We start from the raw sequence: 54,118 nt of genomic DNA, 5'->3' as shown, positions 1-54,118 counted from the left end.
CGGTCGGCTTCCTTGCCCTTGTCCGTCGTGCGCGTGACGCGCCGTGTGCTTGGCGTACCCCTGGATCTTCGATAGGTTAGGTGAGGCTTACCTAAGGAGGTTTCGGGATGGGTGACGAACAGGCAGCCTGGGCGGCCGGACCCGGTGCGGCGGAGCAGGCCCGGTCCCTGCTCGCCGTCGCGTGGTCGTGCATGGTGACCGCGGACGGTGGGCGCGAGGAGTTCGTCGGCGCGCACGCCGTCGCCGACGACGGCCGGGTGCTGCTGCACGTGCCCGAGGACAGCGCCCTGCTCACGGCGGCGATCTGCGCCCCGCGCGGCGAGCCGGCCGCGGTGCTGGAGTTCGCCGACGTCGCGCCCGTCCCGGTGCGGGGCCGGATCCGGGCCCGGCTCTGGATGGCGGGCTGGTTCGCCCCCATCGACGAGCACCTCGTCTTCCACCCCACCCGGGTGGTGCTGCGCCGGCCCTCCGGCGCGGTGGTCGTCGACCTCGACGAGTTCGCCGCCGCGCGCCCCGACCCGCTGGCCGGCGCCGAGGCCGGTCTGCTGACCCACCTCGCCGACGCCCACCCGGACGCCGTCGAGCGGCTCACCCGGCTCGTCGAGCCGGAGAGCCTGCACGCCGCCACCCGCGTCCAGCCTCTGGCCGTCGACCGGCACGGGCTGACCCTGCGCATCGAACGCGCCCGCGCCCACGGCGACGTACGGCTCACCTTCCACGCGCCCGCCGACGGCGTCGCCGAACTCGCCGAGCGGGTGCACGTCCTGCTGGCCCAGGCCGCCGCCGCGTCCTGCCCGCGGTCGCTACAGCGGCAGCGCGCAGACGGCGACCGGTGACGCGAACGGCTCGCCGGCGAGCCGGAGTTCACCGTCGGCCGCGTCGACGGTGAAGACGCTCACGGTGCCGGACCGCTGGTTGGCGGCGAACAGCAGCCCGCCGTCCGGGGAGAAGGCGATCTGCCGGGGGAAGTCCCCGTGCACCGGCACCGTGTCCAGCAGCCGCAACCGGGCCCCGTCGGCCTCGATCTGGTACCTGGCCAGCGTGTTGTCGCCGCGGTTGGCGAGGTAGGCGTAGGAGCCGTCCGCGGTGACCAGGATCTGGGCCGGGTAGTTGGTGGTGCCCGCCCTGCTGCCGGTGGACTGCGGCTCGCCGACGGTGAGCCTTCCGGTGGCCGGGTCGTACCCGCACACGGTGACCGTGTCGTCCACCTCGTCGGCCAGGTACGCGTACCGCCCGCCCGGGTGGAACGTCAGATGGCGCGGACCCGCCCCCGGTTTGGTGTGTGCCTGCGAGAGCTCGGTGAGGGTGCCCTTCGCGAGGTCGAGGCGGTAGGTGTAGACGGTGTCCGTGCCGAGGTCGACGGCGAGGACGTGACCGCCGTCCGGGCTGGTGACGAACTGGTGGGCGTGCGGGCCCTGCTGGCCGGGTCCGGGCGCCGGGCTGGAGTGCGTGACCAGCGCCGTGCGCTCACCGAGGGCACCCGTGGCGTCGATCGGGTGCACGGCCACGCTGCCCGAGGTGTAGTTGGCGCTCAGCAGCCAGCGGCCGGTGGGATGCACCGAGAGATGGCAGGGGCCCGCCCCGCCCGTGCCGCGGCTGCCGAGGACCTTCCGGTCCGCGAGCCGGACTGCGGTGACGCTCCCGGCCGCGTGCTCGTTCACGGCGTACAGCGTGCGCCCGTCCGGGTGGACGGCCAGGTACGACGGGTCGGTGACGCCGGTGAGCGTGCCGGTGCCGGTGATCTCGCCGGTCGCCGGGTCGTAGTCGGCGAGGCCGATGCCGGTGCCGCCGCCGGCCACCGAGGTGTAGGTGCCGAGGTAGAGCCGGCGGGGACCGGAAGCCGGTTTCGCCGGGGACTTCGCCGCCGGCCGCGGTGCGGTGCGGGGCGCATCCGCGGGCGGCGCGGCCGGTGCCGGGACCGCCACCACCGCCGCGGCGCCCGCCAGCGCGCCGACGAACCGGCGCCTGCTCCAGCCGCCGCCCGTCACTTCCGTACCACTGCCCATGCCCGCACCTCAGGTCGTCGGTCGCCTCGGTCGTCACGGCAACCTTGACGTGTACCGGCGGCCTGACGCAAGAACGGCAACGAGCGTTGCGCATGCCGCAATGCGATCGGGTGTCAGGGGCTACCAGTCGCCGTCCTCCACCGGCTTGCCCGGCGGGTCCTTCAACGGGATCACCTGCTCCGGGGACGGCTGCTGCCAGGGTTCCAGGTCCTCACCGAGCCAGTCGCCGACCGGCTTCACCGCCTCCAGGGCGTCGGTGGGAGCCAGATCCCGGGCGTCCTCGTCGTAGTAGTCGTACCAGGGCAGTCCCGCGCGGGTGTAGGCAGCCCGGTCCACCGGCGACGGCGGGGGCGCCTCGCCCGTGACGCGGCGCCACTCGGGGGGCGTGACCAGGTGCACGAAGACCCGGCCGGCCGGGGTCTCGGACCAGTCCCGCAGCGGCCGGTCGTCCTCGTAGACCTCCTGGCGCATCGAGCCGCCGACGCCGAGACCCATCCTCGGGGAGGGCGCGGCGCCGGGCGCGGGCGCCGCGGACGCCGCGGGGGCCGCGGGGGCCGCGGACATCATCGGCGGTGCCGCGCCGAACCCGCCGGCCGACCGTGAACCGCGCATCCGCTGCCGGCCCAGCCGCTCCCGCCGCAACCGCTCCTGCCGGTGGTGCTCGGCGAGCGCCTCCTCGGACAGCGGGAAGGACTGGAGCTGCACCCCGCCCCACACCTCCTCGCCGGTCACCTGCCCCTCGACCGTCGCGCCCAGACCGAGCGGCACCGAAACGAACTGGCGGACCGTGCCGTTCCCGGAGTTGATGCCGTCCAGCCACGGCTGCCGGGGGAGTACCAGATAGTTCTGCGGCCGCTGCGAGAGCCGGTCGCTCCACGGCTTGCCGGACACCGCGCACACCTTGCCCACGCCGACCTGAAGCGCCGTCGGCCGCGCCGAACCCGCGAAGCTCAGCCACATCGCCTCGCGCAGATACACCGGCAGCATCACACCGCCCCGCGCCCGCCACTCGGCGGGAGCCGTGTCCGGGTAGTCCGCCACCCGCCGGACCGGGAACTCGCCGAGCCCCGGCGGCAGCGCGTGCGTGCCCGTCTCCGGCAGCCGCAGCGTGCGGACGAACCGCACCGCCGCGCCGCCGGGCAGCCGCAGCGTGTTCCCGACGATCCGCACCGCCGTGTCGGTCATCGGCGTGCCCCCTTCCCCGTCCCGCACATTCCCGTCGCGCACCTTCCCGTCCCGTGCCTTCCCGTCGCGCACCTTCCCGTCCCGTGCCTTCCCGTCGCGCACATTCCCGTCGCGTACCTTCCCGTCCAGCACATCCCGCGCCGTGCCTTCCCGGCCAGTGCATCCCGGTCCCGTGCCTTCCCGTCCTTCACAGAGAACGCCCCGGGCCCCCGCCCCGGTTCCGGCGCAGCTGCTCCGGCACGCCCACCCGCTCCCGCAGCCAGGTCAGCCACGGCGGCCGCTTGGCGCGCTGCTCGCTGGAGACCCGGTCCAGCTCCTCCAGCAGCCGTCGGGTGCGGTGCTCGGTGTCCAGCTCGTCGATCATCCGGTTCACCTCGGTCAGCACGGCACCGAGCAGCTGCCAGTCGCGGTCGTCGGTGCGGATCTCGTCCCGGAGCAGTTCGGCGAGCTTGTCACGGGTGCCCGTCGCGGTGTGCAGCTCGGCGGCCAGCCGGGCCTCGGCCGACTCCGCGTTCTCGCTGATGCTGGTCGTCACCAGCACCGCGAAGCTGACCACGGCGTCGGCGATCTGGGACAGCAACTGCTCCACGACCACCCCCGCGTCCGACGCGAACAGCGGTTCGGGTTCACGCGCCTTGGCCAGGTCGGTGAAGGTCCGGGCCAGCACACGCAGCACGACCGTGCAGATCTCCAGGGTGTCCAGGCCGGTGCGCAGCACCACCCGGTGCAGCAGGCCCTCCCTGACCCGTGGATTGAGCCGCAGACTGTCCTCGGCCTGCCGCAGCGCCGCGTCCACCTCCACGATCGCGTGGTCGAGCCGACGGGCCTCGTGCAGCCGTTCGGCGGCCCGCTGCCACGGGGTGAGTTCCGCCGCCTCGTCGCCCATGCGCAGCATCAGCTGCCGCAGCCGGCGGGCCAGCCCCTCGATGGACTCACCGGCCTCGTCCACCCACACCGGGGGTGGGAGCAGCAGGTTGCAGGCCATGCCGACGACCGCGCCGATCAGGGTCTCCACGATCCGCGCCCAGGCCGTACTGCTGATCGTGGTGACCCCGAGCACCAGCATGGCGCTGATCGCCACCTCGGGGATGTACTCGTCGACGCGCACCAGGTGCCCCACCCCCAGCGAGGCCACGATCAGCAGCGCGAGGCTCCACCAGGTCAGCCCGACCAACTGGCTGAAGGCGATGGCGACCAGCACACCGGCCACCACGGCGTTCACCCGGCGGAAACCGTTGGTCAGCGTGGCGTAGAGGGTGACCTGCACGACCAGCAGCGCGGTCAGGGGGGCGGTGAGGGGCGCCGGTTCCGGACTCAGGCGGAGCGCGACGACGTAGGCGATCGTGGCCGCGGTGGCCGATCGCAGCGTCTGGACGACCACCGGGTCCCGATGCCGCCGCAGCACTCGCGGCAGGCTCTCGGCCCACTTCTGTACGTCTTGCATCCCTTGGCCTGTTCCCACTCGCACGACACGTCGAACGTATTCTCCGCAGATCACTCACGCGCGCTAGTGGCTGGATGACCAGAGCGGATTACGGAGGGTGTCCGGAGACCGGGCCCCCGGGGGCCGACCACCGCAGGACTTGCCGCGCCCGCACCGCTCCCACACTGGAACCCCCGCCTCCACCCACCCCCACACCGGAAATCCGCCCCCCGGCGGCCACCCCCGTGCCGTCTCCGAAATCGGCACGACCCGGCTGAAGGTGATCGGATACGGTCGGCGGACGGCGGGGGTTCAGCGGTGGGGAGGGCGATCTGATGGGGTTCGCGGAGGTCGGGTCGGGGCGGGCCGTGGCGGCGCTGCGCCATGTGGCCGCGCTGTCCTCGGGACCGGTCCTGGACCCCGGTCTGCGGATCACCCTGAACTTCCACCCCGACCGGCTGTCCGCCGGCCGGCCGCTCCTCCGGGCGCTGGCCCGCGACGGCGTCTACCACTCGCAGTTCGTCACGGGTACCGGCAACGGCGGGCTCACCGCGCACCCGGGCGGCGATCGCTGGCGCTGGGAGAGCCGGATCTTCGGCGGCCGCTACGACGACGCCGCGCCGGCCGAGCGGCCCGTGTACGGCGCGCTGAACTTCCGCCGGCAGGTCGTCGGCGCCGCTCCGCGGTTCGGCTCCGCGCACCTGAGGCTGACCGGTCCGGCCCTGGACCGGGCCACCTTCTGCTACCCCGACAGCGCGGCCGAGCCGACGGACTTCGGAGTCGCCGCCGGCACGCACCTGCTCGCCCTGGCCGAGGCCGACGAGCAGGACGCGCTGAACGACTACATCGAGGCCCAGGTGCACGGCGGGGTCCGGCTGGACCGGGACGTGGAGGCCCTGGTCCTGGACGCCGCCTACCGGGGCACCGACGTGGAGTCGGCCGCCCGCCGGCTGCCGTTCCCGGTCGAATGGCACCCCGGCTACCGGCTCACCGTGCCGGAGCTGCGCCGCCACGGCGACTACCGGGGCCCGGAGTACGCCGAACTCGGTGCCCGGATCGCCGAGCAGGGCGTGGTCGACCCACGGATCATCGGCGACGCGGCCCGCACCGGCCGGTACGCGATCCAGGATCTGAAGATGGTGTGGCACACCCTGGCCCGCTTCGGCGCTCCGGAGGGCGCGGGCACGGCCTACTCGGCCACGGCCCGCGACTCGGTCGAGGGTCGCGACTCGGCCGTGGTCCGCGACTCGGCCGGTGCCCGCGACTCGGTCGAGGGTCGCGAACCGGCCGGGGCCGGTGGCCAGACGCCCGGACTCAGTACGCCCAAGGCGTAGGCGCGGGCCACCAGTTCGGTGCGGTTGGCCGCGGCCCAGCGGGCCGACAGCCGGCGCAGGTGGTAGGTGACGCCGTCCCGGGTCAGGCCCAGCTCGCGGGCGGCCTGGGCGGTGGTGGCGCCCCGGGCCAGCAGCGCCAGGACCCGGCCCTCGACCGGGCTGACCGGGGCGGGCTCCGTCCCGGACGCCGTGCGCTCGCCGGCCACCCGCAGCATCACCAGCAGTGACGGCGTCTCGCCCACGGACTCGCTCACCGGATCAGCCGTCAACTCCCCGTACCGCTCGGCCCCGTCGGGCGCCCGCCACCGTACCGACACCTGGTAGCGCGAGCGGTGCCGCAGCCGCAGCGCCTCGGCGATCCGCTCCACCTGGGCCTCCTCCTGCGGCCGGAACAGGTCCAGCACGTCCCGGCCGCGCAGCCGCCCCGGAGTCGTACCGCACTCGGCGGCCATCGCCGGGTTGGCCAGCACCACCAGCCCGTACACGTCGCACACCGCGACCGGAACCGCCACCCGGTCGAACAGGGTCAGGGCGCGGTTGCGCCACACCACGCCGTCGAGCCCGCCCGTCGCCATGCCCACCACCGCTCCTCTCGCCCTCATCCAAGGCGACCAGCCAGGTCAGAGGCAACTTCACCGGCGCCGCGCAAGGCCCGGAGGTGATTTCCGACTGCACGTTCGTGTAGTGCGACGGCGTCGCGCCGCGGTCCCCGAGGACCACGCTGGAACGCAGGACTTCCGTACCGCGAAAGGCAGTTGTCGCGCCATGCCCCCCACCGCGCAGCACCCCGGCACCGCTGAGCCCCTGACCGGCGTCCCCGTCGTGGACATCACCGCCACCGGACCGGGCCGCACCCCGATCCAGCAGGTCATGGGCCTGATGCGGGAGCACGGCCCAGTGCTGGTACGTCGGCTGCACGGACGGGACACCCTGTTCGTCGCCGACACCGACCTGGTCGCCGACCTCGCTGACGAGCAGCGGTTCGCCAAGCACGTCGGGCCCGCCCTGGAGAACGTCCGCGCGTTCGCCGCCGACGGACTGTTCACCGCCTACAACGACGAGCCCAACTGGGCCAAGGCGCACGACATCCTGATGCCCGCCTTCGCGCTCGGCTCGATGCGCACCTACCACCCGGTGATGCTGAGGGTCGCCCGCCGGCTGATCGCGTCCTGGGACCGGGCCGCCCGCGACGGCCGGCCGGTGGACGTACCGGACGACATGACCCGGATGACCCTCGACACCATCGGCCTCGCCGGCTTCGGCTACGACTTCGGCTCCTTCGAGCGCACCGAACCCCACCCCTTCGTCGAGTCCATGGTCCGCTGCCTGGAGTGGAGCATGACCCGCCTGGCCCGCAGGCCCGGCACCGACCACTCGGCGGCCGACGCCGCCTTCCGGGCCGACGCCGACCACCTCGCCCAGGTCGTGGACGACGTCATCGCCTCCCGCACCGGCACCGACCAGAGCACGGCGGAGGACCTGCTCGGCCTGATGCTGTCCGCCCGGCACCCCGACGACGGCACCACCCTGGACCGGGCCAACATCCGCAACCAGGTCATCACCTTCCTCATCGCCGGCCACGAGACCACCTCCGGCGCGATGTCCTTCGCCCTGTACTACCTGGCCAAGCACCCCACCGCGCTCCGGCTCGTACAGCGCGAGACGGACGCGCTCTGGGGCGACACGCCGGACCCGGAGCCCGGCTACGACGAGGTCGGCCGCCTCACCTACACCCGGCAGGTGCTCAACGAGGCACTGCGGCTGTGGCCGACCGCCGCCGCGTTCAGCCGGCACGCCCTCGACGACACCCTGCTCGGCGGACGGGTGCCGCTGACGGCCGGCCAGTCCGTCACGGTGCTCGCGCCGATGCTGCACCGGCAGCCGGTCTGGGGTGACAACCCCGAGCTCTTCGACCCCTCCCGGTTCACCCCGGAGGCCGAGGCGGCCCGCCCGGTGCACGCCTTCAAGCCCTTCGGCACCGGTGAACGCGCTTGCATCGGAAGGCAGTTCGCCCTGCACGAGGCAACCATGCTGCTGGCCATGCTGGTGCACCGCTACCGGATCCAGGACCACGACCGGTACGCGCTCACGGTCAAGGAGACCCTCACCCTCAAGCCCGAGGGCTTCACCCTGACCCTCGCCCCGCGCACCCCAGCCGACCGCCTCCACCCGCCGTTGCCCGGTGCCCGGCCGGCGGCCGTCCAGGACCCGCGGCCGACGGCCGCCCTCCCGGCCCGGGTCCGCACCGGCACCGGCGCCCTCCTGCTGCACGGCAGCAACTACGGCACCTGCCGGGACTTCGCCGCCCGGCTCGCCGACGAGGCGGCCGGCATCGGCTGCGACACCGAGGTGGCGGCGCTGGACGCGTACGCCGCCGGGCTGCCCACCGACCGGCCGGTGGTCATCACCGCCGCCTCCTACAACGGGCGTCCCACCGACGACGCCACCGCCTTCGCCGCCTGGCTCGACAGCACCCCCGACCTCACCGGCGTGACCTACGCGGTGCTCGGCGTCGGCGACCGCAACTGGGCCGCCACCTACCAGCACGTCCCGACCCGGATCGACACCCGACTGGCCGAACTCGGCGCCACCCGCCTCACCGGCCGCGCCGCCGCCGACGCCTCCGGCGACCTGACCGGCACGGTCCGCGACTTCACCGCCGGGCTGCGCACCGCCCTGCTGGAGCGGTACGGCGACCCCGACGCCACCCCCTCGGCGGCCCCGGAGCCCACCACCGCGTACCAGGTCCGGGCCCTGACCGGCGGTCCCCTCGACGCCCTCGCCGAACGCCACGGACTCGTCCCGATGACCGTCACCGAGGCCTACGACCTCACCGCCGCCGGGCACCCCCGCACCAAGCGTTTCCTGCGCGTGGCCCTGCCCGCCGGCGTCACCTACCGCACCGCCGACCACCTGACCGTGCTCCCCGCCAACGACCCGGCCCTCGTCACGCGCGCCGCCACCGCTCTCGGCGTCGATCCGGAAACCGTCCTCGACATCCGCTCCACCCGCCCCCGACGCGACGGCCTGGCGGTCGACCGGCCGCTGACGGTGCGTGAACTGCTCACCCGGCACGTCGAGTTGCAGGAGCGCCCGAACGCCGAGCAGCTGTCCCTGCTCTCCGACGCCAACCCCTGCCCGCCGGAGCGGGCCGCCCTGGCCGCCCTGGCCTCGGAGGATGGCGACCCGCGCACCCTGGTCGAGATCCTCGAGGGCCACCCGGCCCTGCGCGGCGCCCTCGACTGGCCCCGCCTCCTGGACCTCCTGACCCCGCTGAAGCCGCGCCACTACTCGATCTCCTCGTCCCCGGCCGCCGACCCCCGCCACGCCGAGCTGATGATCTCCCTCCTGGACGCCCCCGCCAGGTCCGGCGCGGGCCGCTACCGGGGCACGGGCTCCGGCCACCTGACGTCGCTCCGCCCCGGCGACACCCTGCTCGCCCGCGTCCAGCCCTGCCGGGAGGCCTTCCGGGTCGACCACACCGTCCCGGTGGTCATGATCGCCGCGGGCACCGGCCTGGCCCCCTTCCGGGGCGCCGTCGCCGACCGTACGGCGGCCCTCGCCTCGGGCACCGGACTCCCGCCCGCGCTCTGCTACTTCGGCTGCGACGCGCCCGACGAGGACTTCCTGCACGCCGGGGAACTGCGCACGGCGGAGGCCGCCGGTGCCGTCTCGGTGCGCCCGGCCTTCAGCACGGCGGGCACCTTCGTCCAGCACCGGGTCACAGCCGAGGCCGACGAGGTGTGGGCCCTGCTGGCAGCGGGCGCGAAGGTGTACGTCTGCGGCGACGGCGGCCGGATGGCCCCCGGGGTCCGGGAGGCGTTCCGTACGATGTACCGCGACCGCACACCGGGAGGAGACGCCGAGGAATGGCTGAACTCCCTGGTGCGGGAGGGCCGTTACGTGGAGGATGTGTACGCCTCGTCCTGATCGCACCGCACCCCCTGGGCCCATGGTTCCCGAATCCCTTAGCTCACATCGTGAACTAAGGGTTGGGAAAATATCGCTTTCTCACCCCCCGAAGGAGTATGTTGCAGGTCGGGCAGGGTTCGTGAAGGGAGCGGAGCCACATGGCGGGGCGGAACGGGCGCACGGTACGCGACCTCAGGAGGGCCAACCGCACGGCCGTACTACAGCGTCTCTATTTCGACGGCCCGCTCAGCCGCTTCGAGCTCGGCCCGGCCACCGGTCTGAGCTCGGGCTCGGTGAGCAACGTGGTCGCCGACCTGGTCGCGGACGGCCTGGTGGAGGAGGCCGGCAGCGTCGACTCCGACGGCGGCCGCCCCCGCACGCTGCTCCGCGTGGCCCCGCACAGCGGCCACATGATCGGCGTGGACGTCGGTGAGACCAGGGTCCGCGTCGAGCTGTTCGACCTCACCCTCACCGAACTCGCCCGTGCCGAGCGCCCCCTGGAGCAGCAGGGCTACGACGTCGAGGTGATCGTCGGCCACATCCGGGACGGCATCGCCGAGGTGCTCGCCACCGAGGGAGCCTCGCCCGAACTGCTGCTCGGCGTCGGGGTCGGTGTCCCCGGCATCGTGGAGCACACCGCGGACCGGGGCGCCGTCGTGCACGGCCAGACCATCGGCTGGGACGCCGTACCGTTGGAGGAGTTGCTCCGCTCCGGCAGTCAACTCCCCGATTCCGTGCGCTACTTCATCGACAACGGCGCCAAGACCCTGGGCCAGGCCGAGATGTGGTTCGGAGCCGGACGCGGCGCGGACAACGCGGTCGTGGTGCTGTTCGGCTCCGGCGTCGGCGCCTGCCTGGTCTCCGCCGAGGTGGAGCACGGCCGGGCGGTGGAGTGGGGGCATCTGACGGTACGGGTGCGGGGCCGCCGGTGCCGTTGCGGCGCGCTCGGCTGCCTGGAGGCGTACGCCGGCGCCGAGTCGCTGCTCGCCCGCTGGCGCGAGGAGGGCGGCCGGCCCGCCGAGGGCACCGACGAGGAGACCGCGCTCACCGCGATGCTGGCCGCCGCCTACCCGCCCGAGGGCACCGAGCCCGACCCGGTCGCGCTCGCCGTCCTGGAGGAGACCGCGGAGTACCTGGGCGCCGGCCTCTCCGACCTGATCAACCTCTTCCAGCCGGAGCGGATCCTGATCGGCGGCTGGGCAGGCCTCCAGCTCGGCGCCCGCTTCCTGCCCGCCGTACGCCGGTACGCGACCACGTACGCGCTGCGCCACCCGGCCGAGCAGGTCACCATCGACCTGGGCCGGCTCGGTCCGGACGCGGTCACCGTCGGCGCTGCCATCCTGCCCCTCGCCGACTTCTTCAGCCGGGGCGGGCGGCGCGCGGAACCGGTGAGCGAGCACCGCCTCCCCGCCTGGCGCACCGCGCTGGAGGAGCGGACCCCGCGCTGACCCGGCGTTTCGCCGCGCCCGGCCGAGGTACTCGCCGGGCGCCCGGAACGACGCCGTGAGGGGAGTACGCCGTGGGAGAGCAGCAGAGTGGCAGGCCGGTGCCCCGCGACATGCCGGACCAGCAGGCCGGTGCCGGCCGGGACCCGTGGGAGGCGGCCGAGGGCCACGACCCCGACCAGGAGGCCGGCGACACCGCTGTCCCCGACACGGACGAGGCGGGCACCGGACTCAGGGGTGCACCGAGCTCGGGGGCGGTGCACCCCGAGGCCCCACCCCCCGACGAGCCCTCGGCCTGACCACCCGCGACCACAGCCACGCCCCCGCCCCGGCGGTCCGGCCGCCGCCTCAGGGACGCGGCATGTTCCCCTGGCTCCGGACGGCGTCTCGGGCGCGGCGACGTTCCCGCGGCTCAGGACGGTCGTCTCGGGGGTGCGGCCGTGTTCCCGCGGCTCAGGACGGTCGTCTCGGGGGTGCGGCCATCTTCCCGCGGCTCGGGACGGTGTCTCAGGCGAACGCGTTCACGCCGGTGAGGCGGGCCGAGAGGTCCCACAGGCGGGCCGCCTGGTCCCGGTCGACCGCCCAGTCCCGCACGCCGGTCGGTTCGCCCGCCACGGCGGGTTCGGCGATGTCGCAGTCCTCCAGGTACACCCCGCCCATGCCCTCCAGCTGCGGGGAGGTCGCCGCCCAGGTCTGGGTCGCCGCACCCTGCGCGGGCGACTTGAAGCCCTGCGGGTTCAGCACGGTGCCCTGCTCGTCGATCCAGCCGCGCTCGACCATCTCCGCACGGGGGATGTGCCGCTGGAGCGGGGTCATGATGCCGCCGGGGTGCAGTGCGAAGGCCCGTACGCCGGCATCCCGGCCGAGCCGGTCCAGGTGCACCGCGAACAGCACGTTGGCCGTCTTGGCCTGGCCGTACGCCTCCCACTTGTCGTAGCCGCGCTCCCACTGGACGTCGTCCCAGCGGATCCCGGAGAAGTGGTGGGCGCGCGAGGAGACCGACACGACCCGGGCGCCGCCGGGCGCCAGGGCCGGCCAGAGCCGGTTGACGAGCGCGAAGTGCCCGAGGTGGTTGGTGGCGAACTGGGCCTCCCAGCCGGGCCCCACCCGGGTCTCCGGGCAGGCCATGATCCCGGCGTTGTCGATCATGAAGTCGACGGTCCGTCCGGAGGCCAGGAACCGCTCGGCGAAGCCGCGCACGCTGTCCAGGTCGCCGAGGTCCAGCTCGTCCACCTCGACCCGCTCCAGGCCGGCCAGCGCCTCGCGGGCGGTCGCGGCGCGCCGCGCGGGCACCACGACACGGGCGCCCGCCTTGCTGAGGGCCTTGGTGGTCTCCAGGCCGAGCCCGGAGTAGCCGCCGGTGACGATCGCGAGCCGGCCGTCGAGGTCCAGGCCCGCGAGGACGTCGTCGGCCGTGCTGTGCGCGCCGAAGCCGGAACCGATCTTGTGCTGAGGAGTCGTAGTGCTCATGGACCGCACGCTACGAATTCGAGTGCGCTCGAAGTCAAGCGACGACCCGCCGCGCGCCACGGGCGTCCGCGAACCGGCTCCGAACAGCGGAAAGCCCCGGCCGCGACGGGGGATTCGCGGCCGGGGCGGCCAATGGTGGGCGCGGACGGCGGTCGCCTCTCGGCGAGATGCTCCACAGGGCTTCAGCCGAACGATCGTCCCTGTGGGCGGAAGGTGAGGCCCGGGGACACTGTCCCGTCCGCTCCCACGGATGGTTCAACGGACAACCTCCCCCCGCTGTTCCGGGGCGGTGCGTGATGCGTGTCACCCACGGGTGGCCGGGCCGTCGGCCACGCGGGCCGGCAGCCGCCCCTCCCGGGTCCAGGCCAGCAGTTCGTCGGCGGACCAGGTGGTCACCACGCGCTCGGCGGGCACCCCGCACTCCTCCGCCCGGGCGCAGCCGCGGATCTGCCAGTCCAGCTGGCCGGGGGCATGGGCGTCGGTGTCGACCGAGAACAGCACCCCCGCGTCGACGGCCCGGCGCAGCAGCCTGCGGGGCGGGTCCAGGCGCTCGGGACGGCTGTTGATCTCCACGGCCGTACCCGAGGCGGCGCACGCGGCGAACACCTCGTCCGCGTCGAACTCGGACTCCGGACGACCGCGCCCCGTGACCAGGCGGCCCGTGCAGTGACCGAGGACGTCGGCGTGCGGATCGCGGACCGCCCGCACCATCCGCCGGGTCATCGAGCGCGCGTCCATCCGCAGCTTGGAGTGGACCGAGACGACGACCACGTCGAGGCGCGCCAGCAACTCCGGCTCCTGGTCCAGCGAGCCGTCCTCCAGGATGTCGCACTCGATGCCGGTGAGCAGCCGGAACGGCGCCCAGCCCGCGTTGAGCCCGGCCACCACCTCCAGCTGCTCGCGCAGCCGCTCCGGGGACAGCCCGCGGGCCACCGTGAGCCGGGGGGAGTGGTCGGTGAGCACCGCCCACTCGTGGCCGAGCGCGGCCGCGGTACGCCCCATCTCCTCGATCGGGCTGCCCCCGTCGGACCAGTCCGAGTGCAGATGGCAGTCGCCGCGCAGCAGGGCGCGCAGCCCGGAGCCAGGACCGGTCAAAGGCTCGCCCGCGGCTTCCTCAAGCCGGCGCAAATATCCGGGCAAATCTCCCGCCAGCGCTTCCCGGACCACCTGGGCGGTCTTGGGGCCCACGCCCTTGAGTGATTCCAGGGTCCCGGCCCGCGCCCGCGCGGCCGTCTCCCCGGCGGGCAGGGCCCCCAGCACCTGGGCGGCGGTGCGGAAGGCGCGGACCCGGTAGGTCGGGGCCGAGGCCCGTTCCAGCAGGAAGGCGATCCGTTCCAGCGCCTCGACGGGGTCCATGGCCACCTCCACCGACAGGGTGACCCAGGCAGGTCACTTCCGCCCGCGGAGATCTACCCTCGATTGCATGACCGAGATAGCGAGCCCTCACATCTCCCAGCCACGGATCCTGGTGCTCGGGGTCATGACCGGCAGGCCGGGCACCTTGCCCTTCCGCATCGTGGAGATCGACGGCGAGGTGGTCGCCGAGGCGAGGGACATCACCGAGGTGCTGTCGGTCGCGGCGGCCTACGGCATCACGGTCCACGACCTCGACGACCCCGGCGTGGTGTGCTGGGTGGGCGGGGACAAGTTCACCTGGACCCCCCGCCCACCGCGCCGCTAGCGGGTGGGCCGGGTGTTCAGCCGACCGTCCACTTCTGGTTGGCGCCGCCCGAGCAGGTCCATATCTGGAGCCGGGTGCCGTTGGCCGAGTTGTTGCCGGTGACGTCCAGGCACTTGTTGGCCTGGGGGTTGACGATGTCGTGGGCCGAGCTGACGGCCCACTTCTGGGCCGCGGAGCCGTTGCAGTCGTAGAGCTGGACCGGTGTGCCGTCCGCGGTGCCGCCGCTGGTCACGTCCAGGCACTTGCCGAGCGCGCGGATCGTGCCGTCCGAGCCCACGGTCCACTGCTGGGCCGCGGAGCCGTTGCAGTCGTAGAGCTGTACGGGCGTCCCGTTGGCGGAGTTCGCCCCGGCGACGTCCACGCACTTGCCGGCCAGGCCCTTGATGGCCGCGCCGGTGGCCGTGTCGCTCGTGGTCACCGACACCGAGTCCACCACCAGCTGGGCCGGGAAGGCGGTGGAACTGTTCGGGTCGCCCGGCCAGTACCCGCCCACGGCGAGGTTCAGGATCAGGAAGAACGGCTTGTTGAACGCCCAGGTGTTGCCGCCCACGTCGGCGGGCGTCCGCGTCTCGTAGACGGTGCCGTCGACGGACCACTTGACCGAGTTGGGCGCCCAGTCGACCGCGAAGGTGTGGAAGGCGTCCGCGAAGGCCTGGCCGTTGGGCAGCGAGTAGGCCGCGCCGATGCCGTTCGAACCCGAGTAGCCGGGGCCGTGGATGGTGCCGTGCACGGTCGAGGGCTCGAAGCCGACGTTCTCCATCACGTCGATCTCGCCGGAGTTGGGCCAGCCGACCGAGCCGATGTCGGTGCCGAGCATCCAGAACGCCGGCCACATGCCCTGCCCGCGCGGGATCTTCATCCGGGCCTCGACGTGCCCGTACTGGGCGCTGAACTTCCCCGAGGTGTTCAGCCGTGCCGAGGTGTACTGGCAGGTGCCGTACCAGCACTGGTAGTTGGCGGGGTTCTCCTTCCTGGCCGTGATGACCAGATGCCCCTGGCCGTCGAGGGCCGCGTTGTCGGTGCCCGAGGTGTAGTACTCCCGTTCGTGGTTGTTGACGTTGTCGCCGGTCTCCTGCGTCCACTTCGAGGAGTCGACCGCCGAACCGGCGGCGCCGTCGAAGTTGTCGGAGAAGGTCACGGCGGCCGCGCCGGCGTCGGTGGACGCGGACGCGGCCCGCGCGGGCCCGACGGCGGCCGTCGCGACCAGTGCCGCGGACAGCGCGGCGAAGAGACATCTGCGGAGCAGGCGTGGGGAGGCCACGGCTCTTCCTTCCGTACGGCGGCCGGGCGCGGGGAGGCGGCCGGCCGAGGGTGGGGGGTGAAGGCGTCGCCTCTTGATTTAAGGAGTGAGATAAGTGGGCGTCAATACCCTGGTACAGACCGGTACCGGCGGCCGTGGCCGCCGGTACCGGTCGATCGGGATGTCGTCACGCCTTGCGCCTGCGGGCATGCACCGCGCGACCGAGCAGCCGGCCGAGGAGCAGCCAACCCAGCAGCGCCCCGGCGGTGTTGAGGATGACGTCGTCCACGTCGAAGGCCCGTCCGGTGACCAGCGCGCCCTGCGCCAGCTCCACCAGCAGCATCACGACGGCGGTGAGCAGCAGCACCCGCAGGACGCCCCGGGCGCCCGGCGCGAGCACCGGCACGAGGATCCCGAACGGGACGCCGAGCAGGACGTTCCCACCGATCTGCTTGACGGCGTCACGGAACGCGGGCTGGTCCAGATAGAGCTTGAGGGTCGCGCCGGGATGCAGATTGGTGTGGGCGATCGACACGGACGCCGGGGACGGATCCAGCGTCAGGTCGGCCAGCACGACGGCGAACGCCACCATCGCGGCGAAGGCGAGCGTCATGGCCAGCAACCGCAGGGGGAGGGGGAGCGGGCGGCGCTCGGTGCCGGCCTTGGCCGCCTTGGCGTCCTTCCCGGCGGCAGCCTTCTCTCCGGCGCTCTTCCTGCCGGTGGTCTTCCCGGCGGCAGTCTCCTCGCCGGCGCTCTTCCTGCCGAACGCGCCCCTCCAGCCGGCGGCCGTCTTCTTGCCCGCCGCGCCCTTCCCGGCCGCGGTGTTCTTCCCGGCTGCCGTGCCCTTGCCGGCCGCGGTGGTCTTCCGGGTGGACCCGGCGGCCCCGGCGGTGCCCGCCGCTGGGCCGGTACCGCGCAATCTGTCGAGGAGCGTCCGCTTCCCGGGGCTCGCCGCCTTGGCGGGCGCGGCCCCCTTCGAGGCGGCGCCCGGCCCGGTGCCGTGGCCGCCGACGACGCGTGCGGCCCTGGTGAACAGCCCCGCCCTCGTACCCGTGTCCCCGTTCCTCTTCGTCTCCTCGGTGGTCTCGCCCTTGGTACCGCGCAGGCGCGAGGCGGCGCTGGCCATCAGTCCTCCACTCTCCAACCTTCCGGCGTGGTAAGCCAGTTACCCCCGAAACGCGCGGCGATGCCGGAGGCCCGGCGGCGGCCGGAGCAGACCGCTGGTTTCCGGGTGCGCTCCCTGGGCACTCCGGGTGCGTTCCCGCGTGCCGCCGCGGTCGGCGACGGTCACGATGCTTGGATGCACAAGCGGCGAAGAAGCGACGAATCGGACATCGCGTCGCGCGGCCGGTGAGGAGGCGGCGTATGACCGGACGTACGGCGCTCGCCGCCGCGGCCGAACTACTGGCCTGGTGGGTGGCGCTGGCCCTGCTCTGGCTGGTGTTCATCAGCACCGTCGACACCCTGGAGCGGATCGTCGGTGCGAGCGTGGCGGCGATCGGCGCGCTGGTGGCGCGGGCCGGCCGGCGGGCGGTGACCTGGCGGTGAACGGCTGGATCCTCGCGGCGACCGTGCTGCTGGCCGGGGGAGCGGGTACCGCCCTGTGGGGGGTGGCCACCGGCCCGTTGAGCCGCCGCGTGGTCGCCCAGAACCTGTCCACCTCGGTGGTCTGCGCGAGCCTGCTGCTGCTCGCCCAGGGCTACGACCGTACGGCCTATGTCGACCTCGGCCTGCTGCTGGCCGTGCTGGGCCCGGTCGGCACCCTCGTCTTCGCCCGGCTGCTCGCCGAGGACCTGACGGACGACCGGGCCGCCGCCTGGGGCCTGACCTGGACGACGGTCGGCGTGGACGCGGCCGTCGTGGTCGCCCTGTGCGTGGCGGCCGGGCCGGGCCGGGCGATGGTGAAACTCCTGGTCGTCGGGGCGCTGCTGATCGGTGGGAACCTGGTCGCCTCCCGGGCGCTGTCCGGCGGATTCCAGGGGGTGCGCGGTGGCTGACGCGGTGATCGTCGTCGCGCTGCTGCTCACCGCGGGCGCGGCGACCGCGGCCGTGGCGGTCCGGGACCCGGCTCGCCAGGCTCTGGTCCTGTCCCTGCTCGGCCTGTTCCTCGGCGTCGTGTTCACCGTGCTCCAGGCCCCGGACGTGGGCCTCTCCCAGCTCGCCGTCGGCTCGGCGCTGACCCCGCTGCTGATCATGCTGTCGGTGCGCAAGGTGCGACGGCGCGGGAAGGAAGGCGGGAAGTGAGCCGTTTCTTCAGACTCCGGGTGCTGGCGTTCGGCGGGGCGGGGCTGGCGGCGCTGCTGGTCGCCGCCTGCTTCGACCTGCCCGGCTTCGGCGGCGGCAGCCACCCGTACGGGGACCGCGCCGTGCGCGCCTCCCTCGCCCGGCGGACCGCCAACGTCATCTCCTCCGTCAACTTCGACCAGCGGGCCTACGACACCCTCGGCGAGATGAGCATCCTGTTCGCCGCCGTCCTCGGCTGCGTGGTCCTGCTCCGGCAGAACCGGGACGAACACCGGGATCGCCCGGAGCCCACCGAAGTGGCCCTGCCGGTCCGCCGGTACGCCCTCCTGGTGCTGCCCGTCGCCCTGGTCACCGGCCTGTACGTCATCGCGCACGGCCAGCTCAGCCCCGGCGGCGGCTTCCAGGGCGGGGTCGTCGCCGCGACCGCGCTGCACCTGCTGTACCTCGGCGCCGACTACGGCGCCCTGGAACGCGTCCGGCCCATCGGCGTCTTCGAGGTCACCGACTCCCTCGCGGCCTGTTCCTACCTGGTCCTCGGCCTCGCCGGAGTGCTGGCCGGCACCGCCTTCCTCGCCAACACCCTGCTGCCGTACGGCACCTTCAACACGCTGTCCTCCGGCGGCACGGTCCCCCTGCTGAACGCGGCCATCGGCATGGAGGTGGCGAGCGCGGTCGTGGTGCTGCTCGCCCGCTTCCTCGACCAGGCCGTCGAGATCGAGGAGGAGAAGGGGAGTTGAGCCCGCAGTGACGCACTCCGTGATGCACGTCTTCCCGTACCTGGTCGCCGTCTGGATCTTCCTGACGGGTTGTTACGGCCTCGCCACCAGCCGGAACCTGATCCATGCCGTCGGCTGTCTGGCCGTCGTCCAGTCGTCGACGTACGTCCTGCTGCTCGCCGTCGGCTACCGCGACGGCGGCACCGCGCCCGTCTTCTCCGACCTGAAGCCGGGCGCCCGGCCGCTGGTCGACCCGGTCGTGCAGGCCCTCGCCCTCACCGACGTGGTGGTGGGCGCGACCGTCACCGCGCTGCTGCTCGCGCTCGTTCTCCAGATCGCCAAGCGGCACGGCACGGTCGACCCCGACGAACTGACGGAGCTGCGCGGCTGATGCACCACCTGCTTCCGCTGCTCGCGGCCGGCCCGCTGCTCGGCGCCACCCTGCTGGTGGCGGCCGGCCGCCGGCTGCCCAGGGTCGTCGCCGAGAGTTTCGCCTGCGCGGTCTGCGCGGCCACCGGTGTCCTCGCCCTGGTCCTGCTGCTGAACTCCTCGCCCCCGCTGACCGAGTGGGTGGGCGGCTGGCGGCCGGTCCACGGGGAGAGTGTGGGGATCGTGGTGATCGGCGACGGGCCGTCCCTCGGCATGGCCGTGCTCGTCTCCCTGCTGACGCTCGCCGCCCTGGTGTACTCCTGGCACTACTTCGAGGAGCCGCCACGCGGCCACGCCGGTTCCTACCCGGCGCTGATGCTGGCCTTCCAGGCCGGCATGTGCGGGTTCGCGATCGCCGGCGACCTGTTCAACATGTTCGTGTTCTTCGAGCTGATGAGCGTGGTCGCCTACGCGCTGACCGGCTTCCGCATCGACGAGGCGAAGGCGGTGCAGGGCGCGCTGACCTTCGGCGTGGTCAACTCCCTGGGCGCGTACGCGATGCTGACGGGCATCGGACTGCTGTACGCCCGCACCGGCGAACTGGCCATGTCCAGGATCGGCCGCGGTCTGGACGCGTACGGCCGCCCCGACGCGCTGGTCCTGGCCGCGTTCGTGCTGGTGCTCACCGCGCTGCTGGTCAAGGCCGCCGCCGTCCCCTTCCACCTCTGGCTCCCCGACGCCCACGCCGTCGCCCCCACCCCGGTGTGCATGCTGCTCTCCGGGGTCATGGTCGAACTCGGCGCGTACGGCGTGTGGCGGGTGTACGGCACGATCTTCGCCGGACCCGGTGGCATCCCGGCGGCCGACCTGGAGCGGGCCCTCGTCGCCCTCGGAGTGCTCACGGCCGTGGTCGGCGCGGTCATGTGCTGGCACCAGCGGCACATCAAACGGCTGCTGGCCAACTCCACCATCGCCCACACCGGGCTGTTCCTCGCCGCCCTGGGCGTCCTCACCCCGGAGGGCGACGACGGGGCCGCCCTCTACATCCTCGGCCACGCGGGTGTGAAGGCCGCCCTGTTCGCCTGCACGGGCATCCTCCTGGACCGCTACGGCAACGTCGACGAACGCGCGCTGCACGGACGCGGACGCGACCTGCGCACGGTGGGTGTCCTGTTCGCCATCGGCGGGCTGGCCCTCGCCGGTCTGCCGCCGTTCGGCACCGGGATCGGCAAAGCGGTGTCCGAGGAGGCGGTCGGCGGACCGCTCACGGTGCTGTTCGTCCTGGCGTCCGCGGTGACGTCGGGCGCGGTGCTGCGGGTGGCCGCCCGGGTCTTCCTCGGCCTCGGAGCCCCGCCGCCCAAGGGCGCCGCGTACGAGACCACCGGTGCCGACGAGGAGCCGGAGACGTCGGGCAGACTGGACCGGATCCCGGGCACCATGATCTTCGTACCCGCCGTCCTGCTGGCCGGCGCCCTCGCTGTCGGTGTCGCCCCCGGCTTCCCCACGGTGGTGTCCCGCGCGGTCGCCGCGGCCGGAACGGGCAGGACCCCGGTGGACGTCCACTGGACGTCCACCGGGGTCCTGCTGGGCTGCCTCTCCAGCCTCCTCGCCGTGGGCCTCGCCGCGGTCGCCGTCGTCCGCCCCGGACTCCTGACGGCCCCGAGCTGGGCGCTGCCGCTGCGCCGGCTCCAGTCCGGGCACGTCGGGGACTACGTGGCCTGGCTGCTGGTCGGCGCCACGGTGCTCGGCGCACTGGCCCTGCCGGGGGTGCTGGGCGGCTGAGCCGGGGGCGCCGGACGGACCGTCACACCGTCCCGTAGGACACGTGCACCTCCGTGAACCCGAGCGAGTGCAGCAGTCCTTCCAGCATGCCGGTGGTGTTGGTCTCGGCGCGCTTGGTCAGGCCGCTGTCCTTGGCAGCCGCCGAGATGTGCTTCACCGCGAGCTTCTGCACCGCCTGTTCGCTGTTGGGGTTGTCCGAGAACAGGTCGCCCAGCCGGTCCAGCAGACCACGCTGCTTGGACACGGCGTAGGAGTGGTCGGCGTCCAGCGCGGCCTTGCCGAGCTGCGCGTGCGGCAGCCGGATGGTGGCCTCGGTACGGTCGCCGTTGACCGTCACGTCCTTCTGGCCGAGCTGCCCGAGGTCGACATAGGCGTCGACCGTGCCCGCGCCGACGTACAGGGTGCGGGTGCCGCGGATCGCGCTGGGCAGGTACTTCGCGTCCTTCTCCAGGTCCACCACGACCTGGAAGTTGCCCGAGGCGGCGTCGTAACGGTTCATGTCCTGGATGGACTTCAGGAGCGCGGGGCCCGTGTTGTCGCGGGTCTCCGTGCCGAACAGGTCCTTGATGCCCGGCAGCACCGCCAGTTTGATCCCGGCGAACAGCACCACAAGCACCAGCACGAACGCGCTCAGCAGCTTCGCCCAGCCGGGCATGCGCCGGGGCCGGGCCTTGACGGGCGTCTCCTTCGTGGAGCTCGCCTTGCTCTCCTTGGTGGAACTCGCCATGTGACGGTCCTCCTTTCCAAGGACACGAATGCCCGCCGAACACCGTGCCAGACCGTGTTGTCGGCTGATTGAGACAGCTGACGCAGTACTGGTACACGCGTGTGCGTGAAGTGACCGGACGGACGTCACCGGACCCCTGCGCGTGCCGCCAGCTCCGCGATCCGGCGCGCCGACGGCGAGCCCGGGTCGGCCGTCACGAGGACGACCTCCTGGTCGTCCTCCGGTACCAGCAGCACATCGCAGTTCAACAGCAGCCGCCCCAGCTCCGGATGGTCCAGGACCTTGGCGCGGTGACCCGGGGCGTGCACCGGGTGTGTCGCCCAGATCGACCGGAACTCCTCGCTGCCCGCGTGCAGTTCGGCGAGCAGCGCGGTCAGCCGCGCGTCGTTCGGATAGCGGTCGGCGGCCCGCCGCAGCCGGGCCACCACCACGTGGCCGAACTCCTCGGCGGTGGAGCTCACGGGCATCAGGCCCTGGCCGAGGAAGCGGCGCCGGGCCAGGTTGGTCGTCCCGCGTCCCAGGTCACCGCCGAGCAAAAGCTGGGCGAGGGGGTTCCAGGCCACCAGGCCGTAGGCCGCGTCGGTGACGATCGCCGCGGTGCCGGGCAGCCGTTCCAGCAGCCCGGCCACGTGCGGGCGCACCCGCCCCACCGCCGGGGTGCCCGTCGGCGGCGCCGCCGAGCCCGCCAGCCGGAAGAGGTGGCTGCGTTCGGCGGGGGCCAGCCGCAGCGCGCCGGCCAGGGCGTCCAGCACGCGCGGGGAGGGGCGGGGACCGCGGGCCTGTTCGAGACGGGTGTAGTAGTCGACCGACATGTGGGCCAGCTCGGCGACCTCCTCGCGCCGCAGCCCCGGAGTCCGGCGCGGGGCGGTGCCGGCCGGCAGGCCCACCGTCTGCGGGCGCAGACCCGCCCGGCGCTCCCGCAGGAAGCGGGCCAGCTCCTGCCGTGCCACCGAGCGCCGCCTTCCCGGTCCGCCTGGTACAGGTGGTCCCTGGCAGGGCGGACGCGGCCGGGGAACCGTGGCTGTCATGAACGATCGCACAGCACTCGTCACCGGTGCCAACAAGGGCATCGGCTTCCATGTGGCCCGGCTGCTCGCGGCGGAGGGCTTCCTCGTCCACCTGGGTTCCCGGGACGCCGGGCGGGGCGCGCGGGCCGTCGCCGAGATCGGTTCCGGCGCGCGGCTCCTCGTCCTCGACGTCACCGATCCCGGCAGCGTCGAGCGGGCCGCGGCCGCCGTGGACCGCCTGGACGTCCTGGTCAACAACGCGGGCGTGCAGCCGGTCGTCGGCCCGCCCGGCGAGACCGCCGTCGCCGACTTCCGGCGGACGTACGAGACCGACGTCTTCGGCGTCGTCGCGGTCACCAACGCCTTCCTGCCCGTCCTGCGCCGCTCCGCCCACCCGCGCGTCGTCAACGTCTCCAGCGGCGCCGCCTCCCTCACCTGGAGTACCCACCCCAATCCGCAGTTCGCGCACGGCAGCCCCAGGTCCGCCGCCTACCGCTCCGCCAAGGCCGCCCTCAACGCGCTGACCGTCCTGTACGCCCAGGAACTGGCCGCGGACGGCATCAAGGTCAACGCCCTGGCCCCGGGGGCGCGGGCCACCGACCTGGTCCCCGGTCTGGCCGGCCGGGGCGGCGATCCGGCCGAGGGCGCCCGCGGTGCCGTACGGCTGGCGCTGCTGCCCGACGACGGTCCGACCGGCGGGTTCTTCTCCTGGGACGGCACACCCGTGCCGTGGTGAGAGCGCCACGGTCCGTAGCATGAGGCCGTAGGCCCGTATTGATCATGCGAGGAGCGGATCGTGCGAGACATCGCCGTCTTCAGCGGCAGCGCCCACCCCGAGCTGGCCGAGGAGGTCTGCGCGCACCTCGGGGTGCCGCTCAGCCCGACCCGGGTCAGCAGGTTCGCCAACGACTGTCTGGAGGTGCAGCTCCAGGCCAACTGCCGGGAGCGGGACGTCTTCCTGATCCAGCCCCTGGTCCGGCCGGTGCAGGAGCACCTGGTGGAGCTGCTGCTGATGTGCGACGCGGCCCGGGGCGCCTCGGCGGGCCGGATCACCGTCGTCATGCCGCACTACTCCTACGCCCGCTCCGACAAGAAGGACGCCCCGCGCATCTCGCTCGGCGGCCGGCTGGTCGCCGACCTGATGGTGGCCGCGGGTGCGAGCCGGGTGCTCGCGATGACCCTGCACGCCCCGCAGGTGCACGGGTTCTTCTCGGTGCCCGTCGACCATCTGCACGCGCTGCGGGAGCTGGCCGCGCACTTCCGGCGGTACGACCTCACCCGCACCACCGTCGTCTCGCCGGACCTCGGCAACGCCAAGGAGGCCGCCGCCTTCGCCCGGCTGATCGGCGCGCAGGTGGCGGCCGGCGCCAAGCAGCGGTTCGCCGACGACCGGGTCGTCATCAGCTCGGTCATCGGCGAGGTCGCGGACCGGGACGTGATCGTGCTCGACGACGAGATCGCCAAGGGCAGCACGGTCATCGAACTCCTGGAGCGGCTGAGGGAGCTGGGCCCGCCGCGGTCGATCCGGATCGCCTGCACGCACGGGCTGTTCGCGGCGGGCGCCCTGAAGCGGCTGACCGAGCAGCCCGACGTGCTGGAGATCGTCTGCACCAACACGGTGCCGGTGCCCGTCGAAGAGCACACCGACAAGCTGCGGATCCTGTCCATCGCCCCGGCGCTGGCCGAGGCCGTACGCCGTATTCACAACGGCGAGTCCGTGAGCGCCCTGTTCGAAGAGCCGCGCAACCTCTAGACAGGAGGGAGGAGTTGTAGCGCTGACCCGCGCTCGGCGGCACCGAGGCGATCAGGAGGCCCCCAGTGGCGAAGGCCAGGTTCGAGCGGACGAAACCGCATGTGAACATCGGCACCATCGGGCACATCGACCACGGCAAGACCACACTCACCGCGGCCATCACCAAGGTGCTGCACGACAAGTACCCCCAGCTCAACCCGTTCACGCCGTTCGACCAGATCGACAAGGCGCCCGAGGAGCGGCAGCGCGGCATCACCATCTCCATCGCGCACGTCGAGTACCAGACCGAGCGCCGGCACTACGCGCACGTCGACTGCCCGGGGCACGCCGACTACATCAAGAACATGATCACCGGGGCCGCCCAGATGGACGGGGCGATCCTGGTGGTCGCGGCCACCGACGGGCCGATGCCCCAGACCAAGGAACACGTCCTGCTGGCCCGGCAGGTGGGCGTGCCGTACATCGTCGTCGCCCTGAACAAGACCGACATGGTGGACGACGAGGAGATCCTGGAACTCGTGGAGCTGGAGGTGCGCGAACTGCTCACCGAGTACGAGTTCCCCGGCGACGACGTCCCGGTGGTCAAGGTCTCCGCGCTCCGAGCCCTGGAGGGCGATCCGCAGTGGACCGCGGCCCTGCTCGAACTCCTCGACGCCGTGGACGAGTTCGTACCGGAGCCGGTGCGGGACGTGGACCGGCCGTTCCTGATGCCGATCGAGGACGTCTTCACCATCACCGGCCGGGGCACGGTCGTCACCGGCCGGATCGAGCGCGGGGTACTGCGGGTCAACAGCGAGATCGAGATCATCGGCATCCACCCGCAGAAGACGAGGACGACGGTCACCGGCGTCGAGATGTTCCGCAAGCTGCTGGACGAGGGCCGGGCCGGGGAGAACGTGGGGCTGCTGCTGCGCGGGGTGAAGCGGGACGAGGTCGAGCGCGGGCAGGTCGTCATCAAACCCGGATCGGTCACCCCGCACACGGAGTTCGAGGCCCGTGCGTACATCCTCGCCAAGGACGAGGGCGGCCGGCACACCCCGTTCTTCCAGAACTACCGCCCCCAGTTCTACTTCCGCACCACCGACGTGACCGGGATCGTCACCCTGCCGCCGGGCACCGAGATGGTCATGCCGGGTGACAACACCACCATGAACGTCCAGCTGATCCAGCCGATCGCCATGGAGGAGGGACTGAAGTTCGCGATCCGCGAGGGCGGCCGGACGGTCGGCGCCGGTCAGGTCACGAGGATCCTCAAGTAGAGCCGGTCACGGGGGCGTTCACAGGGTGCCGGACGTGGCCTCGGGCAGGCCCAGGGCCGCGTCCAGCGTCGCCAGCGGCGGCAGCAGCCCGGACAGGCCCGTCACCTTCAGCACCCGCAGGGTCAGCGGGTGCGCGCACACCAGCCGGAGCTGTCCGCCGCGCTCCAGCACCCGGCTGCGGGCCCGGTACAGCAGTCGCAGCCCGGAGCAGTCGAAGAACTCGACGTGCCGCAGGTCGATCACCACCCGGGAACCGTTCCGCGCGGTCACCAGGTCCAGGTAGGGCGCGATCTCCGTGGCCGCCGCGATGTCGATCTCGCCCCGGAACTCCAGCACCGTGTGGCCGTGGTCCTGGTGGACGCGCAGGTGCCGGGTGAGCGGCGCGGGATCCTGCCGGGGTTCCTGGCGCACGACGGCATCACCTCCCACCCCTGCCGGTCAATTCCGTTCCCCGCCTTGCAAGTTACCCTCGATGGAGGGAATTTGAGCATGTTCGATTGACATATGTCTGCTGCTTCGGCATGCCATTTTCTGTGGCGTGCGCGACAGTCGGAGAAACCGCACGTGGGAGCGGTACCGCGCGGCCTGGTCCGGCCTCTTCGGCTACGAGAGCGCGTGCCACGCCTTGCCGAGCGCCTGGCGGAACTGCTCCTCCTGATGCGCGGTGAGGTCCCGGACCATCCGCTCCTCCAGCTCCCGCACCTGCCCGGCGACCCCGGCGAGCAGTTCGCGCCCGGCGTCGGTGAGCAGGATCAGCAGCTCCCGCCGGTTGCGCGGATTGCGTTCCCGTCGGACGAGCCCCCGGCTCTCCAGCGACCGTACGAGGTCGGCCATCGACTGGGCGGTCACGAACGAGTCCCGGGCCAGCTGGGCGGCCGAGAGGCCGTCGTGGCGCTCCAGGACGGTCAGGGCCGTGTACTGCAACGCCGTGATCCCGGCGGGCTTCACCAGCTCGTCGAGGCGTGAGCGCACCACCAGCTCCACCTGCTTGACCATGTACAGCAGCGAGGGGCGTGTCTTTGTACCGACCATGCGTGCACCCTAGACCATTGACAGGAATCCTGTCTGTAATCAGACTGCGGACCAACAGGAATCCTGTTTGTTGAACACTAAGCGACCAACGCTGGGAGTGGGCAATGACGACCACCTTCGAGACCGGCCCGGGGCGGCTGTTCATCGGCGGACAGTGGCGGGAGGCCGCCGACGGGGGCCGGACGGAGGTGACCGACCCGGCCACCGGCCGGGTGGTCACCACGGTCGCGGAGGCAGGCGCCTCCGACGTCGACGCCGCCGTGCGCGCCGCACGGGAGGCCTTCGACGCGGGGGAGTGGTCGGGGCTCAGCGGCCGGGAGCGCGGCCGGGTGCTGCACCGGATCGCCGAGCTGATCCGGGAGAACGCCGAGGAGATCGCGGCCCTGGAGAGCCTGGACGTCGGCAAGCCGATCACCCTGGCCACGGCGGTCGACGTCACCAACGCGGCCAACGACTACGAGCACTTCGCGGCCCTCGCGCACTCCCTCGACGGCGCCGTCCGCGACGTCCCGCTCAATGCCCTCGCCTACACCCGGCACGAACCGGTCGGCGTGGTCGCGGCCATCACACCCTTCAACTTCCCGCTGATCCTGGCCGGTTCGAAGATCGGGCCGGCCCTCGCCGCCGGCAACACGGTCGTCCACAAGCCGGCCGACGAGACCCCGCTCAGCGCCCTGTACATGGCCCGCCTGTTCAAGGAGGCGGGCGTCCCGGACGGGGTGGTCAACGTCGTCACCGGCGCCGGACCGGTCGCGGGCGAGGCCCTGCTGCGCCACCCGGGCATCGACAAGGTCGCGTTCACCGGCTCCACCGCCATCGGCCGGCACGTGGCGGGCACGGCGGGCCAGGCCCTCAAGCCGGTCACCGTGGAACTCGGCGGCAACGCGGCCCACCTGGTCTTCGAGGACGCCGACCTGGAGAAGGCCGTCGGCGCGGTGATCAAGGCCTTCGTCTTCAACACCGGCCAGTTCTGCATGGGCGGCCCCCGGCTCCTGGTCGCCCGCCCGGTCTACGCCACCCTGCTCGGCATCCTCGCCGAGGCCGTCCCCGGCGTCCCCGTCGGCGACCCGCGCGACCCGGCCACCGTGGTCGGCCCGATGGCGGGGGAGAAGCACCTGCGCAAGGTCGAGGAGTACGTCGAACTCGCCCGCAAGGAGGGCGGCCGGATCGTCTGCGGCGGCGAACGCCTCGACCTGAACGGCGGTTTCTACTACCGGCCGACCGTCGTCGCCGACCTGCCGAACGACTCCAGGGTGATCCAGGACGAGATCTTCGGCCCGGTCCTCACGGTGCAGCCCTTCGACACCGAGGACGAGGCCGTCGCCCTCGCCAACTCCACACCGTACGGCCTGGCCTCGGGCATCCAGACCGGCAGCCTCGGCCGCGCCCACCGGGTCGCCGCCCGTCTCCAGGCCGGGATCGTCTGGGTGAACGACTGGGCGCTGCTCGACCCCGCCGTCCCCTTCGGCGGCGTCAAGGCCTCCGGCTTCGGCCGTGAGTACGGCCCCGAGGCCCTGGCGGCCTACACCAAGGTCAAGTCCGTCGTCGTCGCGCTCGACTGAGCCCCGCAGACCAGGAGTTCGTACGATGCCCATCACCACCCGAGCCGCCGTGGTCGAGTCCGGCGGCGCACCCTTCACCCTCACCGACGTCGAACTCGACGCACCGGGGCCCCGCGAGGCGCTGGTCCGGATGGTGGCCACCGGTCTGTGCCACACCGACCTCGGCGTGGCGAGCGGCGGACTGCCCTTCCCGCTGCCGGGAGTCCTCGGCCACGAGGGCGCCGGTGTCGTGGAGGCCGTCGGCTCCGCCGTCACCTCCGTCGCCCCCGGCGACCACGTGGTGCTGTCCTTCACCTCCTGCGGTGACTGCCGCAACTGTCACGGCGGCCATCCCGCCTACTGCGCCACCTGGCTGCCGCTCAACCTGATCGGCGGCCGGCGCGCCGACGGCACCGCCACCGTCAGCCGGGACGGCGAGCCGCTCGGCGGGCACTTCTTCGGCCAGTCCTCCTTCGCCGAGCGGGCGCTGGTGGACGAGCGCAGCCTCGTCAAGGTCGACCCGGACGTCCCGCTGGAGTCGGTCGCCCCGCTCGGCTGCGGGGTGCAGACCGGGGTCGGTGCCGTGTGGAACGTGCTGGAGCCGGCCACCGGCAGCACGGTCGTCGTACTCGGCGCCGGGGCGGTGGGCCTCTCGGCGGTCATGGCGGCCGCGATCACCCCCGCCACCACGATCGTCGCCGTCGACCGGGTGGCCGAACGGCTCGAACTGGCAAGGGAGTTGGGCGCGACCCACACCGTCGACGCCACCCGGGAGGACATATCGGACGCCGTCCGGCGGATCTCCGACGGTGCCGGCGCCGACGGCGTCGTGGAGACCACCGGCAACACCGGCGTGCTCCGCCAGGGCGTCGACGCCCTCGCCGCCCGCGGCACCCTGGTCGTCGTGGGCGCCCCGCCCTTCGGCACCGAAGTGCCCCTGGACGTCAACGGGTTGCTGGCCGGCAAGCGGATCGTCGGCCTGACGCTGGGCGACAGCGAGACCCAGGCGTTCATCCCGGCCCTGGTCCGGCTGGTCGGCGAGGGGCGGCTGCCGCTGCACCGGCTGATCGCCACCTACCCGTTCGCCGAGATCGACCGGGCCGTTCAGGACATGACCACGGGCAAGGCGATCAAGCCCGTGCTCACCTTCTGACCCGGACCCGGACCTGGTACACCGTCCCACCGGCCGCCGGGACCAGCCGACCGCGGGCCCCGGTACCGGTCAACGGCTCATGTGCAGGGCCACCAGCAACTGCCACACCTGGTCCGCCACCTCGCCGGGGCCGGCCTCCAGCAGGCCGTGCAGCCAGTCGGCCAGCACCCCGGCGAAGGTGGCGGCCACCGCCGACGCCACCAGCGGGGCGTCCGCCGCCCCCACCAGCTCCCGCTCGGCGAGGCTGCGTGCCCGCAGGTCCTGGTGCAGCACCCGGCCGAGCGGGCCGCCGCCACCGGGCGTGAGCAGCTCCCGGTACAGAGCCGCGTGCGGAACCAGTCCCCCGAAGAACTCCCGCAGCGCCGGGGGAGCGTGCACCGGATCGGGCCGCCCCCGCCAGGCGTGCAGCGCGTCCACGGCCTCCCGTACGACGTCCGCGCAGGCGTCGACCGCCAGCGCCTCCAGGCCGTCGTAGTGGACGTAGAACGTGGCGCGCCCGACGCCGGCCCGGCGTACCAGCGCGGTCACGCCCACCTCCGCGAGCGGCCGTTCGGCGCACTCCGCCAGGAGGGCCGTCCGCAGCCGCGCCCGGGTGCGGGCGGCCCGCGGGTCCTCCGCGGCCGGCCGGCCGGTCACCGGGCGGCGAGCACGGCGGCCAGGGCGAGCGCGCCGGGCAGCGCCTGCGCGAACAGGATCCGCCGGCTGGCGGTGGCCGCGCCGTACACCCCCGCGACCACCACGCACGACAGGAAGAACACCTGCGCCGCGAAGCCCGTCGGGTCGGCCGCCACCAGTCCCCACACCAGGCCGGCTGCCAGGAAGCCGTTGTAGAGCCCCTGGTTGGCGGCCAACGGCGCGGTCCGCCGGGCCAGTTCGGCGTCGAAGCCGTGGAACCGCATCCCGGGCGTCTTCTGCCACAGGAACATCTCCATCACCAGGATGTACGCGTGCAACGCGGCCACCAGCCCGACCAGCACGTTCGCCAGGACTTCCATGATCGGCGGACCCTCCCCACTCTTGAACGGGTGTCCACTATAGCTGGACAGGTGTCCAGTGGATCCCGGTGGCCCCAAGTCGGGGGTCGAGGGTGTACAAGTCGACAAGTCCCGTTCGGGGATGGGTATTTGTTGCTTTGCTGCCAACTGTCGGAGCGTGACGGAACCCTCACTTCCTCTGCTTGCCGAGGTTGATCCTTTCGGGTTCAAACCCGATAAGCTCCATTCCGTCACAGCGAGTTGACGCACCCCACGGAGGGTCCGTCCCGCTGTGCGTGCTCATGAGTGCGGCCTTCGCACACTGCCCCTGTTCGCTGTTGTTCGATTGTGTTGCTTCGAAGGATGCAGATGGAACTCGCCACTCCGCCGCCGGCGGCGCGGGCCCCTGTCGCCTGGTACAGCTGGTGGCTGATGCCGCTGGCCTTAGGGGGAGGGACGGTCGCCGCCACGTTCATGAGCTCCGAGCGAATAACCGCGGCCGTCGCCGGTGCCGCGGCCACCGCCGCCAGCTTCGTGTGTGTACGACTACTGATCCGCTCGCAGCGTCAACTGCGCAGCGCCGAGGGATCGTTCCGCAGCTCGCAGGCCGAGCACTCCCAGCAGTGGCAGCAGCACGTATCCGGTCTGGAACGGAAGTTCTCGGCCGAGCGCGCCACGCTGGAGGGCCAGCTGAACGAGCAGGCGGCCGCGTTCGAGTCCCGGCTCGACGAGCAGACCGCCCACTACGACACCCAACTGGCCGAGCAGGCACGGGCGTACGAGGAGCGGCTCGCCGACCAGCTGAAGGCCGCCGAGGGCCGGCTCGCCGACCAGGCCGAGGTCTGGCAGGAGCAGGTCGGGCACCAGCGCGCCGCGATCTCCCGGCTCGCCGACGAGCAGCTGCCCGAGGCGCTGAAGCGGCTGCGCGACGGCGACGCCATCGACGACCTGCTGCCGGTGACCGAGCAGTGCGCCAAGGTCGACAAGGACCTCCAGGCCGACCTGCGCCGGATCCTGCGCACCTCGCTGATCGGTGTGGAGGAGGAGTTCAACCGCTCGACCTCCGCCGAACAGGCCGTCATCAGCATCGGCAACCGCATCCACGTCCTCACCAGCAAGCTGCGCGGCCGGCTGCACGAGATGCAGGGCGAGCACGGCCGGCTGCCCGCCGTGGCCCGCGGGCTCATGGAGCTCGACCAGGAGCTCGGCCCCGCCGACTCGCTCGCGGCGAGTATCGGTGTGCTCGGCGGCTCGGACCGCCCGGGCCGGCAGTGGCAGGAGCCCCAGCGGCTGCTCAGCGTGGTGCGCGGTGGCATCGGCCGGATCAAGGACTTCCACCGCGTCGAGGTCCGGCACCTGCCCGAACTCGGCGTCGACGGCGGTCTGGTGGACCACCTCACGCTGATCTTCTCGCACCTCCTGGACAACGCGGCCCGCTACTCGCCGCCCACCGAGCCGGTCCTCGTCTCCGGCAAGGAGGTGCCCAACGGTGTCGGCATCGAGATCCAGGACTCCGGCAAGGGCCTGAGCGAGGAGAAGAAGCGCGAGGCCGAGCACTCCCTGGCCGGCACCGCGGCCGGACCCGGTATCGGCGGCATCTCCGAGGACGCCAACATCGGCCTGCGGGTCGTCGGCATCCTCGCCCGCCGCTACGGCATCCGGGTCACCTTCGCGGACTCGCCCTGGCTCGGCACCTCGGTGGTCGTCGTGGTCCCCCACAAGTACTTCAGCCCGCTGCCCGTGGCCCCCGCCGCCCCGGCACCCGTGGCGGCCGCCCCCGCCGCCGCGTCCCCGGTGCAGGCGCAGGGCCCGGTCGTCGTCGAACCCGTCAGCCAGCCGGAGTCCGGCGAGGCCCTGGACACCACCCCGGGCGGACTGCCCCGGCGGCGCAGCCGGCGCCGCGCGGAGGAGGAGCAGCCCGAGGCGCGCGCCGTCCGTACGGAGGGCGCCGCGTTCACCGCGGTCCCGCCCGAGGAGTCCTTCGCGGGTCTGGCCGCCTTCGCCACCGCGGGCCGGGTGCCCGTGGCCGACGAAGAGGCGGACAGCGAGGCCGAGTTGACCGGAGACCAAGACGTCGTGGCACCCGCGACCCCGGCCGGCGCCGATGACGCCGCCGCCGGACGCGAGGCCACGGAGCACCGCACTGAAGAGAGCGACTAGTCCACATGACGCAACAGGGAACCGACGTGAGCTGGGCGCTCCGCGATCTCGTGGAGAGCATCCCGGAGATCCGCTTCGCCCTCGTGGCCTCCAGCGACGGCAAGGCCATCACCTCCTTCGGCGCCGAGGACCCCGACGACGTGGACCGCTTCGCGGCCGTGGTGGCAGGGCTCCAGGCGCTCGCCCAGCCCGTCGCCGAGCAGTTCCCCAAGTACGCGGGGCAGCTGCGGCTGGCGATGATCGAGGTCGACGGCGGTCACCTCTTCGTCGTGCGGGCCGGTGTGGAGACGTATCTCGGGGTCCTCGCCCGTGAAGGGCTCGACCAGGGGCTGCTCGGCCACCAGATGAGGGACCTGTCCCGGCGGATGGGCGAGCTGCTCGGCACCTCTCCGCGCCTGGAGGAGCACTCTGGATGAGTGCTCCCCGCCGGCCCACGGACCCCTCCGGTCTCGAGCGTTACTACGTCCTCACCGGGGGGCGCAGCGGACCGGGCGGGGCGGCGTCGAGCCTCGACGTGGCCACCCTCGTCGTCTCCCGCGCCGCCCCGGTCCCGGGGATGCAGCACGAGCACGAGGAGATAGTCCGGCGCTGCCGCGATCCGCTCTCGGTGGCCGAACTCACCGCTCATCTCGGATTGCCCTTCAACATTCTCGCGGTGCTGTTGGCGGATCTGCTGGACGCAGGCCGTATTGAAGCCCGTGATCCCATTCCGGCGCACCACGCCGGACGCGGGCCCGACCTCGCGCTCCTCCAGGAGGTACTCAGTGGACTTGAAAGGCTTTGACCATCCCGGCGACCCCGGTGCCGGGGGGACCCGTTCGGTCAAGGTGATGATCGCCGGGGGGTTCGGCACCGGGAAGACCACGATGGTCCGCTCCGTCAGCGACATCAAGCCGCTCACCACCGAGGAGACGCTCACCCAGGCGACCGTCGGCGTCGACAACCTCATCGGTGTCGCGGACAAGGCCGAGACCACGGTCAGCCTCGACTTCGGCAAGATCAGCCTCAACGAGAGCCTGATGCTGTACCTGTTCGGCACCCCCGGGCAGGAACGGTTCTGGTTCCTGTGGAACGGGCTGTTCAAGGGGGCGCTCGGCGCGATCGTCCTGGTGGACACCCGCCGGCTGGCCTCCAGCTTCCGGGCGATCGAGGAGATGGAGCGGCAGAACGTGCCCTTCGTCATCGCCCTGAACGTCTTCCCGGACTCCGCGCAGCACCCCGTCGAGGAGATCCGGGACGCCCTCGACATCTCCCCGCACACCCCGATCGTGGCCTGCGACGCCCGGGACCGGGCCTCCAGCCGGGACGTGCTCGTCGCGCTCATCCAGCACCTTCAGGAGCGCTCGGCCGTGGCCCTGGAGTCCCGATGAGCGCGCCGCACGATCCGGGCGCCGGGGGCGGCTGCCCGGTGGCCCACGGCACCGGCGTCACCCGCCTGTACGGGCCGGACGCGGAGAAGGACCCGCACGGCATCTACGAGCGGCTGCGGGACGTGTACGGCACCGTCGCGCCCATCCTGGTCGAGGGCGACGTGCCCGCCTGGCTGGTGCTCGGGTACCGGGAGAACCGGCGCGTCCTCGACAACCCGCTCCAGTTCAGCCGTGACTCGCGGATCTGGCGGGACTGGCTGGACGGCAAGGTCTCCGAGACCTCGCCCCTGATCCAGATGGTGGGCTGGCGCCCCGACTGCGTCTCCCAGGACGGCGAACCGCACCGCCGGCTGCGCGGTGCGGTCACCGACAACCTGCTGAAGGTGGCCGGCCGCGGCATCCGCCGCCACGTCACGCACTTCGCCAACAAGCAGATCGACGCCTTCGCCGACAGCGGCCGGGCCGACCTGGTCACGGACTTCGCCGAGTACCTGCCGATGCTGGTGCTCACCCGGGTCTTCGGACTCGCCGAGAGCGAGGGGCGCACGCTCGCCGAGTCCAGCGCGCAGGTCATCAAGGGCGGTGCGGACGCCCTCGCGCACAACGAGAAGATCGTCTCGATCCTCGCCGAACTGGCCGCCCGCAAGCGCGCGGAGCCCGGCTCCGACTTCGCCTCCGGGCTCATCGACCACCACTCGGGCCTGGACGACGACGAGATCGTCCAGCACCTGCGGCTGGTGCTGATCACCGCCCACACCACCACCAGCAACCTGCTGGCCCGGGTGCTGGAGATCGTCCTGACCGACGACGCCCTGCGCTCGGGTCTGGTCAGCGGCCAGCTGAACATGTCCTCCGTGGTGGAGGAGGTCATGTGGAACACCCCGCCGCTGGCCGTGCTGCCGGGCCGGTTCGCCACCTCCGACCTGGAGCTCGGCGGACGGGCCATCAAGGAGGGCGACATGCTGCTCCTCGGTCTCGCCGCCGGCAACGTGGACCCGGTGATCCGCCCGGACATCGCGGCCTCCGTGGCCGGCAACCAGTCACACCTGGCGTTCAGCGCCGGACCGCACGAATGCCCGGGGCAGAACATCGGACAGGGCATCATCGAGACGGCCGTGGACGTCCTGCTGCACCGGCTGCCCGGACTGCGCCTCGCCGTCCCCGCCGACGAACTCACCTCGACGGCCTCCACCTGGGAGTCCCGGCTGGACAGCCTGCCGGTGGAGTTCGCCGCCTGAGCCTCGGGAAGCGGCAGCAGAACGGCCTGGGGCCGCCGTCCGCGGGGACGGCGGCCCCAGGCCGTTCGGTGCCTCACAGGCCGGCGGACTGTCGGGCCTCACAGGCCGGCGGGGGCCGTCCGGGGCCTGACAGGCCGGTGGGCCGTCGGTGCCTCACACGGCGAGCAGGTCGTCCACCGAGCCCTGCCCGGCCCGCTCCGCCGCGACCGCCGGCCCCTCCTTGGCCGCCGCGTACCGGCCCGAGGTCAGCGCCCAGACGTAGTTGCCGTTGATCCAGTGCTGGATGGCCTCCACCCCCATCCGCACGTCGTCCCGCTGCTTCTCGTCGAGACCGAGTTCGTCGCACATGCGCGGCACCCGCCCCTCCAGCTCGACGTACTCGTCGAGGCAGGCCGTGGTCATCCGGTACGCCTCCTTCATGGCGTCCTCCCAGGAGCCGCCCCGCTCCCGGTGCAGCACCGCTATCAGGTTGTGGCCGTCGCCGCGGCGCCGCTCGCGCTCGAAGGAGTGGATGTCGTTCATGAACCCGATGGTGTCCGCGGCCAGATCCCGCATCCGCTCCATCAGCGGATGCGCCTGCACCTGGGCCGGCACCTCGAAGCCGCGGCTGCGCTCGCCCGCGTCGATGCTGTGGTGGATGCCGACGGTACGGCGCCGGAACGCCGCGTACTCGTCCAGGTCGAGCGTTCCCGCCAGCCCGCGGGCCGCCAGGTCGACCTCCTCGCAGTGTGCGACGAGGAACCGGCCCCAGGAGGCCGCGAACCGCGTCCGCCATGTCAAGGACATGCCATCCGAGAGATGCTGCCAGACCTCCGCCCACGCCAGCGTGATCGGGCAGACCACGCGGGGCCGGATCCCGGCCGGGCGCAGCGGGGTGACGATCAGCTCACGGGCGACGTCGGCGATCCGGTCAGCGCGGTCCGGCCGATTCGCGTCGAACTGGTCGTCGAACAGGAAGGCCAGCGAGAACCAGTTCATCAGGACGACCATGTCCTCGGCCGAGGCGTGCGGGTAGGTCCGGGCGGCCGCCTGCGGCAGGTCCCACGACTTGTACTCCTCGAACCCGGCTTTGCTCCGCACCAGGTCCATGTCCCAGATCCAGCGCAGGTGACGGGCGCGCGCGTGCTCCAGATGCTCGCTCACGGGGGTGTCGAAGGGCAGGTCGAAGGTGACGTCCTGAGGCATGTGTTTCCTTTCGGGAGACAGAGCGCAGAGTCCCCCCGTCCCTGCGTACGGGTGGCCTGTCGGCCACCCGTGCACTCGAACTGGCCTTCGTGGCTCGAAAGTTGAGCCGTGAAGCGCTACGAGGCTGCCCAGAGCGTAAATGATCTACGCGTGACCCCACCGTGATGTGTGTTACTGCTCACGCCTCCTGAGCCGAGTACACTCGCGCGCCCCCGACGTATGTGTGCGCGACGCGTGTGTCCGCGAGGTCCTCCGGGGGCCCGGCGAACGGATCGCGGTCCAGGACCACCAGGTCCGCGAGCGCCCCGGCCGCCACCCGGCCGGTGTCGTCGAGGTGGTTCACGTACGCCGATCCGGCCGTGTACGCCGTGAGCGCCGCCGTCAGGCTCAGCCGCTGCTCCGGCAGGAACACCGGCGCGGCGCCGCCCGGTTCGACCCGGTTCACCGCCACATGGACGCCCTGGAGCGGGTCGGGGCTGCTCACCGGCCAGTCGCTGCCGGCCGCGAGCCGCGCCCCGGAGCGCAGCAGCGACCCGAACGGGTACTGCCACCCGGCCCGTTCGGAGCCCAGGAAGGGAATGGTCAGCTCGTCCATCTGCGGCTCGTGCGCGGCCCACAGCGGCTGGATGTTGGCGGTGGCGCCGAGTTGGGCGAAACGCGGCACGTCGGCCGGGTGCACGACCTGGAGATGTGCCAGGTGGGGCCGCGTGTCGCGGAGGCCGTTGGCGGTCCGCGCCGCCTCGACGGCGTCCAGCGCGTCGCGTACCGCCCGGTCGCCCAGCGCATGGAAGTGACACTGGAAGCCGAGCGCGTCCAGCTCGGTGACGTACTCGGGAAGCCGCTTCGGATCGATGAAGCTCTTGCCCCGGTTGCGGGTGGCGCAGCCGCACGCGTCGAGGTAGGGGTCGAGCAGTGCGGCCGTGCCGTTCTCCGCGACCCCGTCCAGCATCAGCTTCACCGTGCCCGCCCGGAACCGGCCGTGGCTGAACGCGGCCCGCTTCTCGACGAGTTCGGGAATCTGCTCGGCGCCACGCTCCCGGTCCCACCACAGCGCCCCGACCACCCGCGCGGTCAGCGAACCGTCCCGGGCCGCCGCGAGATACGCCCCGGCCGGGTCGTCCATGCCGAGGAAGTCACCGATCAGCGCGTCCTGCCAGGCCGTGATGCCGAGCGCGTGCAGATACCGCTGGGCGTGCAGCAGCGCCGCGAGCCGGTCCGCCGCGGTGGCCGCCGGGGCGAGCCGGCCGACCAGCTGCATGGCTCCCTCCTGGAGGGTGCCGCTCGGCGCGCCGGAGGCGTCCCGCTCGATCCGCCCGTCGGCCGGGTCCGGCGTGTCGCGGCCGATCCCGGCCAGCTCCAGCGCCCGGCTGTTCACCCAGGCGCCGTGATGGTCCCGGTTGGGCAGGTACACCGGCCGGTCCGGTACGACGGCGTCCAGCAGCTCTTTCGTCGGCGTACCGCCCTCGAACGCCTCCATCGACCAGCCGCCGCCGAGGATCCACTCCCGCTCCGGACGGGCCTCGGCGTAGGCCCGTACGGCCGCCACGCTCTCCTCGGCGGTCCGCAGCCCGGTGAGATCGCACTGGGCCAGTTCCAGCCCGGCCGGCACCGGATGGACGTGCGCGTCCTGGAACCCGGGCAGCAGCAGCCGTCCGGCGAGGTCGACCACCTCGGTGCGGGGCCCCGCGAGGGCCCGCACCTCGTCGTGCCCGACGGCCGTGACACGGTCGCCGGTGACGGCCACGGCGGTCGCCGTCGGGCCCTCCGGGGTGAGGACGGGCCCGCCGGTGAAGAGCAGATCTGCGTGCATGTTTCCTTTTCCTCAGTTGGGGGTCGTGAGCAGCTGGGGCGCGTCGGCGTCGGTGCCCTCGCCGGTGCGGAAGTACGGCGACCGGCGCACGTACTTCGCCCAGGCGGCCGCGACGAAGCCGGACGCGATCATCACCAGCGGAGTGGTCAGCAGGAACCAGCCGTTGTCCGCGCTGACCTCGAAGTGGTCGGCGGAGGTGTAGAAGGACCAGCCGAGGTAGCCGCCGAGGCCCAGCAGCGCCAGGGCGCTCAGCGCCGGGAGCACCACGGCCCGTACGCCCTGCCGCCAGTCCTCCCGCAGCAGCGAGCGGAACCGCGCCGCGGCGGCCAGCGCGGTGAGCGCGTACGACACGGCGACGACGATGCCGACCGCGTTCACCGTCGCCATGATCATGTCGGCCAGCCTGGGGATCACCAGTGCCAGCGCCGCGACCGCCGTGGCGAGGGCGCCGATCAGCAGGGTCCCGGCCGCCGGGGTGCCGTACCGGGAGCTGACCCTGGACCACACCGGCCCGAGGGTACGGTCCCGGCTCATCGCGAACATGCCACGGGCGGTCGGGATCACCCCCGCCTGGAGCGAGGCCACCGCCGAGAACATCAGCGCCACCAGCGGCAGCGCCGCCCACGGCTGGGCGGCGAGCCGGTCGCCGAAGAACGCCAGCCCCTCGGCCCCGTGCCCGGCCAGCTCCCGCTCGGACAGCACCCGCTGGAACGCCACCGAGCCCAGCAGGAACAGCCCCAGCATCGTCACCAGGGTGATCAGCCCGGCCCGGGAGGCGTCCCGGGGGTCGCGCACCTCCTCGTTGACGCTGAACGCGGCCTCGAAGCCCCAGTAGCAGAACACCGAGAGCAGCAGGCCCTGGGCCAGCGCGGAGGCCGACGGGATCGCGAACGGGTCGAACCAGCTCAGACTGAAGGGGTGCGGGCCGGCCACGATGCCGTAGCCGCAGAACCCGAGCAGCACCACGTACTCGAAGACCAGCAGTCCGGTCTGGAGGCGGGCGGCGGTGCGGATGCCGGTCACGGCGGTCAGGGTGACGGCGACCAGGACGACGATGCCGACCGCCGTGGTCTGCGCCGTGGAACCCGGGTCGAGGGCGAGCGGGCCGACGCGGTGCAGCCCGGCCTCACCGGCGAGCTGGAGCATCGCGGATCCGGTCACCGCGGTGGTGTACGCGAGGAAGGCGACCGTCGCCACGATGTTCACCCAGCCGACCGTGAAGCCGAGCCAGGGGTTGAGCGAACGGCCCACCCACACATAGCCGTTGCCCGCGTTCGGCTCCACCCGGTTCAGCCGTGAGTAGGCGCCCGCGATACCCAGGACGGGCAGGAACGCCAGCAGCATGATGGCCGGCAGATGCAGCCCGACCACTCCGGCCGTCACGCCCAGGCCGATGCCGATGCTGGTGGTGGCGGCCGTACTGGACGCGGCCACCGCCACGCCGTCCAGGACGGACAGGGATCTGCGCAACTCCGGGGGGTCCGCCGTGTAGGGCTGGTCGGTCATGGCCGGCACACTCCGCTCGCACCTGGGGGCCGGCCCGACCGGCCCCGGTGACCGGTCATGAAACTGCCGGTGGCCTTCACAGGTCAACGGTGTTGTCATAAGGTGCCCGCACACCGTGGAGGAGTCCTCATGAGCGAACGCGTCGTCCCGGCCGCCGCCCGCCGGCGCCGGCGCCCCACCAAGGAGGGCGTGGTCCTCTCCGAGGAGCTGATCGTCGAGACCGCGCTCCGGCTGATCGAGGAGCACGGCGCCGAGGCGCTGTCCGTGCGCCGGCTGGGCCGCGCCCTGGGCGCCGACCCCAGCTCCCTCTACCGCTACTTCCGGCACACCGACGACCTGATGCTGGCCATCGCCGACGAGCTGATTGGGCGCACCCTGCGGGCCTGGCGGCCCACCGGTCACTGGCGCGCCGACCTGCGCGACCTGGGGCTGCGGATGCACGCCGGCGCCCTCGCGCACCCCCGGGCGGCGGTGCTGAGCGCCCACCGGGTGACCGGGCGGACGTACGAGATCCAGGCCGTGGAGACCATCCTCGGCGTGCTGCGCGGGGCCGGGTTCCCGGACGCCGAGGCCGTGCGCGTGTACCACGCCTTCGTCGACCAGGCCCTCGCCTACGGCGCCCTCGACTCCGCGAACACCGCCCTGCCCCGGCCCGCCCGCGACGCCGAGGCGGACGTCTGGCGGACGACCTACGCGGGCCTGTCCGCCGCCACCCACCCGCACATCGCGGCCACCGCCCGCCACCTGGTGGCCTCGATGCGCGGCAGCTCCTACCCGGCCGCCCTCGACCTCCTGCTGACCGCGGCCGCCACCCGGCTCGCGGAGATCCGCGCCGGGGACTGAAACCGGCGGGCGGGGACATCCGCACTCCAAGGACACCTCAAGGACCCGTCCAGGGAGGAAACATGGCACTGGTGACCGCGGCCGTCGTAGTGCTCGACTGCGCCGAACCCGAGAAACTCGCCGAGTTCTACCGGGAGTTCCTGGACGCCGAGGACGGTGAGGCCTCGGCCAACCTGGTCGAGATCCGGGCCGCCGACGGCTTTCGGATCGCGTTCCGGCGTGACGTCAACGCGACCCCGCCGAGCTGGCCGCGGCCGGAGAACTCGCTCCAGGCGCATCTCGACTTCCTCGTCAAGGACCTGGACGAGGCCGAGCTCCGGGTGGTCGGTCTGGGCGGCCGCCCCATCGAGACGAAGGACGCGGCCGGGCCGTACGAGGAACGCGGTTACGCCGACCCGGCCGGACACTCCTTCACCCTGCGCCTGGTGCCGCCCACCGCACCCAAGCAGGGCTGAACCCGCTCAGTCCCGGCCGCCCTTGCCGGCCGTCGGCCACACACCCGTGGAGCGCTCGATGGCCGTCGCGCCGGTCCGGTCCACGGCACTGCGCACCACCGCGAACACGGCGCCCTGGACCGCGGCGGCCAGCAGCACCTCGCCCCAGCCGCGGTCCCGGTCCAGGGCGTCCGGCGCGTCCGCCTCGCCGCGCACCGCCATCCAGGTGCGCCGGAAGACCAACGCGCCCAGCGCCCCGCCGGCCCAGCTCAGCACGAAGCCGAGCGGGGCGTAGACGAGGGGGAGTTTCAGCTTCTTCCTGCTCCTGGCCATGCCTGCCTCCGCGTTGTCAGGGCCGTCCCGCGACCGGGATCTCCTCGCCCGCCGGCACCGGGCCGGGCGGCGTGCCGTCCCCGAAGGGCCGGCCCCCGAGCTCCTCCCGGTGATGGGGCGTCAGCCACCCGGCGGTGTCCGGGCCGAGCGGCACGACACGGGTCGGGTTGATCCCGGTGTGGACCTGGTAGTAGTGCCGTTTGATGTGGTCGAAGTCGACGGTGTCACCGAACCCCGGCGTCTGGTAGAGGTCCCTCGCGTACGCCCAGAGCACCGGCTGCTCAGCCAGCTTCCAGCGGTTGCACTTGAAGTGGCCGTGGTAGACGGCGTCGAACCGTACCAGCGTGGTGAACAGCCGGACATCGGCCTCCGTGAGGGTGTCCCCGACCAGGTAGCGCTGTCCGGCCAGCCGCCCGGCCAGCACTTCGAGCCGCCGGAACACCCCCGCGCACGCCTCCTCGTAGGCCTGCTGTCCGTTCGCGAACCCGGCCCGGTACACGCCGTTGTTGACGTCCTCGTACACCTCCGCCATCACCGTGTCGATCTCGTCCCGGTGCTTCTCCGGGTACAGGTCGGGCGCCCCCGGCCGGTGCAGTGCCGTCCACTCGGTGGCCAGGTCCAGGGTCAGCCGCTGGTAGTCGTTGGTGACCAGCTGTCCGCTCGGTACGTCCACGACCGCCGGCACGCTCACCCCGCCCGGGTAGCCGGTCTCCCGCCGGTCGTAGGCCTCGCTGAGGTACCGGATGCCGAGCACCGGGTCACGGCCGTCCGGGTCGAGGGTGAAACGCCAGCTGCGGTCGTCCTGGATCGGGTCGGCGACGGCGAGCGAGAGGGCGTCCTCGAGACCGAGCAGCCGCCGTACCACCAGGGACCGGCTTGCCCATGGGCAGGCGCGGCTGACCACCAGCCGGTAGCGTCCGGCCGCCACCGGCCAGCCGTCCCGGCCGTCCGCGGTGATCCGGTCCGCGAAGTGACTGCGGGACCGGGAGAACGCCTTGTGCCCGAGCGAGCTGTTGCCGTCACCGCTCATTGAATCCTCCTTGCCGGCGGGGTGTGGCGAGGGCTGAAATGAGCCCGTTGGGTCGCGTTCCCCGTTGTGGCCCGTTTTCCACCGCCCGCTCGGTGTGATCAGCCCCCACCGGGGCAGTCGGCGGTCGTGAGTGGGACTTCGTCGAAAGAACATTCGAATCAGCGGGATCCGTCGAGCCGGCAGGAGATGTCGAGCCAGCAGGAGAAGTCGAGCCGGCAGGAGGCGTCGAAGGAGCAGCCGGCGTCCGACCGGAGGACGCGCCTGACGGTGTTCGTGGCGCTCGCCGCGAACCTGGTGATCGCCGCCGCCAAGGCCGTGGGCGGGGTCGTCGCCGGCTCGCCCGCGCTGCTCTCGGAGGCCGCGCACTCCGTCGCCGACAGCCTCAACGAGGTGTTCCTGCTGGCCGCCCTCCGGCGCAGCCGCCGTCCGCCCGACGCCCGGCACCCCTTCGGCTACGGCAAGGAGCGCTTCTTCTGGTCCCTGCTCGCGGCCGTCGGGATCTTCGTCATGGGCGGCTGCTTCTCCGTCTTCCAGGGCGTCGAGGCGCTGCGCGACGGCGCCGACGAGAAGCTGAGCGGCTATGTGGCGGGACTGGTCGTGCTCGGTGTCGCGCTGCTCGCCGAGGGCGCGTCCCTGATCCGGGCCCTGCACCAGGCCCGCCGGGAGGACCGCGGACTGAGCGACCCGGCGCTGCGCACGGTGGTCGCCGAGGACGGCACCGCGGTGATCGGCGTCCTCCTGGCGATCGTCGGCATGGTCCTGCACATGGTCACCGGACAGGTCGCCTGGGAGGCCTCGGCCTCGCTGGCCATCGGAGTCCTGCTGGTGTACGTGGCCTACCGGCTCGGCGCCGACGCCCGCGCCCGGCTGATCGGCGAGGCGGCCGACCCGGAGCTGAGCGACCGGATCAGGGAACAACTGGAGGGGGAGCCCGAGATCGACACCGTGGAAGCCCTCTTCACCATGCAACTGGGCCTGGACTCCACCCTGGTCGCGGCCCGGATCGACCTGATGCCGGGGCTGGACAGCGAGCGGGTGGAGGACGTCCTGGTGCGCATCAAGGGATCGCTCGCCGAGGCGTTCACCGAGACCGACCAGGTCTTCCTGGACGTCACCGACCGCTCGGCGCAGGAGGCAAGGGAAAGCCCCGCCGCGACGGGGGAACGCGGCGGGGCCTGACAGTCGGCTGCCCGGCCCGAAGCCGGATCATGCCTCCTGGAAACAGATTTTTCTAAATTCCGACGGTCCCCGGCCGGAAAGGATTCCCGGAACCGTCAGTTCCCCGGCCCGGCTCCGCACGGAGCCGGGTCACCGGGACCGACTACTGCGGCTCCAGCACGAACACCGGGATCTGCCGGTCCGTCTTCTCCTGGTAGTCCGCGTACGGCGGGTACGCCGCGACGGCGCGCTCCCACCACTCGGCCTTCTCCGCGCCGGTGACCTCCCGGGCGGTCATGTCCTGCTTGGACTGCCCGTCCTGGAGCTCGACATGCGGCTGGGACTTCACGTTGAAGTACCAGACGGGGTGCTTGGGCGCGCCGCCCTGCGAGGCGACCACGGCGTACTTCCCGTCGTGCTCCACCCGCATCAGCGGGGTCTTGCGGATCTTCCCGCTCTTCGCGCCCAGGGTGGTCAGCACGATGACGGGCAGGCCCGTGTCCATCAGCGTGTTGCCCTCCTTCCCACCCGAGCTCTCGTACAACTCGACCTGCTCCCGCACCCAGGCGGTCGGGCTGGGCTCGTACTCGCCCTCAAGAGGCATGAGGTCCGTCCCCTCGTCGCTTCCGTCGCTTGACGTCATGATTCAACACCGGGAGTGCCCAGGTTTCATCCGCACGACACCGGCCCCGCGCGCCACGGGTGCGCGCGCCGGGTTCCTCAGCCGGGCGCCAGTACCACCCGGGTCGCGAGGCCGAGCATCACGCAGCTCGACACGAGCGCCGTGACCAGCCGCCCCCGGTGCCCGGTCAGCCCCCGGCCGAGGAGGGCCCCGCCGCCCGCCAGCAGCAGCTGCCAGCTCGCCGACGCGGCGAAGGCCGCGAGGACGAACAGGCCCTGTTCGAGCGGCCGTACCGCGGCGGCCGAACGGGTGCCGACCACCAGGGCCGCGAAGTAGATCACCGTGGTGGGGTTGAGCAGAGTGATCCCGAGGAGCCCGAGATACGCCCGTCCAGGGCCGGGTACCGGCCGCTCGGCCCGGGTCGCGAGGCGCCGCTCCCGGTACTGGCGCACGGCGACGGCCGCCCCGCGCACCGCGAGGGCCACCAGGACCAGCGCCGAGACCCAGCGCAGCGGTCCGAGCACCGGCAGCAGCGCGGCCGCCAGCGCGGCGCCGCCGACCGTGGCGAGCAGGGCGTACAGGCCGTCCGCGCTGGCGACGCCGAGCGCGGCGCAGGCGCCGGTCCGCAGTGACGTGCGGGCCGTGAGGGACACTAGGTATGTGCCGACCGCGCCGACCGGGACGGCGATCCCGTACCCGGCGAGCAGGCCGGCGACGAGCGCGGCCGTCACGGGCGTGCGGGCTCGGGCCTCCAGGGGCGCCGCGGCTGCTGCTTGACCCGCACCGCACCGGCGGTCGCGGCGGTCAGCGGCATACGGGCGTCAGGAGTGTTCATGCGCAGATCCTGTGGCCCGCGCCGCCGTCCCGGCAAGCAAATTTCGGCGCGGAACCGTCCCCCGACCCGGTGCGGTTCGGCCAGATCACCGGATTCACCGATCTGGCTGAACTTGCGGTCGCCCCATAGGTGCCCCGGGCATCTAATGAAGATCGGCACGACGTACGACATTCGTCTGCGAGGTCTTCCATGAACGAACTGACGGACCTGACGGAACCCACGACCCCCGCGCCGGCCGAACCCGTGGCCTGGCCGCAGGACCGCACGTGCCCCTACCACCCACCCACCGGCTACGATCCGCTGCGCGACGGGGCCCCGCTGTCCCGTGTCACGCTCTACAACGGCCGCACCGTCTGGGCGGTCACCGGCCACGGCACGGCCCGGGCGCTACTCGCCGACGCCCGGCTCTCCAGCGACCGCCGCCGGGACGACTTCCCGATGCCGAACGCCCGGTTCGCGGCGGCCCGGGAGCGCCGCAAGGTGGCCCTGCTCGGCCTCGACGGACCCGAGCACCAGATCCAGCGCCGGATGCTGATCCCGGACTTCACCCTCAAACGCGCCACCGCGATGCGGCCGGCCATCCAACGGATCGTCGACGGTCTGCTGGACCGGATGATCGCCCAGGGGCCGCCGGCCGACCTGGTGAGCGCCTTCGCCCTGCCCGTGCCGTCCATGGTCATCTGCGACCTGCTCGGCGTCCCGTACGCCGACCACGAGTTCTTCGAGGCCCAGTCCAGGCGGCTGCTGCGCGGCCCGGCGCCCGCGGACTCCCTGGACGCGCGCGACAAGCTGGAGGCCTACCTGGGCGACCTGGCCGACCGCAAGAGCAAGGACGAGGCGCCCGGCGACGGCGTCCTCGACGACCTCGTCCACGAACGGCTGCGCGAGGGCGCCCTGGACCGCGACGAGGTCGTCTCACTCGCCCTCATCCTGCTGGTCGCCGGGCACGAGACCACCGCGAACATGATCTCGCTCGGCACCTTCACCCTGCTCCAGCAGCCCGAGCGGCTGGCCGAACTGCGCGCCGATCCCGCGCTGGTGCCCGCCGCCGTCGAGGAGCTGATGCGGATGCTGTCCATCGCGGACGGACTGCTGCGCGTCGCCCTGGAGGACATCGAGGTGGCCGGCGCCACGATCCGGAAGGGTGACGGCGTGCTCTTCGCGACCTCGGTCATCAACCGCGACGAGTCCGTGTACGACGACCCCGACACCGTCGACTGGCACCGCCCGGCCCGCCACCACGTGGCCTTCGGCTTCGGCATCCACCAGTGCCTCGGCCAGAACCTGGCCCGCACCGAGCTGGAGATCGTTCTGCGCACCCTGTGGGAGCGGCTCCCCGGCCTGCGGCTCGCCGCGCCGCCGGAGACGATCCCCTGCAAACCCGGCGACACGATCCAGGGGATGCTGGAACTCCCCGTGACCTGGTAAGAGGCTCCTGCCATGCACATCGAGATCGACACGGACGTCTGCGTCGGCGCCGGCCAGTGCGCGTTGACCGCCCCGAACGTGTTCACCCAGGACGACGACGGCTTCAGCGCCCTGCTCCCCGGAAAGGAGGACGGGGGCGGCGACCCCCTGGTCAAGGAGGCCGCCCGGGCCTGCCCGGTCCACGCCATCACCGTCAAGGAACCGACGGGCTAGCCACCGGCGCGCCCGCGCGGCAGTACCGGGCCCTCGGCGACCGCCCCGCAGCCGCGAGCTCAGGCGGCCCGCAACAGCATCCGGGCCGCCTCCCGGGCCTCGGCCGCCGGCGCCGTGCCGCCGGTGATCCCGGCGGTGACCATCGCCCCCTCCGCCAGCAGGAACAGCGGGCCGGTGAGCGCGGTGTCCAGTCCGGCGCCGGCCACCAGCCCCGCGAGGTAGTCCCGGAACGCCTGCTTGTGGTCCCGCACCCGGGCCGCCACCCGCTCGGAGGTGGCGCCCAGCTCGCCGTACGCGTTGATCCAGGCGCAGCCCCGGAAGTCCGGCTCGCCGAACCAGGTCTCCAGCCAGTCGAACACGGCGAGCGGCCGCTCCCGCGGGTCCCGCCGCCGCTCGACGTGTTCGGCGAGCCGCTGCCGCCAGCGCGCGTCCCGGCGCTCCAGGTAGGCCACCACCAGCTGCTCCTTCGCCGGGAAGAGCTGGTAGAGCCGTTTCAGGGAGACGCCGGAGGCGCCGCGTATGTCGTCCATGCCGACGGACTGCACCCCACGCCCGTAGAACAGCCGCTCCGCGGCGTCCAGGGCCTGTTCCCGGGCGACCGCGCTGTCCATGACCACTCCCGGACCACACCTTTCCTTGACGTGAGAACCAACGTTCTCCTACCGTAGCAGCGAGATGGAGAACGCACGTTCTCAAAGCGAGGAGGAGACCATGGCCGATCGCCCGCCCCTGCCCCCCTTCACCCACGAGACCGCGGTGCAGAAGGTCCAGGCGGCCGAGGACGCCTGGAACACCCGAGACCCCGAGCGGGTGGCGCTCGCCTACTCCGAGGACTCGGTCTGGCGCAACCGCGGCACCTTCGTCACCGGCCGAGCCGAGATCGTCGAGTTCCTCACCGCGAAATGGGCCAGGGAACTCGACTACGCCCTCCGCAAGGACCTGTGGGCCTTCGACGGCGACCGCATCGCGGTCCGCTTCCAGTACGAGTGCCACGACGCGGAAGGCCGCTGGTGGCGGTCGTACGGCAACGAACTGTGGGAGTTCGACGCGCACGGGCTGATGACCCGGCGTGAGGCGAGCATCAACGACGTCCCGATCGAGGAGCACGAGCGCCGCCTCCACGGCCCGCGCCCGGCCTCCGAGCGGGGCCTGTCCTTCCCGCTCCGGTAGCCCCCGCATAGGGTTCCCGGATGACCGACGAGCCCCGCAAGCCCTTCCTCTACCTGGTCGTCTGCGCCGCCGGTGTCGCCGCGGGCGTCGGCAGGCTCATCACCGCGGCCCGGGAACGCGGCTGGGAGGTCGGTGTCATCGCCACACCCGTCGCCATGAACGGCTTCTTCGACACGGCGGAGGCGGAGGCGTGCACCGGCCGCCCGATCCGCTCGGCCTGGCGCGGCCCCGCCGACCCGCGGCCCTTCCCGCCGCCGGACGCGGTGGCCGTCGCCCCCGCCACCTTCAACACCGTCAACAAGTGGGCCGCCGGGTTCGCCGACACCCTCGCCGTCGGGACCCTGTGCGAGGCGCTCGGCCTCGGCGTTCCCATCGGGGTCCTGCCCTGTGTCGCCGACGCGCTGGCCGCGCACCCCGCCTACCAGGAGAGCCTGACGCGGCTGCGCGGGCTGGGCGTCCGCTTCGGCGACCCGTACACCGGGGCGCCCGAAGCGGGCGGCGGGCGCCCCGAGTTCGCCTGGGAGCGGGTGCTCGACCTGCTGGAGCACGGCTGACGGCGACCCACCGCCCCGCCTCGGCAGGAGACCGGACAGCCGGCCGACGTACGCTCGCCTGTGTACGGAGTGATCTCGACGGCGGGAGACAACGATGGAGTACGTGAAGCTCGGCCGCACCGGCCTGGACGTGTCCCGGATCTGCCTCGGCTGCATGACCTACGGCCTTCCCGACCGCGGCAACCACGAGTGGACCCTCGACGAGGAGGCGTCCCGCCCGCTCATCCGGCAGGCACTGGAGTCGGGCATCAACTTCTTCGACACCGCGAACGTCTACTCCGACGGCACCAGTGAGGAGATCGTCGGCAGGGCACTGCGCGACTTCGCACGCCGCGACGAGATCGTCCTCGCCACCAAGGTGCACGGCCGGATGCGCCCCGGCCCCAACGGCGGCGGCCTGTCCCGCAAGGCGATCCTCTCCGAGATCGACCACAGCCTCAGCCGCCTCGGCACCGACTACGTCGACCTCTACCAGATCCACCGCTTCGACCACGGGACTCCCGTCGAGGAGACGATGGAGGCCCTGAACGACGTCGTCAAGGCCGGCAAGGCCCGGTACATCGGGGCGAGTTCGATGTACGCCTGGGAGTTCTCCAAGGCGCAGTACACCGCCGAGCGGGGCGGCTGGACCAAGTTCGTCTCCATGCAGGACCACTACAACCTCCTCTACCGCGAGGAGGAGCGCGAGATGCTGCCGCTCTGCGCCGACCAGGGCGTGGGCGTGCTGCCCTGGAGTCCGCTGGCCCGGGGCCGCCTCACCCGCGACTGGGGCACGGTCACCGAGCGCAGCTCCAGCGACAACTTCGGCAGCACCCTCTACCAGGAGGGCGACCGCGCGATCGTCGAGGCGGTCACCCGCATCGCGGACGACCGGGGCGTCCCCCGCGCCCAGGTGGCCCTGTCCTGGCTCCTGCACCAGAGCACGGTGACGGCCCCGATCATCGGCGCGTCCAAGCCGAACCATCTCGAGGACGCGGTGGCCGCGGTCGGACTCCGCCTCAGCGAAAAGGAGTTGGAGGAACTGGAGCGGCCCTACGGCCCCCGTCCCGTCTCCGGCCACTGAGAGTTCCGGGGGTGCGTCACAACCGCGACGTACCGCACGGACCGGCTCCCTCGCTCTCCAGCAGGGGGACCCGCTCCCCGCTCATGGTCAGCGTCCGGTAGTAGGCGCCGATCCGCTCCGCCGACCGTCCCACGTAGTGCCCGATGAACGAGCGCCGGAACCGCTCGCCCGAGCGGTTCGGCTGTGACCCGTGCACCAGGCTCCCGTTGAAGAACAGGACATCCCCGGGGGCCAGGTCGACCGGCACCGCCGCGAGCCCCTGCGGCGGTGCCACGTACTCCCGGGCGAACGACAGGTCCTCGTCCGACTCCTCCGGGCAGAACAGGTCCATCCGGTGCGTCCCCGGCACCACTTCCAGCCCGCCGTTCTCCCGGTCGATCGCCTCACAGGCGACCCACGCCGCGACACAGGTCCCCGGCTCCACCCGCAGATAGAAGTTGTCCTGGTGCAGCGCCTGCCCCCGGGCGCCCGGCGGCTTGAAGTAGAACATGCTCTGTGCGGCCAGCACCTCCTCCCCGAACAGCCCCTCCAGGACCACCCGCAACCGCGTGTCCAGCAGGAACCGCCGGGCGAGCGCGCTGATCTCGTGCGGCTGCATCACCCGGGGGTACCGGTGCAGCGGATCCGCCGTCGGCCCCGGCTCGAAGTGCCCCGGCACCGGCAGCCCGGCCGCGTGCAGCGCCGCGAACTCCGCACACAGGCGGTCGATCTCGTCGTACCCGAACAACCCGCGTACGACGGTGAACCCGTCCTCCTCGAACCGCCGCAGCATGCCGGCGTCGATGCCCGTGACTGTCATACCCTCGCTCCTCGATCCGTCGTCCTGGACCTGTCACGCTAGGCCGACGGGCCGGCCGAGAGGATGTCCATGAACGCTGAGGGATTGCCCGAGACCGCTGTCCCGGCTCCGCCGCCGGGCATGGTCGTCACCGGCCGCTACGACCAGGGGCCCGGCTACCGGATCAACCGGTCCCAGGGTTCCGGCAGTTGGCTGCTCATCTGGACCACGCACGGCGGCGGCCTGATCCGGCAGGGGGCCGCCCGGACCCGGGCGCGCCCCGGTGACCTGGTCGTCCTCGGCCCCGGGGTCCCGCACAGCTACTCGGTCGAACCCGGCGTGGACCGCTGGCGCTTCTGGTGGACCCATTGCCAGGCCCGCCCCGCGTGGGCCCGCTGGCTGGGCCCGTGCGCCCTGGGTGACGGCATGTACGCCGTCGGCGCCCCGGCCGGCGCCCACCCGCGGATCGAGGCGGCCTTCCACCGCATACTCACCGACTCCCGCTGGTCCGGCACCGGCGCGCCACCCCCGCCCGACGAGCCCGCCACCCCTGGAGCGGGTGAAGCCGCCACCCGCGCGCCGGACGGAACCGCGGCGGCCGAACCGTGCGAAGCGGCTGCCCCCGTGCCGGGTGAGGGGCGGGTGGCCGTGGCGCACGTCAGTGCGGCGCGGGAACTCGCCCTGTGTGCGCTGGAGGAGGTCGTCCTGCTCGCCGCGGCCGGCGCGCACCGGGCGCCGGCCGGTCCGGACGCCCGGGACGAGCGGGTGCGGCGCGCCGAGGAACTGATCGCCGCCGACCCGGGCGCCCCGCACACCGTCGGCACGCTCGCCGCGCGTGTCGCGCTGTCGCCGTCCAGGTTCGCCCACCTCTTCACCCGCCAGACCGGGGTGCCCCCGATGCGTGCGCTGCGCGAGGCGCGGCTGCGGCACGCCGCCCGGCTGCTGGAGAGCACCGACCTGACCGTCGAGCGGGTCGCCGCCGCGTCCGGATTTCCCAGCCCGTTCCACTTCAACCGGGTCTTCCGCGAAAGCCACGGTGTCCCGCCCGGCGCCTACCGCTCCGGTGAACGCCCCTGAAAGCAGGCGCCATTGGTTCACCTCACGCCGCCGGGCGGGCGACCTGCGCAGGTCGGGCCATGGTCCAATGGTTGGGGTCGAGGTCACGGCGGTCGGCTGTGAATCCCCCCGGTAATTACGATGTCGATACGGCGACACAGCACGAACTCACTCATTGACGATTCGTCAAACAAAGGCCGCGTCCGGGTATTGCGCAAAACCCCGGCATCCCTTGTTCTGCCCTGCTGGCCTGTGCAAAGGTGTGCCGTGCCGGCAGGCGGGTAATTGTTTTCACCCCCTGCATGCGCGAGGCCGCTCCCGTTCGCCCCCCACGCTTCAAAAGAGCTGCCGACGGCGGACGTTCCGTGCCGAACCCCCCAACAGGCCCGTCCCGTCATGCTGTCGGCCGGGTCGCATGCCGGTCGCATACCCGTTGGTATGGACCGAATCCCGCGTTGCGTCTGGAAGGAATGCAGTCGTGAATGACGCAGGCCTGGGGAATTCCCCTACCCCCGCCCGGCCGTTCGACGTCACCGACGAACAGCTCAGCGCCGAGCTGAAGCAGTGGACGGGCACCGCGCCCGCCCTGCACCCCGTCGGTGAACTGCTCGACCGGCACTGGGAAGCGGCCTTCGCCTACGCCCGTCTGTGTACGGACGGGACGCGCGGCGCGGGAATGCTCACCACCGCCGCGTTCACCCGGCTCTTCGGAGAGTCCCTGCGCCAGACCGGCCCCACCGCCGCCTGGCGCCCCCAACTGCTGGTGACGGTCCGCCGTATCGCCGCCGAATGGGACAACGACGGGCGTGGCGAACTCCTGCACCCCGAACTGCGCGCCGGCACCGGGGAGCGGGCTGCCGCCCGGCTGCTGCCGCCCGCGAACCGGCGGCTGCTCTCCCGCGCCTTCCAGCGCCTGACCCAGTCCTCGCGTGCCGTCCTGTGGCACATCGAGGTCGAGTCGGAGCCGCTGTCGACCCCCGCCGCGCTGCTGGGCCTCGACGAACAGGACGCGCGGGTCGAACTGCGCCGGTCCCGCGAGCGGCTGCGCGAGGAGTGCCTCCAGGTGCACCGTGAACTCGCCCACGAGGACGAGTGCCAGCGGTACGTCCGGATGATCGACGTGACCTTCCGGCGTGGCGGCAGCGACATCGACCGGGACCTCCAGCAGCACCTGAACGGGTGCAGGCACTGCCGGTTCACCGCCGACCAGCTCCACCAGTTCAACGGCGGCCTCGGCCTCGCCCTGGCGGAGGCCGTGCTCGGCTGGGGTGCCCGCGGCTACCTGGAGTCCCGCGCGGGTCTCACCGAGGTGCCCGCCGAACCGGCGCCCGTGCCCGCCGGCGGTTTCACCGGCGGCGAGGCCTTCGCGCCGGCGGGGCCGGGCAAGGACCTGGTGGTGCACCCCGCCGCCTCCCGGCGCGCCGAGCAGCGCGCCGCCCGCCGGGCGCGCCGCCGTAACCTCACGGTGGCCGTGGGCACCGTGAGCGGTCTGGTCGTACTGCCGCTGGTGCTGTGGGCGGTGCTCGGCACCGGTGACGACTCCGGGACGGCCGCCGCCAAGCCCTCCGCCAAGCCCGGCGCCGGCAGCGCCACCTCCGGCCCCTCCTGGATCGGCAGCAACCGGACCACCCAGGGCACCCTGCGCGGCCGCCTGCACAACATCGCCTCGGGCCTGTGCATCGGCGTGGTCGGCAAGGAGGCCGTCAAGGGCGCCGAGACCGAACTCGCGGAGTGCTCGTCGGCCGCCGGCCAGCAGTGGACGTACGACGCCGACGGACTGCTGCGCAACGGCGCGGACCCCGGCCTGTGCCTGGACTCGCACCTCGGCTACTCCGTCCGGCTGTCGCCGTGCTCGGCCACCGGGACCGGCGGCCGGAGCATCCGCTACGACTTCACCCTCCAGGGCGCCCTGGTGCCCCGCTGGGACCAGGACCTGGCGCTCGCCCCGGCGGCGACCGACGGCGGCGGTTCCCTGGTCGTCAAGACCCGGGCCGACGTCAGCGCGCAACGCTGGGTGATGGACACCTCCCAGCCCGACCTCCAGATGCAGATCGTCAACTGGGACGCCGAGACCACGCCGTCGCCCACCCCGCCCCCGACCGCCGCCCCGTCGGTCAAGGCGGCGCGGACCCCCACGCCGACGCCCTCCCCGTCGGCGTCGAGCACGACCGCGCAGCCGGCACCGTCGAGCGGCGCGACCGGCTACAACCCGTGCGAGGAGTACCCCGGCTACTGCTACGGCGGCGGTCAGTACGGCGGCGGTCAGTACGGCGACGGCTGGGGCGGTGGCTACGGCGGCGGCTACGGCGGCGGCCGCCACCGCTGAGGCCGCCGCGGTCTCAGCGGTGGTGCGGCGGCGGTGGCGGCATGGTGGTCAGCTCCGGCGCTCCCTCCGGCCACACCAGCAGCACCGGGCAGGGCGCGTGGTCGACGACGAAGCGCGCCGCCCGGCCCAGGCTGTGCGGTCCGAGCCGGGACCGGTCGCCGTCCCGGGCGACGATCAGCAGACCGGCCCCCTCGGCGGCGGCCACCACCTCCCGCTCGACCCGTCCGGTCCGCTCCAGCCGAGTGCACGGCCGCCCCAGCCGCGCCCCGGCCGCGTCGAGCAGCTCCGCCGCCGACGTGCCGCCGAGTTCCACCAGCCGCCGCTCCGGGTCCGGTTCCGAGCCCGCCCGGCCCAGCAGCCCCGCGAACGCGCCGTGCGCGAGCCCGGCCGTCCCCGGCTCGGTCACGTGCAGCAGCGTCACCTCGGACGCGTCCCGCGCGTGCGTACGCACCGCGTCCACACAGGCCGGCCAGGTCCCCTCGACCAGCCAGACGATCACCCGCATGTCCATGGCCTCCCGTCCAGCGCCCGACCGGATCCTGACCAGGCCCCGACCGGCTCCCGACCAGATCCGACTACTCCGACCAGATGTGGATCCGACGAATCCGACTAGATGCCGATCACCTGGAGCGACCCCCACAGTGCCACCACCGCACCGCCCAGCGCGACCGGCACGGCGAGCAGCCCCAGCCGGGTGAACTCGCCGATGTCCACGCCGTGGTCGTGCTGGTGCACGATCCTGCGCCACAGCAG

The 54,118-nt window shown here is 72.8% G+C and carries 55 protein-coding genes and 2 pseudogenes (1 of these 57 running past the window's edge); 32 read left to right on the top strand and 25 right to left on the bottom strand.

Features of this window, described 5'->3' with window-relative positions; translation table 11 throughout:
• Positions 1–107 precede the first annotated feature (107 nt).
• A complete protein-coding gene (locus AAW13_RS03560) occupies positions 108–836 on the top strand; it encodes a DUF2470 domain-containing protein (protein WP_046733932.1) in 729 nt (242 codons plus the stop codon).
• Here AAW13_RS03560 and AAW13_RS03555 read toward each other — a convergent pair.
• From AAW13_RS03555 to AAW13_RS03545, 3 genes are all read right to left on the bottom strand, one after another.
• Positions 804–2,006: a lactonase family protein gene (locus AAW13_RS03555; protein ID WP_206306140.1), complete on the bottom strand. Its 1,203-nt coding sequence runs from the start codon at positions 2,004–2,006 to the stop codon at positions 804–806. The genes AAW13_RS03560 and AAW13_RS03555 overlap by 33 nt on opposite strands.
• A 120-nt stretch (positions 2,007–2,126) precedes the next feature.
• Complete coding sequence (locus tag AAW13_RS03550; RefSeq protein ID WP_071659413.1) at positions 2,127–3,191, bottom strand: hypothetical protein; 1,065 nt, start codon at positions 3,189–3,191, stop codon at positions 2,127–2,129.
• A gap of 187 nt (positions 3,192–3,378) precedes the next feature.
• The gene (locus tag AAW13_RS03545) at positions 3,379–4,635 is read right to left on the bottom strand and encodes an FUSC family protein (protein WP_206306139.1); all 1,257 of its coding nucleotides are present in this window, start codon (positions 4,633–4,635) and stop codon (positions 3,379–3,381) included.
• Positions 4,636–4,949: 314 nt separating this feature from the next.
• Here AAW13_RS03545 and AAW13_RS03540 point away from each other — a divergent pair.
• Positions 4,950–5,816, top strand: a pseudogene (locus AAW13_RS03540) (DUF3626 domain-containing protein); the annotation flags it as partial.
• Here AAW13_RS03540 and AAW13_RS03535 read toward each other — a convergent pair.
• A complete protein-coding gene (locus AAW13_RS03535; protein ID WP_046733931.1) occupies positions 5,804–6,523 on the bottom strand; it encodes a PAS domain S-box protein in 720 nt (239 codons plus the stop codon). The pseudogene AAW13_RS03540 and the gene AAW13_RS03535 sit on opposite strands and share 13 nt — an antisense overlap.
• Positions 6,524–6,713: 190 nt before the next feature.
• On the opposite strand from AAW13_RS03535, the gene AAW13_RS03530 reads away from it, so the two are divergent.
• The 3 genes from AAW13_RS03530 (at position 6,714) to AAW13_RS03520 (ending at position 11,604) form a co-directional block, all read left to right on the top strand.
• The gene (locus AAW13_RS03530; RefSeq protein WP_046733930.1) at positions 6,714–9,878 is read left to right on the top strand and encodes a bifunctional cytochrome P450/NADPH--P450 reductase; all 3,165 of its coding nucleotides are present in this window, start codon (positions 6,714–6,716) and stop codon (positions 9,876–9,878) included.
• A gap of 140 nt (positions 9,879–10,018) precedes the next feature.
• On the top strand, positions 10,019–11,308 hold the full coding sequence (locus tag AAW13_RS03525; RefSeq protein WP_046733929.1) for an ROK family transcriptional regulator: 1,290 nt from the start codon (positions 10,019–10,021) through the stop codon (positions 11,306–11,308).
• Between the two features lie 110 nt (positions 11,309–11,418).
• On the top strand, positions 11,419–11,604 hold the full coding sequence (locus AAW13_RS03520; RefSeq protein WP_046733928.1) for a hypothetical protein: 186 nt from the start codon (positions 11,419–11,421) through the stop codon (positions 11,602–11,604).
• A 208-nt stretch (positions 11,605–11,812) separates the two neighbouring features.
• On the opposite strand, the gene AAW13_RS03515 is transcribed toward AAW13_RS03520, so the two are convergent.
• Together AAW13_RS03515 and AAW13_RS03510 are read right to left on the bottom strand one after the other, a co-directional pair.
• Positions 11,813–12,775: an SDR family NAD(P)-dependent oxidoreductase gene (locus AAW13_RS03515; protein WP_071659410.1), complete on the bottom strand. Its 963-nt coding sequence runs from the start codon at positions 12,773–12,775 to the stop codon at positions 11,813–11,815.
• 303 nt (positions 12,776–13,078) lie between these two features.
• A complete protein-coding gene (locus AAW13_RS03510; RefSeq protein WP_046733926.1) occupies positions 13,079–14,131 on the bottom strand; it encodes a PHP domain-containing protein in 1,053 nt (350 codons plus the stop codon).
• A gap of 67 nt (positions 14,132–14,198) precedes the next feature.
• On the opposite strand from AAW13_RS03510, the gene AAW13_RS03505 reads away from it, so the two are divergent.
• A complete protein-coding gene (locus AAW13_RS03505; RefSeq protein WP_046733925.1) occupies positions 14,199–14,456 on the top strand; it encodes a hypothetical protein in 258 nt (85 codons plus the stop codon).
• Between the two features lie 16 nt (positions 14,457–14,472).
• Here the strand turns inward: AAW13_RS03505 and AAW13_RS03500 are convergent, their stop codons facing one another.
• The gene (locus AAW13_RS03500; protein WP_046733924.1) at positions 14,473–15,717 is read right to left on the bottom strand and encodes a glycoside hydrolase family 16 protein; all 1,245 of its coding nucleotides are present in this window, start codon (positions 15,715–15,717) and stop codon (positions 14,473–14,475) included.
• Between the two features lie 166 nt (positions 15,718–15,883).
• Positions 15,884–16,348, bottom strand: a pseudogene (locus AAW13_RS44030) (VanZ family protein); the annotation flags it as partial.
• A 713-nt stretch (positions 16,349–17,061) separates the two neighbouring features.
• Here AAW13_RS44030 and AAW13_RS03490 point away from each other — a divergent pair.
• From AAW13_RS03490 to AAW13_RS03465, 6 genes are read left to right on the top strand one after another with little or no spacing between them, the layout of a single operon-like run.
• Positions 17,062–17,244: a hypothetical protein gene (locus tag AAW13_RS03490; RefSeq protein WP_046733923.1), complete on the top strand. Its 183-nt coding sequence runs from the start codon at positions 17,062–17,064 to the stop codon at positions 17,242–17,244.
• Entirely contained in the window at positions 17,241–17,693 is a 453-nt protein-coding gene (locus AAW13_RS03485; protein ID WP_046733922.1) for an MrpF/PhaF family protein, read from the top strand. Before AAW13_RS03490 ends, AAW13_RS03485 begins: the two co-directional genes overlap by 4 nt.
• Positions 17,686–17,940 (top strand): Na(+)/H(+) antiporter subunit B, encoded by a 255-nt coding sequence (locus AAW13_RS03480; RefSeq protein ID WP_046733921.1) that lies wholly within the window; start codon positions 17,686–17,688, stop codon positions 17,938–17,940. The genes AAW13_RS03485 and AAW13_RS03480 overlap by 8 nt, the downstream gene beginning before the upstream one ends.
• A complete protein-coding gene (locus tag AAW13_RS03475; protein WP_046733920.1) occupies positions 17,937–18,677 on the top strand; it encodes an MnhB domain-containing protein in 741 nt (246 codons plus the stop codon). The genes AAW13_RS03480 and AAW13_RS03475 overlap by 4 nt, the downstream gene beginning before the upstream one ends.
• Positions 18,678–18,699: 22 nt before the next feature.
• Positions 18,700–19,047, top strand: a complete 348-nt coding sequence (locus AAW13_RS03470; RefSeq protein ID WP_046733941.1) for a sodium:proton antiporter — start codon at positions 18,700–18,702, stop codon at positions 19,045–19,047.
• Positions 19,047–20,807 (top strand): complex I subunit 5 family protein, encoded by a 1,761-nt coding sequence (locus AAW13_RS03465; protein ID WP_046733919.1) that lies wholly within the window; start codon positions 19,047–19,049, stop codon positions 20,805–20,807. The genes AAW13_RS03470 and AAW13_RS03465 overlap by 1 nt, the downstream gene beginning before the upstream one ends.
• Positions 20,808–20,829: 22 nt before the next feature.
• On the opposite strand, the gene AAW13_RS03460 is transcribed toward AAW13_RS03465, so the two are convergent.
• Positions 20,830–21,462: a DUF4230 domain-containing protein gene (locus AAW13_RS03460; protein ID WP_420855427.1), complete on the bottom strand. Its 633-nt coding sequence runs from the start codon at positions 21,460–21,462 to the stop codon at positions 20,830–20,832.
• A 197-nt stretch (positions 21,463–21,659) separates the two neighbouring features.
• A complete protein-coding gene (locus tag AAW13_RS03455) occupies positions 21,660–22,484 on the bottom strand; it encodes a helix-turn-helix transcriptional regulator (protein WP_046733917.1) in 825 nt (274 codons plus the stop codon).
• A gap of 76 nt (positions 22,485–22,560) precedes the next feature.
• Between AAW13_RS03455 and AAW13_RS03450 the strand changes: the two genes are divergently transcribed.
• From AAW13_RS03450 to tuf, 3 genes are all read left to right on the top strand, one after another.
• Positions 22,561–23,277, top strand: coding sequence for an SDR family oxidoreductase (locus AAW13_RS03450; RefSeq protein ID WP_046733916.1), 717 nt, complete (start codon positions 22,561–22,563; stop codon positions 23,275–23,277).
• Between the two features lie 60 nt (positions 23,278–23,337).
• Positions 23,338–24,294, top strand: coding sequence for a ribose-phosphate diphosphokinase (locus AAW13_RS03445; RefSeq protein WP_046733915.1), 957 nt, complete (start codon positions 23,338–23,340; stop codon positions 24,292–24,294).
• A gap of 65 nt (positions 24,295–24,359) precedes the next feature.
• A complete protein-coding gene (gene tuf, locus AAW13_RS03440) occupies positions 24,360–25,553 on the top strand; it encodes an elongation factor Tu (protein ID WP_046733914.1) in 1,194 nt (397 codons plus the stop codon).
• An 18-nt stretch (positions 25,554–25,571) separates the two neighbouring features.
• On the opposite strand, the gene AAW13_RS03435 is transcribed toward tuf, so the two are convergent.
• Complete coding sequence (locus tag AAW13_RS03435) at positions 25,572–25,964, bottom strand: anti-sigma factor antagonist (RefSeq protein WP_046733913.1); 393 nt, start codon at positions 25,962–25,964, stop codon at positions 25,572–25,574.
• Between the two features lie 192 nt (positions 25,965–26,156).
• Positions 26,157–26,585 (bottom strand): MarR family winged helix-turn-helix transcriptional regulator, encoded by a 429-nt coding sequence (locus tag AAW13_RS03430; protein WP_046733912.1) that lies wholly within the window; start codon positions 26,583–26,585, stop codon positions 26,157–26,159.
• 104 nt (positions 26,586–26,689) lie between these two features.
• Between AAW13_RS03430 and AAW13_RS03425 the strand changes: the two genes are divergently transcribed.
• The gene (locus AAW13_RS03425; protein WP_046733911.1) at positions 26,690–28,147 is read left to right on the top strand and encodes an aldehyde dehydrogenase family protein; all 1,458 of its coding nucleotides are present in this window, start codon (positions 26,690–26,692) and stop codon (positions 28,145–28,147) included.
• A gap of 25 nt (positions 28,148–28,172) precedes the next feature.
• A complete protein-coding gene (locus AAW13_RS03420; protein WP_046733910.1) occupies positions 28,173–29,279 on the top strand; it encodes an NAD(P)-dependent alcohol dehydrogenase in 1,107 nt (368 codons plus the stop codon).
• 69 nt (positions 29,280–29,348) lie between these two features.
• On the opposite strand, the gene AAW13_RS03415 is transcribed toward AAW13_RS03420, so the two are convergent.
• Both AAW13_RS03415 and AAW13_RS03410 read right to left on the bottom strand, forming a co-directional pair.
• Positions 29,349–29,915 (bottom strand): TetR/AcrR family transcriptional regulator, encoded by a 567-nt coding sequence (locus AAW13_RS03415; RefSeq protein WP_046733909.1) that lies wholly within the window; start codon positions 29,913–29,915, stop codon positions 29,349–29,351.
• On the bottom strand, positions 29,912–30,274 hold the full coding sequence (locus AAW13_RS03410) for a DUF1304 domain-containing protein (protein ID WP_046733908.1): 363 nt from the start codon (positions 30,272–30,274) through the stop codon (positions 29,912–29,914). The genes AAW13_RS03415 and AAW13_RS03410 overlap by 4 nt, the downstream gene beginning before the upstream one ends.
• A 348-nt stretch (positions 30,275–30,622) precedes the next feature.
• Here AAW13_RS03410 and AAW13_RS03405 point away from each other — a divergent pair, with 348 nt between their 5' ends.
• From AAW13_RS03405 to AAW13_RS03385, 5 genes are read left to right on the top strand one after another with little or no spacing between them, the layout of a single operon-like run.
• A complete protein-coding gene (locus tag AAW13_RS03405; protein WP_046733907.1) occupies positions 30,623–32,413 on the top strand; it encodes a sensor histidine kinase in 1,791 nt (596 codons plus the stop codon).
• Between the two features lie 5 nt (positions 32,414–32,418).
• The gene (locus tag AAW13_RS03400) at positions 32,419–32,829 is read left to right on the top strand and encodes a roadblock/LC7 domain-containing protein (RefSeq protein WP_046733906.1); all 411 of its coding nucleotides are present in this window, start codon (positions 32,419–32,421) and stop codon (positions 32,827–32,829) included.
• On the top strand, positions 32,826–33,197 hold the full coding sequence (locus tag AAW13_RS03395; RefSeq protein ID WP_046733905.1) for a DUF742 domain-containing protein: 372 nt from the start codon (positions 32,826–32,828) through the stop codon (positions 33,195–33,197). Before AAW13_RS03400 ends, AAW13_RS03395 begins: the two co-directional genes overlap by 4 nt.
• Complete coding sequence (locus AAW13_RS03390) at positions 33,178–33,783, top strand: GTP-binding protein (RefSeq protein ID WP_046733904.1); 606 nt, start codon at positions 33,178–33,180, stop codon at positions 33,781–33,783. Before AAW13_RS03395 ends, AAW13_RS03390 begins: the two co-directional genes overlap by 20 nt.
• A complete protein-coding gene (locus AAW13_RS03385) occupies positions 33,780–35,021 on the top strand; it encodes a cytochrome P450 (RefSeq protein WP_046733903.1) in 1,242 nt (413 codons plus the stop codon). Before AAW13_RS03390 ends, AAW13_RS03385 begins: the two co-directional genes overlap by 4 nt.
• 153 nt (positions 35,022–35,174) lie before the next feature.
• Here the strand turns inward: AAW13_RS03385 and AAW13_RS03380 are convergent, their stop codons facing one another.
• The 3 genes from AAW13_RS03380 to AAW13_RS03370 all read right to left on the bottom strand — a co-directional run bounded on the left by AAW13_RS03380 (position 35,175) and on the right by AAW13_RS03370 (position 39,522).
• The gene (locus tag AAW13_RS03380) at positions 35,175–36,206 is read right to left on the bottom strand and encodes a 7-epi-alpha-eudesmol synthase (RefSeq protein WP_046733902.1); all 1,032 of its coding nucleotides are present in this window, start codon (positions 36,204–36,206) and stop codon (positions 35,175–35,177) included.
• Between the two features lie 178 nt (positions 36,207–36,384).
• Positions 36,385–38,016, bottom strand: a complete 1,632-nt coding sequence (locus tag AAW13_RS03375) for an amidohydrolase (protein ID WP_046733901.1) — start codon at positions 38,014–38,016, stop codon at positions 36,385–36,387.
• Between the two features lie 12 nt (positions 38,017–38,028).
• The gene (locus AAW13_RS03370; protein WP_046733900.1) at positions 38,029–39,522 is read right to left on the bottom strand and encodes an APC family permease; all 1,494 of its coding nucleotides are present in this window, start codon (positions 39,520–39,522) and stop codon (positions 38,029–38,031) included.
• Between the two features lie 129 nt (positions 39,523–39,651).
• Between AAW13_RS03370 and AAW13_RS03365 the strand changes: the two genes are divergently transcribed.
• The gene (locus AAW13_RS03365) at positions 39,652–40,365 is read left to right on the top strand and encodes a TetR/AcrR family transcriptional regulator (RefSeq protein WP_046733899.1); all 714 of its coding nucleotides are present in this window, start codon (positions 39,652–39,654) and stop codon (positions 40,363–40,365) included.
• 62 nt (positions 40,366–40,427) lie between these two features.
• The gene (locus AAW13_RS03360; protein ID WP_046733898.1) at positions 40,428–40,820 is read left to right on the top strand and encodes a VOC family protein; all 393 of its coding nucleotides are present in this window, start codon (positions 40,428–40,430) and stop codon (positions 40,818–40,820) included.
• Positions 40,821–40,826: 6 nt separating this feature from the next.
• Here the strand turns inward: AAW13_RS03360 and AAW13_RS03355 are convergent, their stop codons facing one another.
• Both AAW13_RS03355 and AAW13_RS03350 read right to left on the bottom strand, forming a co-directional pair.
• Positions 40,827–41,132, bottom strand: coding sequence for a DUF4235 domain-containing protein (locus tag AAW13_RS03355; protein WP_046733897.1), 306 nt, complete (start codon positions 41,130–41,132; stop codon positions 40,827–40,829).
• A gap of 16 nt (positions 41,133–41,148) precedes the next feature.
• A complete protein-coding gene (locus tag AAW13_RS03350; RefSeq protein ID WP_046733896.1) occupies positions 41,149–42,162 on the bottom strand; it encodes a glutathione S-transferase family protein in 1,014 nt (337 codons plus the stop codon).
• Between the two features lie 186 nt (positions 42,163–42,348).
• Here AAW13_RS03350 and AAW13_RS03345 point away from each other — a divergent pair, with 186 nt between their 5' ends.
• On the top strand, positions 42,349–43,341 hold the full coding sequence (locus AAW13_RS03345; RefSeq protein WP_046733895.1) for a cation diffusion facilitator family transporter: 993 nt from the start codon (positions 42,349–42,351) through the stop codon (positions 43,339–43,341).
• Positions 43,342–43,483: 142 nt separating this feature from the next.
• On the opposite strand, the gene AAW13_RS03340 is transcribed toward AAW13_RS03345, so the two are convergent.
• Both AAW13_RS03340 and AAW13_RS03335 read right to left on the bottom strand, forming a co-directional pair.
• A complete protein-coding gene (locus AAW13_RS03340) occupies positions 43,484–43,924 on the bottom strand; it encodes a nitroreductase family deazaflavin-dependent oxidoreductase (protein WP_046733894.1) in 441 nt (146 codons plus the stop codon).
• Between the two features lie 116 nt (positions 43,925–44,040).
• On the bottom strand, positions 44,041–44,673 hold the full coding sequence (locus AAW13_RS03335; protein ID WP_046733893.1) for a LysE family transporter: 633 nt from the start codon (positions 44,671–44,673) through the stop codon (positions 44,041–44,043).
• A gap of 293 nt (positions 44,674–44,966) precedes the next feature.
• On the opposite strand from AAW13_RS03335, the gene AAW13_RS03330 reads away from it, so the two are divergent.
• Positions 44,967–46,205 carry a cytochrome P450 gene (locus AAW13_RS03330; RefSeq protein WP_046733892.1) on the top strand — a complete coding sequence of 413 codons (1,239 nt, stop codon included), beginning with the start codon at positions 44,967–44,969 and terminating at the stop codon, positions 46,203–46,205.
• Between the two features lie 12 nt (positions 46,206–46,217).
• Entirely contained in the window at positions 46,218–46,418 is a 201-nt protein-coding gene (locus tag AAW13_RS03325) for a ferredoxin (protein ID WP_046733891.1), read from the top strand.
• A gap of 59 nt (positions 46,419–46,477) precedes the next feature.
• Here AAW13_RS03325 and AAW13_RS03320 read toward each other — a convergent pair whose 3' ends face one another.
• Entirely contained in the window at positions 46,478–47,029 is a 552-nt protein-coding gene (locus AAW13_RS03320; RefSeq protein ID WP_046733940.1) for a TetR/AcrR family transcriptional regulator, read from the bottom strand.
• A 100-nt stretch (positions 47,030–47,129) separates the two neighbouring features.
• Here AAW13_RS03320 and AAW13_RS03315 point away from each other — a divergent pair, with 100 nt between their 5' ends.
• From AAW13_RS03315 to AAW13_RS03305, 3 genes are all read left to right on the top strand, one after another.
• A complete protein-coding gene (locus tag AAW13_RS03315; RefSeq protein WP_046733890.1) occupies positions 47,130–47,588 on the top strand; it encodes a nuclear transport factor 2 family protein in 459 nt (152 codons plus the stop codon).
• Positions 47,589–47,608: 20 nt separating this feature from the next.
• On the top strand, positions 47,609–48,142 hold the full coding sequence (locus AAW13_RS03310; RefSeq protein WP_046733889.1) for a flavoprotein: 534 nt from the start codon (positions 47,609–47,611) through the stop codon (positions 48,140–48,142).
• 94 nt (positions 48,143–48,236) lie between these two features.
• Positions 48,237–49,205, top strand: coding sequence for an aldo/keto reductase (locus tag AAW13_RS03305; RefSeq protein WP_046733888.1), 969 nt, complete (start codon positions 48,237–48,239; stop codon positions 49,203–49,205).
• 16 nt (positions 49,206–49,221) lie between these two features.
• Here the strand turns inward: AAW13_RS03305 and AAW13_RS03300 are convergent, their stop codons facing one another.
• Entirely contained in the window at positions 49,222–50,004 is a 783-nt protein-coding gene (locus AAW13_RS03300; protein WP_046733887.1) for a phytanoyl-CoA dioxygenase family protein, read from the bottom strand.
• Positions 50,005–50,073: 69 nt separating this feature from the next.
• On the opposite strand from AAW13_RS03300, the gene AAW13_RS03295 reads away from it, so the two are divergent.
• Positions 50,074–51,060 carry an AraC family transcriptional regulator gene (locus AAW13_RS03295; RefSeq protein WP_071659408.1) on the top strand — a complete coding sequence of 329 codons (987 nt, stop codon included), beginning with the start codon at positions 50,074–50,076 and terminating at the stop codon, positions 51,058–51,060.
• Between the two features lie 457 nt (positions 51,061–51,517).
• Positions 51,518–53,365 carry an RICIN domain-containing protein gene (locus tag AAW13_RS03290; RefSeq protein ID WP_071659407.1) on the top strand — a complete coding sequence of 616 codons (1,848 nt, stop codon included), beginning with the start codon at positions 51,518–51,520 and terminating at the stop codon, positions 53,363–53,365.
• 13 nt (positions 53,366–53,378) lie between these two features.
• Here AAW13_RS03290 and AAW13_RS03285 read toward each other — a convergent pair whose 3' ends face one another.
• Positions 53,379–53,870 (bottom strand): universal stress protein, encoded by a 492-nt coding sequence (locus AAW13_RS03285; RefSeq protein ID WP_046733939.1) that lies wholly within the window; start codon positions 53,868–53,870, stop codon positions 53,379–53,381.
• Between the two features lie 104 nt (positions 53,871–53,974).
• Positions 53,975–54,118 carry the final stretch of an SLC13 family permease gene (locus AAW13_RS03280; protein WP_046733884.1) on the bottom strand. 1,116 nt of this gene lie beyond the right edge of the window, so the window shows 144 of its 1,260 coding nt (coding positions 1,117–1,260); its start codon lies beyond the right edge, outside the window; the stop codon is at positions 53,975–53,977.

Source organism: Streptomyces humi, assembly GCF_001005085.2.
GTDB lineage: Bacteria > Actinomycetota > Actinomycetes > Streptomycetales > Streptomycetaceae > Streptomyces > Streptomyces humi.
Note: the sequence above shows the minus strand (reverse complement) of the source record. Positions and strands in the feature narration are given on the sequence as shown.

Bases quoted from the DNA above. Each gene is read 5' to 3' on its own strand.
- AAW13_RS03380 (WP_046733902.1), bottom strand. From the start codon at position 36,206: ATGCCTCAGGACGTCACCTTCGACCTGCCCTTCGACACCCCCGTGAGC.
- AAW13_RS03425 (WP_046733911.1), top strand. From the start codon at position 26,690: ATGACGACCACCTTCGAGACCGGCCCGGGGCGGCTGTTCATCGGCGGA.
- AAW13_RS03340 (WP_046733894.1), bottom strand. From the start codon at position 43,924: ATGCCTCTTGAGGGCGAGTACGAGCCCAGCCCGACCGCCTGGGTGCGG.
- AAW13_RS03385 (WP_046733903.1), top strand. From the start codon at position 33,780: ATGAGCGCGCCGCACGATCCGGGCGCCGGGGGCGGCTGCCCGGTGGCC.
- AAW13_RS03560 (WP_046733932.1), top strand. From the start codon at position 108: ATGGGTGACGAACAGGCAGCCTGGGCGGCCGGACCCGGTGCGGCGGAG.
- AAW13_RS03545 (WP_206306139.1), bottom strand. From the start codon at position 4,635: ATGCAAGACGTACAGAAGTGGGCCGAGAGCCTGCCGCGAGTGCTGCGG.
- AAW13_RS03535 (WP_046733931.1), bottom strand. From the start codon at position 6,523: ATGGCGACGGGCGGGCTCGACGGCGTGGTGTGGCGCAACCGCGCCCTG.
- AAW13_RS03330 (WP_046733892.1), top strand. From the start codon at position 44,967: ATGAACGAACTGACGGACCTGACGGAACCCACGACCCCCGCGCCGGCC.
- AAW13_RS03525 (WP_046733929.1), top strand. From the start codon at position 10,019: ATGGCGGGGCGGAACGGGCGCACGGTACGCGACCTCAGGAGGGCCAAC.
- AAW13_RS03460 (WP_420855427.1), bottom strand. From the start codon at position 21,462: ATGCCCGGCTGGGCGAAGCTGCTGAGCGCGTTCGTGCTGGTGCTTGTG.
- AAW13_RS03400 (WP_046733906.1), top strand. From the start codon at position 32,419: ATGACGCAACAGGGAACCGACGTGAGCTGGGCGCTCCGCGATCTCGTG.
- AAW13_RS03465 (WP_046733919.1), top strand. From the start codon at position 19,047: ATGCACCACCTGCTTCCGCTGCTCGCGGCCGGCCCGCTGCTCGGCGCC.
- AAW13_RS03510 (WP_046733926.1), bottom strand. From the start codon at position 14,131: ATGGACCCCGTCGAGGCGCTGGAACGGATCGCCTTCCTGCTGGAACGG.
- AAW13_RS03285 (WP_046733939.1), bottom strand. From the start codon at position 53,870: ATGCGGGTGATCGTCTGGCTGGTCGAGGGGACCTGGCCGGCCTGTGTG.
- AAW13_RS03310 (WP_046733889.1), top strand. From the start codon at position 47,609: ATGACCGACGAGCCCCGCAAGCCCTTCCTCTACCTGGTCGTCTGCGCC.
- AAW13_RS03370 (WP_046733900.1), bottom strand. From the start codon at position 39,522: ATGACCGACCAGCCCTACACGGCGGACCCCCCGGAGTTGCGCAGATCC.
- AAW13_RS03320 (WP_046733940.1), bottom strand. From the start codon at position 47,029: ATGGACAGCGCGGTCGCCCGGGAACAGGCCCTGGACGCCGCGGAGCGG.
- AAW13_RS03515 (WP_071659410.1), bottom strand. From the start codon at position 12,775: ATGAGCACTACGACTCCTCAGCACAAGATCGGTTCCGGCTTCGGCGCG.
- AAW13_RS03550 (WP_071659413.1), bottom strand. From the start codon at position 3,191: ATGACCGACACGGCGGTGCGGATCGTCGGGAACACGCTGCGGCTGCCC.
- AAW13_RS03345 (WP_046733895.1), top strand. From the start codon at position 42,349: ATGTCGAGCCAGCAGGAGAAGTCGAGCCGGCAGGAGGCGTCGAAGGAG.
- AAW13_RS03450 (WP_046733916.1), top strand. From the start codon at position 22,561: ATGAACGATCGCACAGCACTCGTCACCGGTGCCAACAAGGGCATCGGC.
- AAW13_RS03430 (WP_046733912.1), bottom strand. From the start codon at position 26,585: ATGGTCGGTACAAAGACACGCCCCTCGCTGCTGTACATGGTCAAGCAG.
- AAW13_RS03355 (WP_046733897.1), bottom strand. From the start codon at position 41,132: ATGGCCAGGAGCAGGAAGAAGCTGAAACTCCCCCTCGTCTACGCCCCG.
- AAW13_RS03410 (WP_046733908.1), bottom strand. From the start codon at position 30,274: ATGGAAGTCCTGGCGAACGTGCTGGTCGGGCTGGTGGCCGCGTTGCAC.
- AAW13_RS03350 (WP_046733896.1), bottom strand. From the start codon at position 42,162: ATGAGCGGTGACGGCAACAGCTCGCTCGGGCACAAGGCGTTCTCCCGG.
- AAW13_RS03555 (WP_206306140.1), bottom strand. From the start codon at position 2,006: ATGGGCAGTGGTACGGAAGTGACGGGCGGCGGCTGGAGCAGGCGCCGG.
- AAW13_RS03420 (WP_046733910.1), top strand. From the start codon at position 28,173: ATGCCCATCACCACCCGAGCCGCCGTGGTCGAGTCCGGCGGCGCACCC.
- AAW13_RS03315 (WP_046733890.1), top strand. From the start codon at position 47,130: ATGGCCGATCGCCCGCCCCTGCCCCCCTTCACCCACGAGACCGCGGTG.
- AAW13_RS03530 (WP_046733930.1), top strand. From the start codon at position 6,714: ATGCCCCCCACCGCGCAGCACCCCGGCACCGCTGAGCCCCTGACCGGC.
- AAW13_RS03520 (WP_046733928.1), top strand. From the start codon at position 11,419: ATGCCGGACCAGCAGGCCGGTGCCGGCCGGGACCCGTGGGAGGCGGCC.
- AAW13_RS03395 (WP_046733905.1), top strand. From the start codon at position 32,826: ATGAGTGCTCCCCGCCGGCCCACGGACCCCTCCGGTCTCGAGCGTTAC.
- AAW13_RS03295 (WP_071659408.1), top strand. From the start codon at position 50,074: ATGAACGCTGAGGGATTGCCCGAGACCGCTGTCCCGGCTCCGCCGCCG.
- AAW13_RS03360 (WP_046733898.1), top strand. From the start codon at position 40,428: ATGGCACTGGTGACCGCGGCCGTCGTAGTGCTCGACTGCGCCGAACCC.
- AAW13_RS03505 (WP_046733925.1), top strand. From the start codon at position 14,199: ATGACCGAGATAGCGAGCCCTCACATCTCCCAGCCACGGATCCTGGTG.
- AAW13_RS03375 (WP_046733901.1), bottom strand. From the start codon at position 38,016: ATGCACGCAGATCTGCTCTTCACCGGCGGGCCCGTCCTCACCCCGGAG.
- AAW13_RS03305 (WP_046733888.1), top strand. From the start codon at position 48,237: ATGGAGTACGTGAAGCTCGGCCGCACCGGCCTGGACGTGTCCCGGATC.
- AAW13_RS03325 (WP_046733891.1), top strand. From the start codon at position 46,218: ATGCACATCGAGATCGACACGGACGTCTGCGTCGGCGCCGGCCAGTGC.
- AAW13_RS03405 (WP_046733907.1), top strand. From the start codon at position 30,623: ATGGAACTCGCCACTCCGCCGCCGGCGGCGCGGGCCCCTGTCGCCTGG.
- AAW13_RS03365 (WP_046733899.1), top strand. From the start codon at position 39,652: ATGAGCGAACGCGTCGTCCCGGCCGCCGCCCGCCGGCGCCGGCGCCCC.
- AAW13_RS03490 (WP_046733923.1), top strand. From the start codon at position 17,062: ATGACCGGACGTACGGCGCTCGCCGCCGCGGCCGAACTACTGGCCTGG.
- AAW13_RS03470 (WP_046733941.1), top strand. From the start codon at position 18,700: ATGCACGTCTTCCCGTACCTGGTCGCCGTCTGGATCTTCCTGACGGGT.
- AAW13_RS03300 (WP_046733887.1), bottom strand. From the start codon at position 50,004: ATGACAGTCACGGGCATCGACGCCGGCATGCTGCGGCGGTTCGAGGAG.